Source organism: Streptomyces sp. NPDC050264 (assembly GCF_040655895.1).
Taxonomy (GTDB): domain Bacteria; phylum Actinomycetota; class Actinomycetes; order Streptomycetales; family Streptomycetaceae; genus Streptomyces.
This window is the reverse complement of record NZ_JBFAKV010000025.1, coordinates 1-54,861: the sequence shown is the minus strand read 5'-3', so window position 1 is coordinate 54,861 and position 54,861 is coordinate 1. Positions and strand designations below refer to the sequence as shown.

At 70.3% G+C, this 54,861-nt stretch carries 44 protein-coding genes, 1 tRNA gene and 1 pseudogene; 15 read left to right on the top strand and 31 right to left on the bottom strand.

Annotation, left to right across the window (positions count from 1 at the left end; all coding sequences use genetic code 11):
• Window positions 1-100: 100 nt before the first annotated feature.
• From AB0J02_RS34355 to AB0J02_RS34330, 6 genes are all read right to left on the bottom strand, one after another.
• Window positions 101-1,054 carry a VOC family protein gene (locus tag AB0J02_RS34355; RefSeq protein WP_363197756.1) on the bottom strand — a complete coding sequence of 318 codons (954 nt, stop codon included), beginning with the start codon at window positions 1,052-1,054 and terminating at the stop codon, window positions 101-103.
• Between the two features lie 163 nt (window positions 1,055-1,217).
• On the bottom strand, window positions 1,218-2,135 hold the full coding sequence (locus tag AB0J02_RS34350) for a LysR family transcriptional regulator (protein WP_363197755.1): 918 nt from the start codon (window positions 2,133-2,135) through the stop codon (window positions 1,218-1,220).
• A gap of 24 nt (window positions 2,136-2,159) precedes the next feature.
• Window positions 2,160-3,119 (bottom strand): sugar ABC transporter substrate-binding protein, encoded by a 960-nt coding sequence (locus tag AB0J02_RS34345; protein WP_363197754.1) that lies wholly within the window; start codon window positions 3,117-3,119, stop codon window positions 2,160-2,162.
• 60 nt (window positions 3,120-3,179) lie between these two features.
• The gene (locus AB0J02_RS34340; RefSeq protein WP_363197753.1) at window positions 3,180-4,196 is read right to left on the bottom strand and encodes an ABC transporter permease; all 1,017 of its coding nucleotides are present in this window, start codon (window positions 4,194-4,196) and stop codon (window positions 3,180-3,182) included.
• A 34-nt stretch (window positions 4,197-4,230) separates the two neighbouring features.
• Window positions 4,231-5,721: a sugar ABC transporter ATP-binding protein gene (locus tag AB0J02_RS34335; protein ID WP_363197752.1), complete on the bottom strand. Its 1,491-nt coding sequence runs from the start codon at window positions 5,719-5,721 to the stop codon at window positions 4,231-4,233.
• Window positions 5,718-6,281 carry a carboxymuconolactone decarboxylase family protein gene (locus tag AB0J02_RS34330; protein WP_363197751.1) on the bottom strand — a complete coding sequence of 188 codons (564 nt, stop codon included), beginning with the start codon at window positions 6,279-6,281 and terminating at the stop codon, window positions 5,718-5,720. The genes AB0J02_RS34335 and AB0J02_RS34330 overlap by 4 nt, the downstream gene beginning before the upstream one ends.
• Before the next feature lie 251 nt (window positions 6,282-6,532).
• Between AB0J02_RS34330 and AB0J02_RS34325 the strand changes: the two genes are divergently transcribed.
• Window positions 6,533-6,943: a cupin domain-containing protein gene (locus AB0J02_RS34325; protein WP_363197750.1), complete on the top strand. Its 411-nt coding sequence runs from the start codon at window positions 6,533-6,535 to the stop codon at window positions 6,941-6,943.
• A 108-nt stretch (window positions 6,944-7,051) separates the two neighbouring features.
• A complete protein-coding gene (locus AB0J02_RS34320; protein ID WP_363197749.1) occupies window positions 7,052-8,047 on the top strand; it encodes a TAXI family TRAP transporter solute-binding subunit in 996 nt (331 codons plus the stop codon).
• Here the strand turns inward: AB0J02_RS34320 and AB0J02_RS34315 are convergent.
• A complete protein-coding gene (locus tag AB0J02_RS34315; protein WP_363197748.1) occupies window positions 8,026-9,480 on the bottom strand; it encodes a HAMP domain-containing sensor histidine kinase in 1,455 nt (484 codons plus the stop codon). The genes AB0J02_RS34320 and AB0J02_RS34315 overlap by 22 nt on opposite strands.
• A 21-nt stretch (window positions 9,481-9,501) precedes the next feature.
• A complete protein-coding gene (locus AB0J02_RS34310; protein WP_363197747.1) occupies window positions 9,502-10,188 on the bottom strand; it encodes a response regulator transcription factor in 687 nt (228 codons plus the stop codon).
• Window positions 10,189-10,445: 257 nt separating this feature from the next.
• Between AB0J02_RS34310 and AB0J02_RS34305 the strand changes: the two genes are divergently transcribed.
• The 8 genes from AB0J02_RS34305 to AB0J02_RS34270 all read left to right on the top strand — a co-directional run bounded on the left by AB0J02_RS34305 (window position 10,446) and on the right by AB0J02_RS34270 (window position 17,182).
• Window positions 10,446-11,225 (top strand): amino acid ABC transporter ATP-binding protein, encoded by a 780-nt coding sequence (locus tag AB0J02_RS34305; RefSeq protein WP_363197746.1) that lies wholly within the window; start codon window positions 10,446-10,448, stop codon window positions 11,223-11,225.
• 94 nt (window positions 11,226-11,319) lie between these two features.
• Window positions 11,320-12,237 carry a glutamate ABC transporter substrate-binding protein gene (locus AB0J02_RS34300; protein ID WP_363197745.1) on the top strand — a complete coding sequence of 306 codons (918 nt, stop codon included), beginning with the start codon at window positions 11,320-11,322 and terminating at the stop codon, window positions 12,235-12,237.
• A 111-nt stretch (window positions 12,238-12,348) separates the two neighbouring features.
• On the top strand, window positions 12,349-12,996 hold the full coding sequence (locus tag AB0J02_RS34295; RefSeq protein WP_363197744.1) for an amino acid ABC transporter permease: 648 nt from the start codon (window positions 12,349-12,351) through the stop codon (window positions 12,994-12,996).
• Window positions 12,993-13,916, top strand: coding sequence for an amino acid ABC transporter permease (locus AB0J02_RS34290; RefSeq protein ID WP_363197743.1), 924 nt, complete (start codon window positions 12,993-12,995; stop codon window positions 13,914-13,916). Before AB0J02_RS34295 ends, AB0J02_RS34290 begins: the two co-directional genes overlap by 4 nt.
• Window positions 13,917-14,188: 272 nt before the next feature.
• Complete coding sequence (locus AB0J02_RS34285; RefSeq protein WP_363197742.1) at window positions 14,189-15,814, top strand: FAD-dependent monooxygenase; 1,626 nt, start codon at window positions 14,189-14,191, stop codon at window positions 15,812-15,814.
• 38 nt (window positions 15,815-15,852) lie between these two features.
• Window positions 15,853-16,116, top strand: a complete 264-nt coding sequence (locus tag AB0J02_RS34280) for a putative leader peptide (RefSeq protein ID WP_363197741.1) — start codon at window positions 15,853-15,855, stop codon at window positions 16,114-16,116.
• A gap of 95 nt (window positions 16,117-16,211) precedes the next feature.
• Entirely contained in the window at window positions 16,212-16,781 is a 570-nt protein-coding gene (locus AB0J02_RS34275) for a cysteine dioxygenase (protein ID WP_363197740.1), read from the top strand.
• On the top strand, window positions 16,778-17,182 hold the full coding sequence (locus AB0J02_RS34270; RefSeq protein ID WP_363197739.1) for a rhodanese-like domain-containing protein: 405 nt from the start codon (window positions 16,778-16,780) through the stop codon (window positions 17,180-17,182). The genes AB0J02_RS34275 and AB0J02_RS34270 overlap by 4 nt, the downstream gene beginning before the upstream one ends.
• Before the next feature lie 43 nt (window positions 17,183-17,225).
• On the opposite strand, the gene AB0J02_RS34265 is transcribed toward AB0J02_RS34270, so the two are convergent.
• The 7 genes and pseudogenes from AB0J02_RS34265 to AB0J02_RS34235 all read right to left on the bottom strand — a co-directional run bounded on the left by AB0J02_RS34265 (window position 17,226) and on the right by AB0J02_RS34235 (window position 25,085).
• A complete protein-coding gene (locus AB0J02_RS34265) occupies window positions 17,226-19,766 on the bottom strand; it encodes an ABC transporter permease (RefSeq protein WP_363197738.1) in 2,541 nt (846 codons plus the stop codon).
• Window positions 19,767-19,889: 123 nt separating this feature from the next.
• The gene (gene recX / locus AB0J02_RS34260; protein ID WP_363197737.1) at window positions 19,890-20,672 is read right to left on the bottom strand and encodes a recombination regulator RecX; all 783 of its coding nucleotides are present in this window, start codon (window positions 20,670-20,672) and stop codon (window positions 19,890-19,892) included.
• 3 nt (window positions 20,673-20,675) lie between these two features.
• Window positions 20,676-21,794, bottom strand: a complete 1,119-nt coding sequence (recA, locus tag AB0J02_RS34255) for a recombinase RecA (RefSeq protein ID WP_363197736.1) — start codon at window positions 21,792-21,794, stop codon at window positions 20,676-20,678.
• Between the two features lie 229 nt (window positions 21,795-22,023).
• Window positions 22,024-22,395, bottom strand: coding sequence for a MerR family transcriptional regulator (locus AB0J02_RS34250; RefSeq protein ID WP_363197735.1), 372 nt, complete (start codon window positions 22,393-22,395; stop codon window positions 22,024-22,026).
• Between the two features lie 52 nt (window positions 22,396-22,447).
• Window positions 22,448-23,472: pseudogene (locus AB0J02_RS34245) on the bottom strand (NADP-dependent oxidoreductase).
• Between the two features lie 120 nt (window positions 23,473-23,592).
• Window positions 23,593-24,831, bottom strand: a complete 1,239-nt coding sequence (locus AB0J02_RS34240) for an AI-2E family transporter (protein WP_363197734.1) — start codon at window positions 24,829-24,831, stop codon at window positions 23,593-23,595.
• 59 nt (window positions 24,832-24,890) lie between these two features.
• Entirely contained in the window at window positions 24,891-25,085 is a 195-nt protein-coding gene (locus AB0J02_RS34235; protein WP_363197733.1) for a DUF3046 domain-containing protein, read from the bottom strand.
• Between the two features lie 79 nt (window positions 25,086-25,164).
• Between AB0J02_RS34235 and AB0J02_RS34230 the strand changes: the two genes are divergently transcribed.
• Entirely contained in the window at window positions 25,165-26,115 is a 951-nt protein-coding gene (locus tag AB0J02_RS34230) for a hypothetical protein (protein WP_363197732.1), read from the top strand.
• A 16-nt stretch (window positions 26,116-26,131) separates the two neighbouring features.
• Here the strand turns inward: AB0J02_RS34230 and AB0J02_RS34225 are convergent, their stop codons facing one another.
• The 4 genes from AB0J02_RS34225 to AB0J02_RS34210 all read right to left on the bottom strand — a co-directional run bounded on the left by AB0J02_RS34225 (window position 26,132) and on the right by AB0J02_RS34210 (window position 29,409).
• Window positions 26,132-27,310, bottom strand: coding sequence for a helix-turn-helix domain-containing protein (locus tag AB0J02_RS34225; protein WP_363197731.1), 1,179 nt, complete (start codon window positions 27,308-27,310; stop codon window positions 26,132-26,134).
• Window positions 27,311-27,440: 130 nt separating this feature from the next.
• The gene (locus AB0J02_RS34220; protein ID WP_363197730.1) at window positions 27,441-27,749 is read right to left on the bottom strand and encodes an AzlD domain-containing protein; all 309 of its coding nucleotides are present in this window, start codon (window positions 27,747-27,749) and stop codon (window positions 27,441-27,443) included.
• Window positions 27,746-28,438, bottom strand: coding sequence for an AzlC family ABC transporter permease (locus AB0J02_RS34215; RefSeq protein ID WP_363197729.1), 693 nt, complete (start codon window positions 28,436-28,438; stop codon window positions 27,746-27,748). The genes AB0J02_RS34220 and AB0J02_RS34215 overlap by 4 nt, the downstream gene beginning before the upstream one ends.
• Window positions 28,378-29,409, bottom strand: a complete 1,032-nt coding sequence (locus AB0J02_RS34210) for an AraC family transcriptional regulator (RefSeq protein WP_363197728.1) — start codon at window positions 29,407-29,409, stop codon at window positions 28,378-28,380. The genes AB0J02_RS34215 and AB0J02_RS34210 overlap by 61 nt, the downstream gene beginning before the upstream one ends.
• Window positions 29,410-29,496: 87 nt before the next feature.
• On the opposite strand from AB0J02_RS34210, the gene AB0J02_RS34205 reads away from it, so the two are divergent.
• The 3 genes from AB0J02_RS34205 (at window position 29,497) to AB0J02_RS34195 (ending at window position 36,035) form a co-directional block, all read left to right on the top strand.
• The gene (locus AB0J02_RS34205) at window positions 29,497-34,278 is read left to right on the top strand and encodes an ATP-dependent helicase (RefSeq protein WP_363197727.1); all 4,782 of its coding nucleotides are present in this window, start codon (window positions 29,497-29,499) and stop codon (window positions 34,276-34,278) included.
• A 117-nt stretch (window positions 34,279-34,395) separates the two neighbouring features.
• Window positions 34,396-35,220 (top strand): DNA-formamidopyrimidine glycosylase family protein, encoded by an 825-nt coding sequence (locus AB0J02_RS34200; protein ID WP_363197726.1) that lies wholly within the window; start codon window positions 34,396-34,398, stop codon window positions 35,218-35,220.
• A 32-nt stretch (window positions 35,221-35,252) separates the two neighbouring features.
• Window positions 35,253-36,035 carry an SDR family NAD(P)-dependent oxidoreductase gene (locus AB0J02_RS34195; protein ID WP_363197725.1) on the top strand — a complete coding sequence of 261 codons (783 nt, stop codon included), beginning with the start codon at window positions 35,253-35,255 and terminating at the stop codon, window positions 36,033-36,035.
• On the opposite strand, the gene AB0J02_RS34190 is transcribed toward AB0J02_RS34195, so the two are convergent.
• The 10 genes from AB0J02_RS34190 to AB0J02_RS34145 form a co-directional block, all read right to left on the bottom strand.
• Window positions 35,983-36,309, bottom strand: coding sequence for a hypothetical protein (locus AB0J02_RS34190; RefSeq protein ID WP_363197724.1), 327 nt, complete (start codon window positions 36,307-36,309; stop codon window positions 35,983-35,985). The genes AB0J02_RS34195 and AB0J02_RS34190 overlap by 53 nt on opposite strands.
• A 200-nt stretch (window positions 36,310-36,509) precedes the next feature.
• Entirely contained in the window at window positions 36,510-36,983 is a 474-nt protein-coding gene (locus AB0J02_RS34185) for a DNA starvation/stationary phase protection protein (RefSeq protein WP_363197723.1), read from the bottom strand.
• Between the two features lie 158 nt (window positions 36,984-37,141).
• Window positions 37,142-37,522 (bottom strand): helix-turn-helix transcriptional regulator, encoded by a 381-nt coding sequence (locus AB0J02_RS34180; protein WP_363197722.1) that lies wholly within the window; start codon window positions 37,520-37,522, stop codon window positions 37,142-37,144.
• Between the two features lie 109 nt (window positions 37,523-37,631).
• On the bottom strand, window positions 37,632-38,201 hold the full coding sequence (locus tag AB0J02_RS34175) for a CinA family protein (protein ID WP_363197721.1): 570 nt from the start codon (window positions 38,199-38,201) through the stop codon (window positions 37,632-37,634).
• Complete coding sequence (pgsA, locus tag AB0J02_RS34170) at window positions 38,198-38,905, bottom strand: CDP-diacylglycerol--glycerol-3-phosphate 3-phosphatidyltransferase (RefSeq protein ID WP_363197720.1); 708 nt, start codon at window positions 38,903-38,905, stop codon at window positions 38,198-38,200. The genes AB0J02_RS34175 and pgsA overlap by 4 nt, the downstream gene beginning before the upstream one ends.
• On the bottom strand, window positions 38,902-40,362 hold the full coding sequence (rimO, locus tag AB0J02_RS34165) for a 30S ribosomal protein S12 methylthiotransferase RimO (protein WP_363197719.1): 1,461 nt from the start codon (window positions 40,360-40,362) through the stop codon (window positions 38,902-38,904). The genes pgsA and rimO overlap by 4 nt, the downstream gene beginning before the upstream one ends.
• A gap of 72 nt (window positions 40,363-40,434) precedes the next feature.
• Window positions 40,435-41,280: a helix-turn-helix domain-containing protein gene (locus AB0J02_RS34160; RefSeq protein ID WP_363197718.1), complete on the bottom strand. Its 846-nt coding sequence runs from the start codon at window positions 41,278-41,280 to the stop codon at window positions 40,435-40,437.
• A gap of 217 nt (window positions 41,281-41,497) precedes the next feature.
• Entirely contained in the window at window positions 41,498-44,269 is a 2,772-nt protein-coding gene (locus tag AB0J02_RS34155; RefSeq protein ID WP_363197717.1) for a DNA translocase FtsK, read from the bottom strand.
• Between the two features lie 115 nt (window positions 44,270-44,384).
• Window positions 44,385-45,065, bottom strand: coding sequence for a response regulator (locus tag AB0J02_RS34150; protein ID WP_363197716.1), 681 nt, complete (start codon window positions 45,063-45,065; stop codon window positions 44,385-44,387).
• Window positions 45,066-45,339: 274 nt separating this feature from the next.
• Window positions 45,340-50,826, bottom strand: coding sequence for a HAMP domain-containing protein (locus AB0J02_RS34145; RefSeq protein ID WP_363197715.1), 5,487 nt, complete (start codon window positions 50,824-50,826; stop codon window positions 45,340-45,342).
• A gap of 368 nt (window positions 50,827-51,194) precedes the next feature.
• Between AB0J02_RS34145 and AB0J02_RS34140 the strand changes: the two genes are divergently transcribed.
• A complete protein-coding gene (locus AB0J02_RS34140; protein ID WP_363197714.1) occupies window positions 51,195-53,816 on the top strand; it encodes a SpoIIE family protein phosphatase in 2,622 nt (873 codons plus the stop codon).
• A 73-nt stretch (window positions 53,817-53,889) separates the two neighbouring features.
• On the opposite strand, the gene AB0J02_RS34135 is transcribed toward AB0J02_RS34140, so the two are convergent.
• Together AB0J02_RS34135 and AB0J02_RS34130 are read right to left on the bottom strand one after the other, a co-directional pair.
• Window positions 53,890-53,962: transfer RNA gene (locus AB0J02_RS34135), tRNA-Thr, on the bottom strand.
• A gap of 75 nt (window positions 53,963-54,037) precedes the next feature.
• The gene (locus AB0J02_RS34130) at window positions 54,038-54,700 is read right to left on the bottom strand and encodes a DegT/DnrJ/EryC1/StrS family aminotransferase (RefSeq protein ID WP_363197830.1); all 663 of its coding nucleotides are present in this window, start codon (window positions 54,698-54,700) and stop codon (window positions 54,038-54,040) included.
• Window positions 54,701-54,861 lie beyond the last annotated feature (161 nt).

The window sequence follows — 54,861 nt, the reverse complement described above, 5'->3', positions numbered from 1 at the left end:
CAGATCACCGGTGCCGGGCGCCAACAAACCCAGCCCCTCCAGCGCCTGAGGAGCGGGGTCCGGGGCGGAGCCCCGTGGCCCGGGCCCCGGCGCGGGGTGACTAGACGGCTGCGTCACGATTGGTGCGCAGCGACCAGATCGTGTGCGGCGGGGCCGCCTCATGAACCCGGGTCGCATAGTCCGCATCGGCCCGATCCATGTCGCAGGCGTATTCGACCCGCCCGCCGCACGGCGCGTGCAGGAAGCGGAAGATGTTGGACCCGATGGTGTGCCGGCCCAGTTTGCGGGCCTCGCGCCACCCCTTGTCGATCATGTTGTTGCCGCCCTCGATGACATCGTCGACGCCCGGGACCTCGTACGCGATGTGATTGATCCCGGCCTTGTCGGGGCGGTGGCAGAGCAGGAACGTGTGCTGGTCGTCGTCGCCGGGGGCCTGCATGAAGACGCCCATGGGTTCGACGACGTCGGTCGGGCGGAAGCCGAGCCGGTCGGTGTAGAAGGCGACGGCCCGCTCGCGTCCGGCCTTGGGAATGTTGAGGGCGACGTGACACATGCGCAGCGGGCGCACCTGGCCGACCGGCTCCAACGGCGTGTTCCAACGGGTGACGCTGCCCTGCGTGTTGGCGGGGCGCGGCGTGACGTCCAGGCGGCGGGGCCGGGCGAGGGTGAGCCCGACACCGAATCCTGTCTCGTCGACGGTGTGGTGGACGCCGTCCGCGCTCCGGCGCACCGCGCGGTCCCGGCCGGCCGCCGCGACCAGCCCGTCGAGCGCGTCGGCGGTGTCCACACCCCAGACGATCTCGCGCAGGGTCGGGCCGGGCTCGACGGGCGGCGGAAGCTGTGGCCCCGGCCGGGCGTCCAGGTGGACGGTCTGCGCGGCCAGCGTCTCCAGCACCGCGTGTTCGTCGGTGCGTTCCACCAGAAACAGGCCGAAGTCCTCGAAGAACCGCACAGCCTCTTCGAGACCCCCGGCGCCGGCATCCGTATCCGAGTCCGTACCTGTATCGGCTTCGGCGACGCTGTAGGTGACCGACTCTATGCGCTGAATCCCCATCGATTCCTCACTCCAGATCATTTCCCCCGGCGATCGTAGATTTGCGGTCCGGCCGTCTCAACGGCCTGGCCGCACAGGCTCTGCACGCCTTGCTTGCGTCCCGCGTCACACAGCTGTGCGCGTCAACTCAGGCAGCCGCTCGGACATCCGTTCAGACATGCGCTCAGACCTCCGCGGCGATCCGCGGAATGGGGTTCTTGGCGAACCACCCGGTGAGAAACTCCAGGAACACCGCGATCTTGCGCGGGGTGCTCTGTCCGGGCCCGTAGATCGCGAACAACGGGCGGTCCGGGACGCCGAGTTCGGGCAGCAGCACTTCGAGGGCGCCGGAGAGCAGGTCGTCGTAGGCCGGGCGCTGCGGCAGCAGAGCGATGCCGCGGCCGTGCACGGCGGCCTTCTGCAGGGCGATGTACGAGTTCGAGGAGAACGCCACATTGCGGATCTTGTGCAGGGTCGAGGCGTGTCCGTGCCCCACCCGCCACACCGGGTCATTGACGTGCACGAGGCATTCGTGCGCGGCGATCGCGTTCGGCTCGGCGAGGCGCCCGTGCCGCTCCAGGTATTCCGGCGCGGCGCAGAGCACGAAAGGCAGCGAGGCGATTTTCTTGAGGCGTACTCCGGAATCGCGTAGATCCCGGGTGTGGAACGCCACGTCGAATCCACTGTCCAGAAAGTCGTACGTCCGGTCGGACATGCCGCCGAGTTCGAACCGCACCTGAATTCTCGGATGCTCCGCGGAGAACGCGGCGATCGCGTCGCCCAGATCCAGACTGCCGATCCATTTGGGGCAGATAATGCTCAGAGCCCCTTCGGCACGGTCGTGGAGCTGGGCTATCGACACGTCTTCGGTGGCTATTTCGTCGAGTATCCGGGAGCAGAACTCGGCGTATCTCAGGCCCTGTTCGGTCAGGCTCACCGAGCGGGCCGTGCGATTGACCAGACGTACGCCCACCTGCCGCTCCAGCTCGGCCACATGCCGCGAGACCAGTGAGCCCGAGGAGCCGAGCTTCTTCGCGGCTCCGTTGAAGCTTCCGTTCTGGGCGACGGTGACAAAGCTGTGCATGAGCAGCAGGCGGTCCATGATTCCTCCAAGCGAATCGGCGTATTACTTGGGGCAGTACTGGGGCGCCTGGTCAACGTCGCCTTTGGTGATCAAAGTAAGGGGGACCTTACTGATTTTGTCAACCTTCTTGTCAGCAAGAAGGTCGACCGTTTGCTTCACCGCCGTCTGCCCAATGGTGAGCGCCGAATTGGACACGGTCGCCTGGAGCCGGCCGTCCTTGATGGCGGCGATCCCGTCCTCGGATCCGTTCACCGAAACGATCTTGACCTTCTTGGCGCCGGCCGCGTCGAACGCCTTACGGACGGCGAAGGCCATCTCCTCATTGGCGACGAAGGCGTAGTCGAGATCGGCGTGCGCCTGGATCATGTTCTCCGCGACGTCCTGCGCCTTGGCCGGGTTGAACATGCCGGGCTGGTTGGCCACCACCTTCGCGTTTGCGGGGAGTTGCCTGGTGAAGCCGCCGACCAGCAGATCGGAGGCGGCGCCCGGGGCTCCCGCGACGACACCGACCTTGACGCTCTTGCTGCCGGCGTCCTTCGCGATCCAGTCGGCGTCCATCTGCCCCACCTTGGTGAGGTCGACGACGGCGGCACCCAGGATGTCCGAGGCCTTGTCGCTGGTGACCGAGGTCAGATAGATCGGGACGCCGGCTGCCTTGGCCTTGGCGATGTCCCCGTCGAGGGCGTCGACGTTGACGGTCTGCACGATCAGGGCGTCGACGTTGCGGGAGATCATGTCCTCGATGTTGGCCAGTTCGGTCCCGGCGTCCTGCTTGGAGTTGGCCGTGTAGACCTTCGCGTCCTTCGTCTTCGCGGTCTGCTCGACGGCCTTCTGCAGACAGGTGTGGAAGTGCGTGTTGGCGCCGTTGACGAATCCGAGGGAGACGGATCCGTCACCGGCTCCCCCACTGTCGTTGCCGTCGGCGCAGCCGGAGAGCACCAGCGCGGTGACACCGGCGATCGAGGCCGCGAGGGCTCTGCGGGAGCGGGTGGTGGAGGTCATGAGGGTCTTACCTTTCCTACGGCATTGGAAGAAGGGCGTTGGCGCGCAAGGGAGTTGACGTCAATGACCGGGTTCTCCGCGGCGCTGGAAGCCGTTGATGATCGCGGCGACGAGCAGGACGGCTCCGGTGACGACGAACTGGTAGTTGCTGTTGACCTGGAGCAGGTTGAGGGCGTTGGCGACGACGCCGAGCAGGATCACGCCGAGCGCGGTGCCCACGACCGTGCCGCGGCCGCCGGCCAGCGACGTGCCGCCGATGACCACGGCGGCGACGGCCGTCAACTGGGTCTGCAGACCAGCGGTGTTGGGAGCGCTGGCACCGAGCCGGGAGAGCAGCATCAGCCCGGCGAGTCCCGCGAGCGCGCCGGCCAGGGCGTAGAGGGCGAGCTTGCGGGCGGGCACGTTGATGCCGCTCAGCCGGGCGACGTGTTCGTTGCCGCCCATCGCGAAGGCGTCCCGGCCGAACGTGGTGAACCGCATGACGAGCCCGATGAGGAGCAGCACGAGGACGGCGACGACGAGCAGCCACGGGACGCCGGCGACGGTCGCGTTGCCGAGGGCGTGCATCTTGTCGCCGATGGTGACGCTCATCCCGTCCAGGACGAGCAGCGCGACGCCGTCGAGCAGCATGGCGGTGGCCAGCGTCGCGACGAACGGCGCGACGTTCGTGAACGTCACGACCAGCCCGTTGACCAGGCCGATGACCGCGGCGAGCAGCAGCGCCACGAGCACGGTCACCGCCGTGGACTGCCCGCCGGAGAGCATCTGCGCGGCGACGGCGGTGGTCACGGCGGCGTTGGACCCCATGGAGAAGTCCATGCCGCCCGCCGTCATCAGGAGGGTCAGGCCCCCGGCGATGACGGCGTTGACGCTGATCTGGCGCAGCACGTTGAGCAGGTTCTGCGAGGTGGTGAACGAGTCGGCGCGCAGCGCGGTGAAGACGATCACGATGACGAGGACGGCGACGAGCCCGCCGTGCGGGATGCCGAGCAGCGTCCGGCCGACACCGCGGGAGGCGGCCCGCTCGGGCGGCGGGGCCGCCTGCCCCGGCAGGGCGGAAGGGGTCTTGAGGCTCACTGGGACTGTCCTTTGGGTGCGGCCTTGAGGGGGCTCACTGCGACTGACCTTTCAGGGCTGTGGCGACGAGTTCGTCGTGGGTGATGGCGGCGATGTCGTGCTCGGCGACGGCCCGTCCCGCGCTGACCACGACGACCCGGTCGGCGAGCCGCATGACCTCCTCGGCGGAGGAGGAGGCGAGCAGGACGGCGACGCCCCGCCCGGCGAGGCCGTCGACGAGGGCGTGGATGTCCGCCATCGCGGCGATGTCCACCCCGTTGGTGGGGTCCTCCAGGAAGCACGCGGCGGGCTCGGTCTGCAGCCACTTGGCGAGCAGCACCTTCTGCTGGTTGCCGCCGGACAGCGCGCCGACCGGCGGGTTCCCGGCGAGCGCGACGACTCCGTAGCTCTCGCGCAGGGGCGCGGCCCGCCGGGCGAGATCGCCGCCGTGGTGCCAGCGCCTGCGGGCGAACCGGTCACCGGCGAGCATCAGGTTCTCGTCGACGGAGAGCTCGGGGACGAGCCCGAGGGTGCGCCGGTCGCCGGTGACGCAGCGCAGCCCGCTGGCCAGCGAGGCGGGCACCTTGCCGAACGGCACGGCGACGCCGTCGACCCGGAACTCGCCGGCGTCCGGCCGCACCCGGCCCGACAGCAGGTCGAAGAGGCCGGCCTGGGCGTCCCCGGCGGGCCCGAGCACGGCCACGACCTCACCCTTGCGCACCTGCACGGAGAAGTCGCGGATGGCGCGGCCGTGGCTGAGACCTCGTACGGAGAGCCCCAACTCGTCCTTGGGCAGAGGCCGTTCGGGACGGGTGGAGACGACGTCCCGGCCGACCATGCCGCGTACCAGCGACGCCGCGTCGAACTCGTGCGCCGGGGCGCTCCGTACGACACCGCCGTCGCGCAGCACGGTGACGCGGTCGGCGATGCCCATGACCTCGTCGATGTAGTGCGAGATGTAGACGACGGCGACGCCCTCGTCGCGCAGGGTGCGCACCAACGCCCGTATCTGTGCGGCCGCTTCGGTGCTCAGGCACGCGGTCGGCTCGTCGAGGATGAGGACCCGGCCGCCGCGCCGCACCTCGCGCGCGACCTCGACCATGGTCTGCTCGGCGACGGTGAGTTCACCGGCCGGGCGGCGTACGTCGATGTCGATGCCGAGGCTCGAAAGGGCCTGCCGGGCCTGCGAGTTGATGGCGCCCCACCGGACGATGCCGCGCCTCCTGGGCAGGTCGCCGAGCATGATGTTCTCGGCGACGGTGAGGCCCGCCGCCAGCTCCCGGCGCTGCGGCACGAAGGCGATGCCGAGGCGGCGGGCACGGCGCACGGTCAGGCCGGGCTGTGCGTGACCGTCGACCTCGACCGTGCCACGGTCGGCCTGGTGCACCCCCGAAAGGACCTGCACGAGCGTCGACTTGCCCGCGCCGTTCATGCCCATCAGGGCGTGCACCTCACCGGGGTACAGGTCGAGGGCGACATCCCTGAGGGCCGCGGCACCGCCGAAGCTCTTGGTGAGGCCGCGCACCCGGACGACGGGCCCGCTCACGGCCGGGACGCCTCGTCGGCCAGCCGCGCGTACCCGCGGACGTCGGGGAACGGCGGTTCTTTGTCGGCCTGCAGGTCCACCTGGAAGGTGTTCAGGCACATGCCGAGCATGGTGAAGTTGCCGAGCGCGCCGATGGTGTCGACCAGGCCACGGGGGCCGAAGTGCTCCAGGGCGGCGGCGAACGTGGCGTCGCTGACGAAGTGCTCGTCGAGGACCTCGTGCGCGAACTGGAAGAATGCCTGGTCAGCAGGGTCCTCGAACGTCACGTCGGCGTAGCGCCGCTCGGCGACGGCCCGGACGTTCTCCTCGGAGACACCGGCCTCGACCGCCTGGTGGACATGCGCGTTCCACGAGTACTGGGCGTCCCAGTTGCGGGCCGCCAGCAGCAGTGCCAGCTCCCGCAGACGCTTGGGCAGGGAGCAGTCGAAGCGGGCGAACGCGCCCAGCGAGTCGGCACGTTCGGCCATCTCGGGACTGTGCAGCCAGACCCGGAACGGGCCGCGCACGGCGCCGCGCCGGCCCGCGATCCGAGCGGCCAACTCCTGTTGCCGTTCGGTCATTTCGTCAGCGCTGAGAACGGGGAGCCTCATGGCCGGGATCCGCCTTTGCATCCGGGGCACGGTCCTGGTTCGCCGTGCGACGGTGGCCGACCGTACCTCCGCGGGCGGCCCCCTCCACCCCTCCGGGAATGCAAGGTAAAGCTGCACGCGGGACGGCATCCGCAGAGGTACGAAGGCTCCTAATCTCAGGCCGGCGAACAGGCCCCCGCCTGCGCCACGACCCCGCCCCACGACGAGTTAGGTACCTCCGGATGACCACGATCATCAAGGCCGCGGCCGTTCCCCTCCTGGACCGCGGCGGCGCCGTCGTGACGACGCCGCTGATCACCACCCCGTCCGCCGGCGGCGAGAACCGGATCACCAGCGGCATCAGCGTGTACCCGGTCGGCTCCGGCGCCCCGCTGCACTCGCACAACTGCGACGAGCACGTCACCATCCTCGACGGCGAGGCCGAGGTCGTGGTCGACGGCGAGGTCACGAAGCTGGAACGCCACGACACGACGTACGTGCCCTCCCCCATCCCCCATCTCTTCCGCAACGTGGGCTCCACCCCGCTGCGCATCCTGTGGGTCTACAGCTCCGGTCATGTCACCCGTACGTTCACGGAGACGGGCAGGACCGTGGAGCACCTGTCGGCCGAGGATCAGATGGGCAAGGACTGACAGCCCCTCATCGCCCGGAGGAATGCTCAGAGGAATGCCCGGAGGAATTGCCCGGAGGAGGCCGCCGGGCCTGGTCAGCGCCCGGTCCTACCTGGCAGGATCGCGCGCATGCCCCAGCCGTTCCCGCACATCACCCGTCGCCGCGCGCTCACCGGCGCCGCGGCCGGACTCGTGGTGTTCGGACTGTTGCTGTGGTGGCTGCTGCCGCTGGGCGAGCCGGCCCAGAGCGGCCGGGTCACGATCAGCACGGGCGCCCGCACCGGTGTCTACGAGACGTACGGCAAGCTGCTCAAGAAGGCTCTGGCCCGCGACATCCCCCGGCTCGACGTGACCCTCACCGGCAGCGAGGGCTCATGGGACAACGTCGAGCGGGTGGCCACCGGCAAGGCCGACTTCACCATCGCCGCGGCCGACGCGGTCGCCAAGTACCAGTACGAGGACCGGCCGGGCGCGCTCCGGCTGCGCGGCTGCGCCCGCCTCTACGACGACTACATGCAGCTCGTCGTGCCCCGCTCCTCGTCCGTGAAGTCGGTGGCCGACCTGCGGGGCAAGAGGGTCGCCGTGGGCGGGGGCCGGTCAGGGGTACGGCTGATCGCCGACAAGGTGCTGCGTGCGGCGGGCCTGGACATCAACCGGGACGTCACACCCGTGGGCATCGGCATAGACGCCATGCCCAAGGCCCTCAAGTCCCAGAAGATCGACGCGTTCTTCTGGTCGGGCGGCCTGCCCACCGAGCACGTCCGCGAGCTGTCGGAGGATTTCCCGGTCCGTCTGGTCGAGCTCGGCAGCCTGGTCGACAAACTCCACGCGCAGGGTGAGTCGTCCCGCTACTACCGCGCCGCGGTGCTGCCCGCCGACGCCTATCCGGCCGCCCAGCAGGGCAAGGTCGTCAGCACGCTGGCGGTGGCGAACCTGCTGGTGACCACCGACCGCACGGATCCGGAACTGACCGAGGCCATGACCCGTACGGTCATCGACAGCCGCGACCACATCGGTGCCAAGGTGCACGCGGCGCAGCTCGTCGACCTCAGAACAGCCCTCTACACGGACCCGCTCTCCCTGCACGAGGGCGCGCGCCGCTACTACCGCTCCGTCAAGCCCTGACCCTGACCGTGACCGGCCCCACGGGGCCCTGGCACCGGCGCGGTCCTGGGCACGCGCACCGTCACCTTCAGTCCGTGCGGCTCGTGACGCGCGTACGCGATCGAGCCGCCGCCTGCTGTCAGGAGCGCCCGGGAGATGGACAGGCCGAGGCCCGAGCCCTTGATGTTCTGGTGCTGCCCGCTGCGCCAGAACCGGTCGCCGATCCGGGCGAGCTCCTCCTCGCGCAGGCCGGGGCCGCGGTCGGCGACCTCGATGACGCTGGTCTCCCCGTTCGCCGCCACCGAGACCGTGACCCGCTCGCCCTCGGGCGTGAACTTCAGGGCGTTGTCGACCACCGCGTCCAGGGCGCTGGACAGCGCGATCGGGTCGGCCCAGCCCGTCACCGCGGGGCACTCGGCGACCAGCCGTACGCCCTTCTCGTCGGCGGCCAGACGCCAGGCCTCGACGCGCTCGGCGGCCAGCTCACCGATGTCGGTCAGCTGCAGGTCGGCGGCGGCGTGCTCGGCCAGGGCCAGGTCGAGCAGGTCGTCGAGGACCCGGGCCAGGCGCTTGCCCTCGGCCCGTACGGACGCGATCTCCTCATTGCCCTCCGGTAGCTCGTACGACAGGACCTCGATGCGCAACATCAGGGCGGCGAGCGGATTGCGCAGTTGGTGCGAGGCGTCGGCGACGAAGGCACGCTGCTGCTCCAGCACGTCCTCGACGTTGTCCGCCATCTCGTTGAACGACCGGGCCAGGCGCCGAAGTTCCGGCGGACCACCGGCGGCCGCGACCCGCGACTTCAGGCGTCCGGTGGCGATGTCGTGGGTGGTGGCGTCCAGCACCCGTACCGGGCGCAGCACCCAGCCGGTCAGGCGCAGCGCGGCGCCCACCGCGAGGAGCATCGCGGCGAACTCGCCCGCCGCGATGACCAGCCAGCCGCGCAGCGTCGCGGCCCGCATCGCGTCGGTGGGCGAGTCGGTGACGACGACCGCGACGACGTCACCGTCCCGGATGACCGGCGAGGCGACCACGAGCCGGCCCCGCTGCCACGGCCACACCTGCGGCGGGTCGTGGCTGCCGCGCGAGTACAGCGCCTCGTCGAACGCGGCGCGCACGGCCCCGCCCCGGGGCACCCGGAAGTCGTCGGGCGCCCGCCCCATCGGCTGTCGGCCGCGGTAGAACACGCCGGCCTTGATGCCGTACACGTCGTGGTAGCGGCCGAGTTCCTTCTGCAGCGTCTGCTGCCGCTCGTCCGCGCCGTAGTCCCCGCCCTCGTCCGGACGGGTCGTGACGAACTGCGCGAGCGAGGCGAACCGGGCGGTGTCGTCGATGCGGTCGACGACGACCTGCTGCTGCTGTGCGGAGGCCACACTGACCGCGAGCGGAAAACCGAGCGCGAGCAGCACGCCCGCCAGGAGGACGATGAGCAGCGGAAGCAGACGGGCGCGCACCCGGGGACTCTACGGCTTCCGCTACGCGGCCGGCGCGACGAGCCGGTAGCCGACGCCCCGCACGGTCTCGATGAGGGCGGGCATGCGCAGCTTGGAGCGCAGAGAGGCGACATGCACCTCCAGAGTGCGCCCCGTCCCCTCCCAACTCGTGCGCCAGACCTCGCTGATGATCTGCTCCCGCCGGAAGACGACGCCCGGCCGCTGCGCGAGCAGGGCCAGCAGGTCGAACTCCTTGCGGGTGAGCTGGACGACCGTCCCCTCCACCGTGACCTGCCGGGTGGGAAGTTCGATGTGCACGCCGCCGAGCCGCAGCCCGCTCTCGGCCGCGGGCGCCGCCTCCCCGCCCGTGTTGCGCCGGCTGACAGCATGGATGCGGGCCAGCAGCTCCCCGGTGTCGTACGGCTTCACCACATAGTCGTCCGCGCCGAGGTTGAGCCCATGGATGCGCGACCGCACGTCGGCGCGCGCGGTCACCATGATGACGGGGGTCGACGTCCGCTTGCGGATCTTGCCGCAGACCTCGTAGCCGTCCTGGTCGGGCAGGCCCAGATCGAGCAGGACGACGCCGAACGCGTCGGGCTCGGGAACGAGCGCCTGCAGCGCCTCCTCGCCGTTGCGGGCATGCCGCACCGAGAAGCCGTGCCTGGCCAGTACGGCGGACAGGGCCGCGGCCACATGATCGTCGTCCTCGACGAGCAGCAGTCTCATTCCGGCCCCCTCCTCGCACGCTCCAGCCTCTTCAAGTTCACCAAGGCATCCACGCTGATACATAAGTACGCCGTCAAGAGCCTGCAGGTTACGTCCGTGTTCCGTTATGCAGCCGGTACGCGGGACCCACGCCTCCTCCACGCATGACTGCTGGTTGCGGCCGGATCGTTATGCTCAATTTCCCCTCAGATGTGCTGACGCTGGTCGTATGGCGTTACTACTGTCCTCCCAACCGAGGAGGATGGAGCAAGACCCCGATGACCGAAGTTTCGGTGACCAAGGACGCCACTCCCCCTGCGGGCGACGCGCTGGTCGCGCTGAGTGAAGTGAACAAGCACTTCGGAGCGCTGCACGTACTCCAGGACATCGACCTGACCGTCGCGCGAGGTGAGGTCGTCGTCGTCATCGGCCCGTCTGGCTCCGGCAAGTCGACCCTGTGCCGCACGATCAACCGCCTGGAGACGATCGACTCCGGCAGTATCACGATCGACGGCAAGCCGTTGCCCCAGGAGGGCAAGGAACTGGCCAGACTGCGCGCGGACGTGGGCATGGTGTTCCAGTCCTTCAACCTCTTCGCGCACAAGACAGTGCTCGAAAACGTGACGCTGGGCCAGATCAAGGTCCGCAAGGCGGACAAGAAGAAGGCGGAGGAGAAGGCCCGGACGCTCCTCGACCGGGTCGGCGTCGGCGCGCAGGCGGACAAGTACCCCGCCCAGCTCTCCGGCGGCCAGCAACAACGCGTCGCCATCGCCCGCGCGTTGGCGATGGACCCGAAGGTGATGCTCTTCGACGAGCCGACATCGGCGCTCGACCCGGAGATGATCAACGAGGTCCTCGAGGTGATGCAGCAGCTCGCCCGGGACGGCATGACGATGGTGGTGGTCACGCACGAGATGGGCTTCGCCCGCTCTGCGGCCAACCGCGTCGTCTTCATGGCGGACGGCCGGATCGTCGAGGAGTCCGTCCCCGACCAGTTCTTCAGCAATCCCCGCAGTGATCGGGCCAAGGACTTCCTGTCGAAGATCCTGCACCACTAGACGCGTGCCGCGGGTGCGTCGCCGACAACGGACGTCCCGCGCGTGCGTGTTGAGTTTTTCACTGCTGAATCTGCCGACATGAAGGATGTTCACCATGAAGCTCCGCAAGTCCGCCGCTGCGGCGACCTTGGCCGTGCTCGCACTCACCGCCACCGCCTGCGGCGGCGAGTCCGGCAACGCCGGTGACAAGCCCGCCGGCACCACCGGGGGCAAGAACCAGCCGAAGCTGCCGACATACACGGTCGCCAAGGACGTCAAGGTCGACTCGGCGACGCTGAAGAAGGCCCAGAAGTCCGGCAAGATCGTCTTCGGCGCCAAGAACGACCAGCCCTACCTCGGCTTCGAGGACACGGACGGCACGCGTTCCGGCTTCGACATCGAGATCGCCAAGATGGTCGCCGCCGACCTCGGCTTCAAGCCGTCCCAGATCGAGTTCAAGACGGTCGACTCGAACGTCCGCGAGACCACCATCTCCAAGGGCGAGGTCGACCTCTACGTAGGCACCTACACGATCAACGACGAGCGCAAGAAGCAGGTCGGCTTCGCCGGTCCCTACTTCATGGCCGGCGCCGACCTCCTGGTGCGCAAGGACGAGAAGGGCATCACCGGCCCGGACTCGCTCAAGGGCAAGACGGTCTGTTCCATCAAGGGCTCGACTCCGCTGCAGGAGATCAAGAAGCCCAAGTACGGCGCGAAGACCATCGAGCTGTCCAAGTACTCCGAGTGCGTGCAGCAGCTCCTCAACAACGAGGTCGACGCCGTCACCACCGACGACGCGATCCTCAAGGGCTACGCCGCCCAGCGTCCGACCAAGCTGAAGGTCGTCGGCAAGCCCTTCACCAAGGAGCCGTACGGCGTCGGCATGAACAAGGACGACAAGGCCCTGCGCGACGCGGTCAGCGACGCGATCGAGGCGCACGAGAAGAACGGCGACTACAAGAAGGCGTACGACGCGACGCTCGGCCTGTCCGGCTCCGCGTTCACCGAGGCACCGGCCCTCGAGCGCTACTGACGCCACTGATCAACGTCTGAGGAGCCCGACTCCGCCGCGGGCGCGCCCTGGTGGCGCGCCCGTGGCGCGGGCCCCTGTCGCCCGTCCGCTGCCGCCCACGAGGACTTCCCCGTGAACGTATTGCTCGACTATCTCCCGGAGTTCCGCGAGGGGTTCATAGGCACTGTCCTGCTGACCCTCGCCAGCGGACTTCTGGCGATGGTCCTCGGCGTGATCATCGCCGGTTTCCGTGTCTCCCCCGTCCCTCCCCTCCGACTCTTCGGCACCGCCTGGGTCACGCTCTTCCGCAACACGCCCCTGACGCTGCTCTTCCTTGTCGTCTGGTTCGTCATCCCGGTCCTCTTCCTGCCGGGCATGAACCCGTGGACCAAGGCGCTGCTCGCACTGAGCTGCTACACCTCGGCGTTCGTCTGTGAGGCCGTCCGGTCCGGCATCAGCACGGTGCCGCTGGGCCAGGCCGAGGCCGCCCGGTCGATCGGCATGACCTTCTCCCAGACACTGCGCATGATCATCCTTCCGCAGGCCACGCGGACCGTGCTGCCGCCGCTCAGCTCGATCTTCATCGCACTGACCAAGAACTCGGCCATCGCGGGCGCCTTCAGCGTCGCCGAACTCTTCGGCGTCCAGAAGCTGTTGAGCGACAAGGGTTACGCCATCGGCTGGATCTTCCTGTGGGTGGCCCTCGGCTACCTCATCATCACCTTCACCATCAGCGGTCTCTTCCGGCTGCTCGAGCGGCGCATGGGGGTCGCACGATGAGTTCGAGCGTCCTGTACGACGCACCCGGCCCCAAGGCCCAGGTGCGCAACCGGATCTACACGGTCGTCGGTTCCGTCGCGGTGCTCGGCGTGATCGCGTTCACCCTCTACCGGATGAACGCGACGGGCCAGTTGAAGCCCGAGGTCTGGAACATCTTCAACAACGCGGGAGTGCGCGCCAGCATCCGCGACGGTGTGCTGACCACCCTGAAGGTGTTCGCCTGCGCCGGCGTGCTCTCCCTGGTGCTCGGTCTGCTCCTCGCGGTGGCACGGCTCTCCGACCACAAGGCCATCAGCTGGTTCGCCACAGGCTTCATCGAGCTGTTCCGCGCCATCCCTCTGCTGATCACGATCTACGCCCTGTGGGTGCTTTTCCTCACCTACAAGGACAACCTCGGGACCGTAGGCGAGAACTCCGCCTTCTGGGCGCTGGTCATCGGCCTGTCCGTCTACAACGGCTGTGTCCAGGCCGAGGTCCTGCGGGCCGGCGTCAACGCCGTACCGCGCGGCCAGGTCGAAGCGGCGTACGCACTGGGACTGCGCAAGTCCCAGGTGATGACCATGCTGCTGTTGCCGCAGGCTGTCCGCGCCATGCTGCCGACGATGATCAGCCAGCTCGTGGTGACCCTGAAGGACACCTCGCTCGGGTACATCATCACCTACGGCGAGCTGCTGTTCGCGGCCCGCACGATGGCCGGCAACATCATCGTCAACGGTGACAACCCGATCACCGCCGTGGTCATCGTGGTGGGCGCCATCTACATCGCGATGTGTCTGGCGCTCTCGTCGCTCGCCACGTGGGTCGAACGCCGGGGACGGCGGGCCAAGACCGGCATCACGGTCGCCGCCGCGGCGGAGCCCGCAGAGGCCCCCCAGGTTCTGGACGCGGGTGACGCCGCGCCGCCGTCCAAGGAAGCCTGACCGCAGAGGGCCCGGCTGAAGAAAGCCCGACCGACGGTCGGCCGGCCCCCGGAAACGGGAGGGCCGGCCGACCGTTCGACCGTTGCGGTACGACGGAGGCAGTGGCTTGATCGCCACTGCCTCCGTCACTTGACGCAAGCACCGGCAATGGGTTGCATACGCTCTGTGAACGCGCACCCCGCTCCAACTGCCCTTTCTTGTACGTCCAGTACGCCACCCGCGCTGCGCGGGACGCTTTCCGGCGGGCTTCTTGGGGCAGGAGGAGCCGCGCCGTGGATCCGGTGATCGTCGTCGGCGCGGGCCCCGTCGGGCTCACGCTGTCCCTCGCCCTCGCCCGGCACGGCGTACCGTCCGTGGTGCTCGACGAGGGTCCCGGCAAGGACGAGCAGCGCCCCGCCCGCACGGTCGTGCTGCGCGAGGACACCGCCGCGCTCGCCGAGCGGCTCGCAGGTACGTCGTTCGACGGGGCCGGGTCGCGGTGGACCGGCTGGCGTTCCTTGCGCCGAAAGCAGGAGATGCGTGCGCTCACCTTCGGTGAGCAGATGCCCGCTCCCTTACACATCGCCCAGCACGAACTGACCGGTGCGCTCCGTGCGGCCGTGGCGCGGGAGCGGCTCGTCAAAATCGCCGTCGACAGCCGTCTCGACGGGATCGACGAGGAGAAGGACGGGCTGACCGCGCACACGCGCGGCCCCAAGGGCACGTGGTGGCGCGGCAGTTATCTGGTGGGCTGCGACGGTCCCCGCTCGACCGTCCGCAAGCTCCTCGACATCCGCTTCCCCGGCCGCACCGCCGTCGAACGTCACGCGGTCGCCGCACTGCGCACGGAACTTCCGTGGCCGGGTGAAGCGTTGCTCCATCGGAGCCCTCCGTGGCGGACCTCGGGTCCCTCGGGTCCGGAGATCGTCGGCCGCCCCCTCGCCGACGGTGTCTGGCGCCTGGACTGGCTGCTGCCGCCCCGCAGCGACCTGGTCACCCCGGATGTGCTGGTGTCGCGCATCCGCGAGACCCTCGCGGGCTGGTGCGGAGGCTCCACCCCGCCGTACGAGCTGCTGGACACGGGCGTCCACACGGTCCACCACCGCCTGGCCCGCCGCTGGCGCGTGGGCCGCGTCTTCCTCGCCGGGGACGCCGCGCACCTGCTCGGCGCGCTCGGCACCCAGGGCCTGGACGAGGGGCTGCGCGACGCGGACAACCTCGCCTGGAAGCTGGCCCTGACCTGGCACGACGGGCCGCGTCCCGTCCCGGTCGCCCTGCTCGACAGCTACCAGACCGAGCGCCGCGCCGTCGTCGCCGCACGGCTGCGCGCCGCGGACCAGGCGCTGCCGATACTGCGCGGCGGTGGCGGACTGCGCACCTACGTTCCCGGGAGCGCCCGCGGACATGACGCACTGCTCACGGACGGTCACCTGGGGCACGGGCCCCTCGGCGCGCCGGGGACGTACGCCGACTCCCCCCTCGCGCCGCCGCACACCGAGTCGGTGGTGGACGTGGACACGGCGCCCGGCGCCCCGATCGCCGATGTGCGGGTGACGGCGCCCGACGGCACCTTCGTCCGGCTCCGGGACCGGCTGGGCCTCGGGCGGCTGCTCGTCGTCCTCGTCGCGCCCGGCACCGGCGTATGGGAGCGCAAGCACTGGATGTCGGCGGGCCTGATGCCACGCCTCGCGGCGGCCGTCACCGCGCTGCCGCACGAGGCCGAGCTGCTCGTCGCGGAGAGTTACCCGGGCGCCGCCGCCCACACCGTGCTGCTGATCCGGCCGGACGGTCATCTGGTGACAGCGCTGAGCGGGGTGCGTCCCGCGGAGTTGTACGAGGCTGCGGAGACCGCGCTCGGCGGGCGCGTACCCGACGGGGAACCGGTGGAGACCGGGGCGAAGGCGCGTGGGCCTGCCTGAACGTCCATGGGCCCGTTCGTGGCCGCCGCCGGGCCGTCGTGGACCTCCCGGGGCGAGCGGGCCTTCCCGGGGGCTTTTTCAAGCTTTTCTCAAGTCCCCATCGAGTCTTTCTCGAACCTTTCTCGCGCCTTGCTCGCGCCCGCCTCGCGCGGTTCTCCGGCCGTTCTGGACGTGAGTTGACCGCCATCCATAGCCGTGGTGTACTCCGGAGCGTGACGATCGACACCGATGTACGCCTGTGGCGGAGGGTCCATATGGACCTCGTCCGCTACGCGGGCTGCGTGTGTCGCCCGTCCTGCTGAATTCGCCTTCTCCATTCCTCCGCGCGCCTGCCCTGTGCTGCCGTCTCGTCGGCACCCCGCGGCGCGTGTCCTTCGCGAACTCCAGGACGGTACCCGTGTCTCTGCCCACGCCCACGCCATCCGCGTCACCCACGTCCGAGCTCCCCTCGGCCCGGCCGGCCGCGCCCGAAGCGGCGCCCACCCAGGCCGACCTGCTCGACTTCGTCCGCCGCATCGCCGCGGACCGCGACCTCGTCGCCTCCCTGCCACTGGACCCGGAGGGCCGCACCTGGGTACGGCTCGAGGGCCCCGGCGGCAGCGAGGCCTGGCTCATCGGCTGGCCGCCCGGCACCGGCACCGGCTGGCACGACCACGCCGAATCCGTCGGCGCCTTCCTCACCGCGTCGGGTGAGCTGAAGGAGAACTCCCTGGCGGCCCGGCTGCCCGCCGACGGCTGGCAGACGCTGGAGCTGTCCGAAGGGGTCGACAGGAAGCGGCAGTTGGCGGCCGGCCAGGGCCGCGCCTTCGGGCGGCACCACGTGCACGAGGTGCTGAACGAGTCGCTCACCGAGCACGCCGTCTCGGTGCACGCCTACTACCCGCCGCTTCCGCAGATCCGCCGCTACAGTCGCACCGGCCAGGTCCTGCGGCTGGAGTCGGTGGAACGCCCGAAGGACTGGCAGTGAGCGCCGCCGACCACCGTCCGGTGGGCATCGACGAACTGCTGGAACAGGTCCGCTCCGGGCTCGACCGGATCGAGGCGCGCGAAGCGTTCGACGCGGCCTCCGGGGGCGAGGCGCTCCTGGTCGACATCCGGTACGCGGCACTGCGCGAGCGCGACGGACTGATCCCCGGCGCGCTGGTGGTCGAGCGCAACGAGCTGGAGTGGCGCCTCGACCCCCAGGGCAGCCACCGTGCCCCCGAGGCGACGGGCCACGGCCTGCGCGTCGTGGTCGTCTGCAACGAGGGCTACGCCTCCAGCCTCGCGGCCGCGTCCCTGCGGCAGTTGGGGCTGCTCCGGGCGACGGACCTGGTGGGCGGGTTCCAGGCGTGGCGAGCGGCGGGCCTGCCGGTCACGGAGGCGTGACGGCCACTCCCGGCTGTGACGGCTCACGCCTCGGGGCGGCGGCTCACTCTCTGGATGTGGCTACGGTGACGGGCCGGATCCGCAGAGCCGCGCGCCCGGGCAGTGAGGTCGCGGCCAGGGCGAGCAGCCCGGCGGCCGCGACCACCGCCACGTACACCAGCGGCAACACCGCCGGGGCCGCCGCGCCCGTCATCCCCAGGCTGAACGCGGTGAGCACGGCCAGGGCGATGCCGCTGCCCAGGACCACGCCCATGAGGACGACGGTCAGTGCCTCGATCCGGAGCATCCGCAGCACCTGCCGCCGGGTCGCTCCGGCGAGGCGGAGCAGCGCGAACTCGCGGATCCGCTCGGACACCGACATCGCGAGCGTGTTGACGACTGCGATCGCGGTGAAGGCGAGGACGAGTGCCATGGCGAGGAGATTGACCTCGGCGTTCGCCTGCTGCCTGGCCTCCTGGAGACCGTCGGCGGCGCCCGGAGAAAGAATCCGCACGCCCGGGAACTCACGGAGCGTGGTCGCGAGTTGTCTCTGTGTACGGCTGGTGGAGACGAGCACGGAGGAGGCGAGCGGATTGTCGATGTGGTGGGAGAGCAGAGCGTGGGCGACGGTCAGATCGCCGAAGCCGAGCCCCCTGGCGTAGACGGCTGCGACGGTGAGCGCGGCGGGCGTGCCGTCCCCGAGCGTCACCTTCAGGGTACTGCCGGGCTTCAAGTGCAGCTGATCTGCGGCGAGTTCACTGACGGCGACCGAGCGGGCCCCGAATCCGTCGAGTGATCCGGCGGTGACGTCCGGGTCCCAGGTGCGGGTCAGCCCGGCCGATGTCACGCCCTGTGCGGGGTACTTGTCGAGGCCGACGCGGACGGTCGAGCGCACGACTTGGGTGGCCGTGGTGCCCTGGTCCGCTCGCAGCGCACGCACGGCGGCTTCGGGCACGCCCGGCCCTTGCGCGGCGAGCACCCAGTCCGCGCGGACCCCGTCGCGCACCTGGGCGCGGGCGGCGTCGCCGAGGGTGGGCTGCGCGAACAGGACGGTGCAGGTCATGCCGACGAGGAGGGTGAGGGGGGTGACGACGGCGGCCATGCGGACGGCGTTGCCCCGGACGTTGGCGGCGGCGAGCCGAGCACCGGGGCCGGTCATCCGCAGCGGCCGCCCGAGGACGGCCATGGTCGCCTTGACGAGGAGCGGCCCGAGGAGGGAGACGGCGACAGCCAGGACGACAACGGTCAGAAAGGTGACGGGAGTCGACGCCGCTTCGGTGCGCAGACCGCCGAGGACGACGACGAGAACGGTGCCGCCGGTGAGGGCCACGAGTCCGGCGACGATCCGGGGCAGCGGTGGCCGGCCGGGCTCGACGCTCGCTTCGGAGAGCGCTTCGGCGGGCCGGATCCGGGCGATACGGCGGGCGGCGACACGGGCGGCGGCCCAGGCGCCGAACAGTGTGGCGACGAGCGCCGCCGCCACCGGGAAGAAGCTCACGGTGCGCTCCAGCGTGGGCGGTACAGCGCCCAGCTCGACGAACCGCCGATACAGCCGGCCGCCGAGGGGCAGCCCCAGGAGTGCGCCGACGACACCGGCCGCCGCACCGACGACCAGCGCCTCACGCCCGAGCAGGGCCCGGATCTGCCTGGGTGTGGCGGCGATGGCGCGCAGCAGGGCGAGTTCACGGTGCCGCTGCTGCACGGAAAGGGCGAAGGTTCCTGCGACGACGAGGACGGCGACGAGCAGGGAGGTGCCGCCCATGGCCCCGCCCATGCTGACGAGTTTCACGCGGGCGGCCGAGGCGTCGAGGAACTCGACCGTGCCGCGCGCCTCTCCGGTGGTGACGCGCGCGTGTGTCCCGTCGAGGGCGCGCTCGACGGCTTGCTTCAACTGGCCTGCTTCCTGGCCCCGTTCGGGAATCACGCCGATGGCCGTGACCTTGCCGGGGTGCGCCGCGAGCCGCTCGGCCTCGGCGGCGGAGAAGAACAGCGACGTCTGGTGCGTGACTGCGACGCCGGTGCCGGGAGCGGCGATGCCCGTGACGCGGTAGCTCCGTGGGTCCTGCGTGGACTGCACGGTGAGACGGTCGCCGGGCGCGAGGTGGGCGCGGTGCGCGAGGTCGCGGTCGACCACGAGGTCACGGGCGGAGCGGGGCGCGGTCCCGGCGGTGAGCGCGTACGGGGTGAGGGCGGCGGAGTCCCATGCGTGCCCGTACGCGGGCCGACCGGCGTCGGCCGCCCCCGGGGCCAACGGCTGGGCCGGGAAGGTCAGTTCGGGAACCGCACGGCGCACGCCGGGCACCTCCCGGATCTTCTGGGCGACGTCGGCGGAGAGCCAGGCCCGCTCGGCGAGCGGCTTGGCCTTGTGCTTGACCTTCGTCTTGCCCTTCTTGTGCTTGACGACGGTCCGGTGGACGTCCTGGTCGGCGGAGACCAGGACCGGCGCGGCCATGAAGCGCTCGGTGCGGACGGTGCCGCGCAATCCCGTCTCGAGCAGGGTGCCGCAGGCCGTGACGAGGGCAGCGGCGCACATCAGGGCGAGGAAGGCCCCGAGGAACCCGCCCTTGCGGTCCCGCACGGTCCTCAGGGCGTAGCGCAGCATCATGACGTTCCGCTGGTGAGAATCATGCGCTTACGATCGCCCGTGCCCGCTGCCCCTGGCACTGTGGCGGTCCGGCCTCTTGAGGCGGGGGTAAACCCCCCGTCAGGCCACCGCCCCCGCGAGTCGCTACTCCCCGAACTCCAGGTCCTCGGTCTCCTCCCCCTCTTCCTCCAGTGCCTGACGTACCAGACGGAGCGCCAAGCCCTCGGAGTAACCCTTGCGGGCAAGCATTCCCGCGAGGCGGCGCAGCCTCTTGTCGCGGTCGAGGCCGCGCGTGGAGCGGAGCTTGCGGGCGACGAGTTCGCGCGCGGTCTCCTCCTCCTGATCGGCGTCGAGCTGCCCGACCGCCTCGTCGATCACCGTGGAGTCCACGCCCTTGGTGCGCAGTTCACGGGCGAGCGCCCGGCGGGCCAGACCCCGCCCGTGGTGCCGGGACTCCACCCAGGCGTCCGCGAAGGCGCTGTCGTTGATCAGTCCGACCTCCTCGAACCGGGACAGCACCTCCTCCGCCACCTCGTCCGGGATCTCCCGCTTGCGCAGGGCATCGGCCAGCTGTTTGCGCGTGCGCGGGGTCCCGGTGAGCAGACGCAGGCAAATGTTCCGCGCCCGCTCCGCCGGGTCCCCCGACGGCTCCCCTCGCCCGGCCCTCGACGGGTCAGGAGGGCCGTCGTCCTGTGCTGCGCCGGGCGGGTCCCCGAACCCGCCTCTGCGCCGGCGTCCGCGCTGCCCGGCCCCGCCCCGCGACCGTCCCCCGCGGCGCGGCCCGCCCACCGCACCGTCCCCCGCTTCGACGTCGCGCCCAGTCTCCCCGTACGCGGCATCGTCGTACGCCTCGTCGCCCCCGCGTCCCCGGTCATCGGGCGCGGCGAGGCCTGCGTCGTACTCGGCCCAGTCGGTTCGTCGCGTCACGGACTAGCTCTTGACCGCCGCGGCCTTGGACTTGGCGGTCTTGGGGGCGGGCACCGTCTTCGCCGCGTCCTCGGCGGGAGCCTCGGCCACCGCGTCCGCGGCCGGCTCGGCGTCCGGCTCCTTCGGGCGGACACCGACGCCCAGCTTCTCCTTGATCTTCTTCTCGATCTCGTTGGCCAGGTCGGGGTTGTCCTTCAGGAAGTTGCGCGCGTTCTCCTTGCCCTGGCCGAGCTGGTCGCCCTCGTACGTGTACCAGGCGCCGGCCTTGCGCACGAAGCCGTTCTCCACGCCCATGTCGATCAGGCCGCCCTCGCGGCTGATGCCTTGCCCGTAGAGGATGTCGAACTCGGCCTGCTTGAAGGGCGGCGCGACCTTGTTCTTGACGACCTTGACGCGCGTACGGTTGCCGACCGCGTCGGTGCCGTCCTTCAGGGTCTCGATCCGTCGGATGTCGAGCCGCACCGAGGCGTAGAACTTCAGCGCGCGGCCACCGGTCGTCGTCTCCGGGGAGCCGAACATCACACCGATCTTCTCGCGCAGCTGGTTGATGAAGATCGCGGTGGTCTTCGACTGGTTGAGCGCGCTGGTGATCTTTCGCAGGGCCTGGCTCATCAGGCGGGCCTGCAGACCCACGTGCGAGTCACCCATCTCGCCCTCGATCTCCGCGCGCGGCACGAGTGCGGCGACGGAGTCGATGACGATCAGGTCCAGGGCGCCGGAGCGCACCAGCATGTCGACGATCTCCAGAGCCTGCTCGCCGTTGTCCGGCTGGGACAGGATCAGGTTGTCGATGTCGACGCCGAGCTTCTTCGCGTACTCGGGGTCGAGAGCGTGCTCGGCGTCGATGAAGGCCACCGAACCGCCCGCGCGCTGTGCGTTCGCCACGGCGTGCAGCGTCAGCGTCGTCTTACCGGAGGACTCCGGGCCGTACACCTCCACCACGCGGCCGCGCGGGATGCCGCCGACACCGAGCGCGACGTCCAGCGCGGTCGAGCCGGTGGGGATGACCTCGATGGGGTCATTCGGCCGCTCGCCCATGCGCATGACCGCGCCCTTGCCGAATTGCCGTTCAATCTGTGCGAGCGCGGCTTCGAGCGCCTTCTCGCGGTCCGTACCTGCCATGGGTTCCACCCGGTTTGCTTGTGTCGATCGCTTCACGTCAAAGACGCTAACGCCTGCCACTGACAATCGGCCTCGACGCCCGTCCGCCTGTGGATAACTCGAGGCTTCTCGCCCGGTCACTCTCTCCGGATCCCTTGGGATTCCTGAGAAGAAAGCCCCTGGTTCCCCCCATGAGAATGGATGTTCGATTTCGGTGTCAAGCGCACCACGCGGGGCGGAGCCGTCAAGATCACTCGCTGCCGTGGGCCCGTCGCGCGAGGTTCTCACGCAGCTCGGTCAGCCGGTCGATCTCGGCGTCCAGGGCCGCGAGACGCCGATCGACGACCGACGACGCGGCGGCGCCCGGCTCGGCGGCGGCGCAGCGCGGCGGCGGATCCTGGGTGAGCAGCGGCAGCCGGTCCGCCCTGCCACGCAGGTCCTCGACGGTGAGTCCGAGGGCGAGCAGATCGCGGATGACCCGGACCTGGGCGACCTCACCCGGACCGTACTCGCGCTGGCCTGAAGCGGTGCGCACGGGCGGGGAGAGCAGCCCGCGCTGCTCGTAGAACCGCAGCGCCCGCGGAGTGGTCCCGGCCGCTGCCGCCGCCTCACCGATCCGCATACCGCCCCTCACCCCGTCTCGGCGCGTACCCATGACCACGGGCCCGCGCCGGCTACACGTCCACCACGACAGCCCCGAAATGCCTGCCCTCCATCATGTCCCGCAACGCCTGCGGCGCGCGGTCGATACCCGCGATCCGGGTATGGGGAAAGACGATCTCCCCGGAGCGCAGCCAGCCCCCGAAGCGGCTGTTCCACTCCTTCTCGACATCGGGGTGGTCCGCGCCGTTGTACCCGCGCAGCGAGACGCTCTTGACCAGAAGGCGGTGGGCGTCGATCTCCACCGGGGCGCTGCCACCGCTCCGGTCGGCCGCCAACTGCCCCGACAGCGCGCCGATCAGCGCGAACCGCGCGCCCTGCCGGGCCGCGCCGAGTGCGGCGACGAGTTGTTCCCCCGCGACGTTGTCCACCAGGACGTCGATGCCTTCGGGCGCCGCCTCGGCGAGCTGGTCGGCGAGCGGTCCCGCGCCCCGCAGCACGACCGCGTCGTAGCCGAGTTCGGCGACCAGCCGCCCGGCCTTCGCCTTCGAACTCGTCGTGCCGATGACGCGCTTCGCGCCCAGCAGCCGGGCGATCTGGCCGGCGAGGGACCCCACCGCACCCGCCGCCCCGGTGACGAGGACGACATCGCCCTCACGGACGCCGACGAGGCGCGTCAGCGCTCCGTAAGCGGCCGCTCCCGGGGAGAGGCTCGCGACCGGATCGGGCAGCGCGGCGTCCAGCACCGTGCAGTCGGCGGCGGCCACCAGGGCGTACTCCCGCCAGCCGAGCAGATGGGTCACCAGGTCGCCGGTGCGCAGCGGCCCGTGCGCGGGCGCGGCCACGACCTCGCCGACGGCCATGCCGAACAGCGTGTCCCCACGGTGCAGTTGAGGCATCGGCACCCCTTCCGCCTCCCCGCCCATCAGGGTGCGCAGTCCGGGGAAGACCAGGAAGTGCCGATTCCTGACCATGACCTGGCCCGCTTCTGGGCGGCGAGCGGTTCCTCCACGACGGTGAAGTGCTCCGGCGCGGGCAGCCCCTGGGGGACTGCTGCGAGCTGTACGTGGCGTGCGGTGTCGGGCAGGGCTGTGGTCATGATCGGCCTCCGGTGGAGTGCGGGTCAGCGGTCCGGCGGACGGTCCGCCGCCCCCGGAGTGCGGTGACGCCAACCCCTGACCCGCACGTCAAGGTCAAGCCCTGAGGAGCGGGAACCGGCTCACTGGCCTTCGGAGTTGGGCTCGTTCGGCCCCCGCAGGGCGCGTCGCGCGCGGGCGAGGACCGTCGCGCCGCCACGTCTGCGGTGCCCGTGCACGCGCGGGTCGTCGGTGACGTCGTACCGCTTCACGTAGGCGCCCAGGAACGCCTGCAGCGTCGCGACGGCGGGGATCGCGATCAGCGCGCCCACGGCACCGAGCAGCGCCGTGCCCACGATGACCGATCCGAAGGCGACCGCGGGGTGGATGTCCACCGTCTTGGCGGTCAGCTTCGGCTGCAGCATGTAGTTCTCGAACTGCTGGTACACGACTACGAAGATGAGCACCCACAGCGCGTACCAGGGGTCCACGGTGAAGGCGATCAGCATCGGCAGGGCGCCCGCCAGGTAGGTGCCGATGGTCGGGATGAACTGCGAGACTAGGCCCACCCAGACGGCGAGCACCGGCGCGTACGGCACGCCGAGCGCCTGCAGCAGGATGTAATGCGCGATTCCCGAGATCAGCGCCATCAGACCGCGCGAGTACAGGTAGCCGCCCGTCTTGTCGACGGCGATCTCCCAGGCACGCAGCACCTCGGCCTGCTTGGCGGGCGGCAGCACCGAGCACAGCGCGCGCCGCAGCCGCGGCCCGTCGGCGGCGAAGTAGAACGAGAACAGCGCGATCGTCAGGAGCTGGAAGAGCCCGCCGAGCACCTGCCCGGACACGTCCAGGACGCCAGTGGCGCTGTTCTGGACGTACTTCTGGAGCCAGTCCGAGTGCAGCAGGCTGTCCTGGACCTCGACGCGGTTGAGCTCGGTGTGGAACGTCTGGTTGACCCAGCTGATGACCTGGTCGAGGTATTTCGGAAAGTCCTCGACCATGTCCACGATCTGCCCGGCGAGCATCGACCCCATCAGCACGACGAAGCCCGCGCACGCGATCATCACGGCGAAGAAGACGAGGCCCGTGGCGAGGCCGCGACGCAGTCCGCGCGCCGACATCCAGCTCACCGCGGGCTCCACCGCGAGCGCCAGGAAGAACGCGATCAGAACGTTGATCAGCAGCCCGGTGATCTGGTGGAAGGCCCAACTGCCGAGCTGGAAGCAGGCGATGAGAGCCAGGGCGAGCACCATCGCGCGCGGCAGCCAGCGCGGCATGCCGGGGCGCGGAACCGGCGCCGGGCCGGGCGGCTCCTCGGGAGGTGTCGTGCCGGGCGGTGCGGCGTCGTCCGCCACCTGGAGGTTCTCGTCTGTCGCTGCCACGGGGCCAGTCTCGCCCACACCACAAGTCATCGGTGACCGCCCCCGGCCCGCCGACGCGATCAGCGCTCGTCGGCGGGCACGTCCATCGTGGTGCACACCACGCGCCAGACGTCCTTCGCCTCCCAGCCGGAGTCGAGCGCCTCTTGGACCGTGCGCCCGCCGAGCCCCGCCATCACGTGGTCGCGCGCGAACGTGTCGGCGTACCCGGACCCGAAGTGGCCCGCCATCCGCTGCCAGAAAACCGTCAACCGCATGCCTCCAGTATCCCGCCCCTGAGAGTGGGGCCGGGCCGGGGAGGCTCACCGAGAACGCTTTCCGTCCTACGGTCGGTGCATGGCCGAAACCGGAGCTTCCCCACTCCCCTCATCGCCCTCGGCACGCTCCCCGCTCTCCCGTGCCGAACCGTTTGTCTGGCTGACCGCGCGCGTCCTGGAACAGCGTCGCTTCGCCTACCACTTCCTGGAGGGCTCGTCCGCGGCGGCCGATGCCGTCGAGACCGCCCTGGCCGCCTACCGCAACGAGGACGACGGCTACGGGCACGCCCTCGAACCCGATCTGCGCGGCCCGGTCAGCCAGCCCCTGCACACCGGTCACGCGCTGCGTGTCCTGGACTCGATCGGGCGGTGCTCGGGGCAGCGCGTGGAGCGGGTGTGCCGCTATCTGACCGCCGTCTCCACTCCGGAAGGCGCCCTTCCGGCGGTGCATCCCAGCCAGCGCGACTATCCGCACGCGCCGTTCGTGCCCATCGTGGACGATCCGCCGAGCGAGCTGCTGGCCACCGGCCCGGTGGTCGGCCTGCTGCACCGCAACGAGGTGTGGCACGCCTGGCTGTTCCGGGCCACGGACTTCTGCTGGGCAGCCGTCGAGTCACTGAAGACGTCACATCCGTACGAGATCGAGGCGGCGGTCGCCTTCCTGGACGGTGTACCGGACCGCTCGCGCGCGCGGGTCGCCGCCGACCGGCTCGGGCGGCTCGTCCGCGAGCAGCGGCTCGCGGTGCTCGATCCGGGACGCGAGGACGACTACCCGGTCGCTCCCGGCTACGCGCCGGGCGAGCACCACTTCCCGTACGACTACGCGAAGGTTCCCGAGTCGCTGGCCCGCTCCTGGTTCACCGACGAGGAGATGTCCCACGCGCTCGGCCATCTGGAGAACGAGCAGCAGGAGGACGGCGGCTGGCCGGTCAATTGGCGCCAGTGGGCGCCGGGCACCGCCCTGGAGGCGCGTCCCATGGTGACGATCGAGGCGCTGCGCACACTGCGCGCCTACGGACGTCCCTTGTAGACAGCCGTGGGCTGTGTCAGTCCTCGGAGTCGCGCAGAAGCAGCGCCGCTAGCGCGAGCGCCGTGCCGCGCGGCGACGACAGGTCGATGCCGGTCTGCTCGGCGATCTTCGCGAGCCGGTTGTCGACGGTGTTCGGGTGCAGCACGAGCGCGGCGGCGGTGGCCCTGCGGTCCTGCTGCTGGGCCATGTGGGTACGCAACGTCTCCAGCAGTTCGGGCCGCCCCGCGATCGGGTCGAGGAGCGCCGCGATGCGGTGGCTGCTCTCGTTGCGTCGCGACAGGTGGTACTCGAGGAGGATGTCGTCGAGCCGGTGCAGACCGGGTGGCCGGCCGCACGCGCGCGCGACGCGCAGGATCTCGGTCGCGGTGCGGGCCCCCTCGGTGATGTGCTCGGGCCCTTCCACCCGCACGGCGGCCACCCGCACCTGCAGGCCGCTGGCCTTGCTCAGGTGCTGCGGCAGGTCGTCGGGCGGGGCGCAGTCCTGAGGGACGACGACGCGGCCGCCGTCACCGTCCAGGAGCGCCGGCACGTCCATCCCGAAGGCGCGGTCCAGGACGGTCTGGACGCGCCGCAGACGGCGGCGTACCGCGACCGGGCCTGCTGAAGGCGGCGCGTCGAGGCCGAGCGCGAGGACGAGAGCGGGGCCTTCGAGGCGGAGCTGGTCGAGCAGCACATGGCCGGGCGGGACCATGCCGTCGAGCAGGCCGCGCAGCAACGACCGCTGCTGGGCCCGCTGTTCGGCCTCCAGGGCCGAGCGTTCGTCCAGGTACGTCTCGGCGACCGCGCCCACGATGGCGGGGTGGCTCTGGAGCAGGATGTCGACCAGTTCGACGAGCGCGGCCTCCTCGCCGGGGCGCGCCACGTCGCGCAGCGCCTGCCACAGGACGTAGACGCCGAGCGCGTGGGTGCGCAGCAGGAGGTGCAGCGGCATGCCCTCCTCGGCGCGCTGGGCGGCCCTCTCACGGAACAGCCGGTGGCTGCCGGGCTGCTCCTGGCCGAAGCCGTCGACGCGGCGCAGGAAGAGCCGTACGCCGTGCCGGGCGGTCGCGGCGATCTCCAGGTCCTTCACGTCGTCGGGCAGATCCGCGTACCCGGGCAGGTCCTCGAAGGAGTCGCGGGCCATGCGGCGGGCCAGCTCGTTGACGCGCGGCTCGCAGCGCGCGGCGAGAGAGCGTGCTTCGGGTGACAGAGGCACGGTTTCCCTCCCTCGGTTCTGGACTCGTGTTTCCGTACGCGGCTGCTCGGGGTGAAGCGTCACCTTACGTAGACGCGTCACACTACGTAGATCCAGCACAGCAGTAAGAGGTCATGCCCTACGGATCAGGTCACCCCGTAAGCGCCCGCACCCCTGCCGTGACGACCACGGCGGCGGCGACGACCACGAGGAACGGTGCGCGCAGCACCAGCGCGACGGCGGCCGCTGCCAGCCCCGCCGCCTTGGCGTCGAGGATCAGGACGCGCCCCTCCGCGAACGTCTGCTGCGCCGTGAGGGCGGCGAGCAGCGCGACCGGGAGCAGCGCCGCGAGGCGTTTCACGGCGGGCCGCTCCAGAGCGCCCGCGGGCACGAGCAGGCCGATCAGCTTGACGGCGTAACAGCCCACCGCGGTGACGCCGATGGCGATCCAGATGTTCAACGGTCTCCTCCTTGCTCGGCATCAGCATCGGCATCGGATACGGCGGAACGGCGACGGCCCTCTACGTAGAGCACTGCCGGTGCGGCGAGGGCGGCCACCAGAACGGGCACTCCGGCCGGCAGCACAGGAAGCAGTGCGAGCCCGAGTACGACGGCGACGGCCGCTACGGCCCGCTCGGTGGTGGTCTTCAGCATCGGTGCCAACAGGGCGAGGAAGACGGCAGGCCCGGCCGCGTCGATCCCCCAGGCGTCGGTGTCGCCGATGGCCTCGGCCCCGAGGGCGCCGAACAGCGTGGTCAGGTTCCACAGGACGTACAGGGTGAGTCCGGTGACGGTGAACCCCATGCGCACGCTGCGCCGCGTCGGCTGGGCCAGGGCGACGGCCGACGTCTCGTCGATGACCCAGTGCGCGGCGAACGGCCGCACCGCGCGCGGGAGGGCCAGCAACTGGGAAAGGCGCAGCCCGTAGAACGCGTTGCGCACGCCGAGGAAGAACGCGCCCGCGGCGGCGGTGAACGGGTTGCCTCCGGCCGCGAGTGCGCCGACGAGCGCGAACTGTGACGCCCCGGTGAAGACAAGAAGGCTGAGCGCGCAGGTCTGCAGCACGCTGAGGCCGCTGCCCGCCGAGGTCACTCCGAAGGCGAATCCGGACAGCCCGACCGCGACGCCGACGCCGAGCGCGTCCCGCACGACGGCGGCGTCGGACTTGCCGGCCTCTCCCGTGTGCCCGGGCTCGGTGTGCTCGGGACGGGGGTCGTCCGGTGGTCGTATGTCTGCGGGTGTTGTCTGTTCTGCCACGCCTCGGACCGTACGAGGAAGCGCCCGTCAGCGTCTTGTACGTTCTTGCGCTCGCGCTGGTACGCCCCTGGGGGCACCCCGACGATCCGGGTGAAGTGCCGGTTCAGGTGCGGCTGGTCGGTGAAACCGACGGCCACGGCGGCATCGGCTGGCGCCGTGCCCTTCTCCAGGAGGCGGCGTGCGACGCGCACCCGCTCGTTGGTGAGCCAGGCGTGCGGCGGCATCCCGTAGGCGTCGCGGAAGGCCCGCAGCAACGCGAACGAACTGGTGCCGAGGTCCGCGGCGAGGGCCTCCAGGGACGGCGGGTCGGTCATGCCCTCCTGGAGGACCTCACGCGCGCGTGCCGCGGCCCTGGCCCCCGCGGACCAACGCGGGCGCTGGGCGAGCGCCGTGCCGTGGTCGCGCAGCAGCCGGGCGAGCACGACCCGAAGCAGGCTGTCGGCGGCCAGCGCGTCGCCCTGCTCTGCGGCCCGGTGCACCTCCTGGATCAGCTGCGCGGCCCGGGGATCCATGACGATGGTCTCGCCGAAGCCCGCGGTGCCGCGGACCGTGGTGGTCTCCGCCGCTATCTCGGCGACGACCTGCGCGGAGGGGTAGAGCGTGGCGTACGACCAGCCGTCGGGGCCGCCGGCCCGCGCGGTGTGCGCCACCTCGGGGTTGATCATGACGACGCTGCCCGGCCCGGCGTACACGGTGCCGTCGGGCAGGCCGACCTCCTCGACACCGCGGGTGACCGCGCCGAACACATAGCCGTCGTGGCTGTGGCGCGGGAAGGTGTGCCGGAGGTAACGGGCCCGCAGCAGATCGAGCCCGGGCAGCCGTTCGTACCGCCAGTGCCGCGCCCATTCGCCGTTGCCCGCCATGCCCCCATTCTGCGCCACGTCACCCTGATGAACCAGTCGTTTCCGCAGGTCACGGCCGTTGTCAGTGGTGGGGTGCAGGATGGGGTCATGGTCAGGTCCAGGCAGGGAACCCAGAGCGGCTCCGGTGCCCTCAGCGCCCTTGACGGGTTCTCCCCCGCGACGCGTGGTTGGTTCACGGGGGCCTTTCCCACGCCCACGCCCGCGCAGGCCGGGGCGTGGCGGGCGATCGGAGAGGGGTCGGACGTGCTGGTCGTCGCGCCGACCGGTTCGGGCAAGACACTCGCCGCCTTCCTCGCCGCCCTCGACCAGCTCGCCTCCTCGCCCCCTCCCGCCGACCCCAAGAAGCGCTGCCGCGTCCTGTACGTGTCACCGTTGAAGGCCCTCGCGGTCGACGTCGAGCGCAATCTGCGCAGTCCGCTGACCGGGATCCGTCAGGAGGCCGTCCGCCTGGGCCTGCCCGAGCCCGAGGTGAAGGTCGGCATCCGCTCCGGGGACACCCCGCCCGCCGAGCGCCGCGCGCTGGCCACGCGTCCGCCGGACATTCTGATCACGACACCGGAATCGCTGTTCCTGATGCTGACGTCGGCCACGCGCGAGGCACTGACCGGGATCGAGACGGTGATCCTGGACGAGGTGCACGCGGTGGCGGGCACCAAGCGCGGCGCCCACCTGGCACTCTCGCTGGAGCGGCTGGACGAGTTGCTGCCCCGCCCGGCCCGCCGTATCGGCCTGTCCGCGACGGTCCGCCCGGTCGACGAGGTGGCGCGCTATCTGTCGCCGCAGCGCAAGGTGGAGATCGTCCAGCCGCCGTCCGGCAAGGAGTTCGACCTGTCGGTGGTGGTCCCGGTCGAGGATCTCGGCGAGCTGGGCGGTTCCCCGGTCGCCGACTCCGACCAGGGAGCCGAGCGTCCGTCGATCTGGCCCTCCGTGGAGGAGCGCATCACGGACCTCATCGAGTCCCACCGCTCCACGATCGTCTTCGCCAACTCACGACGGCTGGCGGAGCGCCTGTGCAACAGGTTGAACGAGATCGCCTACGAGCGCGCCACCGGCGAGGCCCTTCCCGAGGACCATTCCCCCGCCGAGCTGATGGGCGGCTCCGGCGCGGCGACGGGCGCTCCTCAGGTCATCGCCCGCGCTCACCACGGCTCGGTCTCCAAGGAGCAGCGCGCACTGGTCGAGGAGGACCTGAAGGCGGGCCGGCTGCCCGCCGTCGTCGCCACGTCGAGCCTTGAGCTCGGCATCGACATGGGTGCTGTCGACCTCGTCATCCAGGTGGAGTCACCGCCCTCCGTCGCCTCCGGCCTGCAGCGCGTGGGACGTGCGGGCCACCAAGTGGGCGCGGTGTCCACAGGGGTTGTGTTCCCGAAGTACCGCGGCGACCTGGTGCAGTCCGCGGTCGTGACCGAGCGGATGCGCTCGGGCGCCATCGAGTCGCTGCGCGTCCCGGGCAATCCGCTGGACGTGCTCGCCCAGCAGCTGGTCGCGATGACGGCCCTGGACACGTGGCAGGTCGACGACCTCCTCGCGCTCGTCCGCAGGGCGGCCCCCTTCGCCTCGCTCCCGGAGTCGGCGTTCACCGGCGTCCTCGACATGCTCGCGGGCCGCTATCCGTCCGACGCCTTCGCCGAGCTGCGCCCACGCGTCGTCTGGGACCGCGTCGCCGGCACCATCACGGGCCGCCCCGGAGCCCAGCGTCTGGCCGTCACCTCCGGGGGCACCATCCCCGACCGCGGCCTGTTCGGCGTCTTCCTCGCGGGCGCCGACCCCAAGAAGGGCGGCGGCCGCGTCGGCGAGCTCGACGAGGAGATGGTCTACGAGTCCCGGGTGGGAGACGTCTTCACCCTGGGCACCAGCTCCTGGCGCATCGAGGACATCACGCGCGACCGCGTCCTCGTCTCCCCCGCCCCCGGCGTCCCCGGCCGGCTCCCCTTCTGGAAGGGCGATCAGCTGGGCCGCCCGCTCGAACTGGGGCGTGCGCTGGGCGCGTTCCTCCGCGAGGTCGGCTCGCAGAAGCCCGACGACGCGCGCGTGCGCCTGGCCGCGGCGGGCCTGGACACCTGGGCCGTGGAGAACGTGCTGTCGTACCTGGCCGAGCAGCGCGAGGCATGCGGCCACATCCCGGACGACCGCACCATCGTGGTCGAGCGTTTCCGGGACGAGCTGGGCGACTGGCGCGTCGTCGTGCACTCGCCGTTCGGCGCCCAGGTGCACGCCCCGTGGGCGCTCGCCCTCGGCGCCCGGCTCAGCGAGAAGTACGGCATGGACGCCCAGGTCATGCACGCCGACGACGGCATCGTGCTGCGCCTGCCCGACGCCGACCTGATGAGCCTGGACCTCCTCGACCAGGAGCCGGCCAAGCCGGGTCTTGAGTACGACGCCGATCAGGCCCCCATCGGCGCGGCGGACGTCGTCTTCGACAAGGGGGACGTCGACCAGCTCGTCACCGACGAGGTGGGCGGCTCGGCCCTGTTCGCGTCCCGCTTCCGCGAATGCGCCGCCCGCGCGCTGCTCCTCCCGAAGCGGAACCCGGGCAAGCGCACGCCCTTGTGGCAGCAGCGTCAGCGCGCTTCTCAACTGCTCCAGGTGGCGAGCGAGTTCGGCTCCTTCCCGATCGTCCTGGAGGCGGTGCGGGAGTGCCTCCAGGACGTCTTCGACGTACCGGGCCTCACGGAGCTGATGGGCGACATCGAGTCCCGCAAGGTGCGCCTCGTCGAGGTCACCACCCCGGAGGCGTCCCCCTTCGCCCGCTCGCTGCTGTTCGGCTATGTCGCGCAGTTCCTCTACGAGGGCGACTCCCCGCTCGCCGAGCGCCGCGCGGCGGCGCTGTCCCTGGACTCACACCTGCTGGCCGAGCTTCTGGGCCAGGCCGAGTTGCGCGAGCTTCTCGACGCGGACGTGCTGGCCGAGCTGGAGCAGGAGCTGCAGTGGCGCACGGAGGACCGCCGCATCAAGGATGTCGAAGGGGTCGCGGACCGGCTGCGCCTCCTGGGGCCGCTCACGGACGCCGAGTTGACGGAGCGGGGTGCCGAGTCCGGCTGGGCCGAGGAACTGGCGTCCGCCCGCCGCGCCATCCGGGTCCGTGTCGCCGGCGCCGACCACTGGGCGGCGATCGAGGACGCGGGCCGCCTGCGCGACGCCCTCGGCACCGCATTGCCCGTCGGAGTTCCCGAGGCCTTCACCGAGCCGGTCAAGGACCCGCTCGGCGATCTCCTGGCCCGCTATGCCCGCACCCACGGACCGTTCACCTCCAGCCAGGCGGCCGCCCGCTTCGGTCTGGGCACCGCCGTCACGGAGGGCGCCCTCCAGCGCCTCGCGGCCAACGGCCGGGTCGTGCAGGGCGAGTTCCACCCCGCCGGTATCGGCCAGGAGTGGTGCGACGCCACCGTGCTGCGCCGCCTGCGCCGCCGCTCCCTCGCCGCGCTGCGGCACGAACTCGAGCCGGTGCCGCCCGCCGCCCTGGCCCAGTTCCTCCCCCAGTGGCAGAACGTGAGCAGCGGCCACGGTCTGCGCGGGATCGACGGTCTGGTCCGCGCCGTGGAGCAGCTCCAGGGCGCCTCCGTGCCCGCCTCGGCCCTGGAGAAGCTCGTCCTGCCCTCCCGTGTCTCCGGCTACGCGCCGGCGCTGCTCGACGAACTCACGGTATCCGGCGAGGTGTTGTGGGCCGGCGCGGGCTCGCTCCCCGGCAAGGACGGCTGGGTCTCCCTCTACCTCGCCGACGCCGCCCCGCTCCTGCTGCCACCCCCGCACCCCCTGGAGCTGACCCCGCTCCACCAGGCCGTCCTGAACAGCCTCTCCGGCGGCTACGGCCTGTTCTTCCGGCAGATCGCCGACCAGGTCCGTGCCACCACGCCCACCGAGGACATCGAGGTGCACAGTGGCGCCCCCGTCAGCGCCACCGACCCACAACTGGCCGACGCCCTCTGGGATCTGGCCTGGTCGGGCCGGCTCACGAACGACACGCTCGCCCCGATGCGCGCCCTCCTCGGCTCCGGCCGCACCGCGGGTTCCACCGCCCACCGCGCCCGAAGAGCCGTCCCGCGCGGCCGCTACGGAAGCCTGACGGCCGCCGCCAGGGCCACCTCGCGCACCGGCCCGCCCACGGTCGCCGGCCGCTGGTCGCTGCTGCCCGCCGCGGAGCCCGACCCGACCCTGCGTGCCCACGCCCTGGCCCGCACCCTTCTGGACCGGCACGGCGTGGTGACCCGCGGCGCGGTCGCCGCCGAGGGTGTCGAGGGCGGTTTCTCGGCGACGTACCGGGTCCTGTCCGTCTTCGAGGAGAGCGGGCAGGCACGGCGCGGCTATGTGGTGGAGGGTCTCGGTGCCGCCCAGTTCGCGATGGACGGCGCGGTGGACCGCCTGCGTGCGGCAGCCACCGCCCAGGAGCGCGGCGCGCCCCCGCCCGACCCGTACGGACAGGTCGGCGGCCCGGCTGCCCCCGCCGCCAGGACCGCCGCTGCCCGCGCCCTGGTCCTCGCCGCCGCCGACCCGGCCAACGCGTACGGCGCGGCGCTCCCCTGGCCCGAGCCGCCCACGCGCGCGGGCCACAAGCCGGGCCGCAAGGCCGGTTCCCTGGTGGTCCTCGTCGACGGTGAGCTGACTCTCTACATGGAGCGCGGCGGCAAGAGCCTCCTCGCCTGGCCCAGCACCGGGACCGACACCGCCGCGCCGACCGCCGCCGACATCGCGGACGACGCCCGGCTGCCCGCCGCCGCCCGGTCGCTGGCCGAGGCGGCCCGCTCCGGCGCCCTCGGCACGATCACCGTCGAGCGGATCAACGGCGAGGCCGCGCTCACCGCCCCGTACGCCCCCCTCCTGGAAGGAGCCGGTTTCCACGCGACGCCCCGCGGCCTGCGCCTTCGCGCATAGAGCCGTTCGTGGACAGTGCCGTTCCTGCGTGGAGCCGTTCGCGGAGAGAGCCGACAGGACAGCGCGGCCCCGCCCGCTCGACCGTCGCACGCAGGGCACGCGGCCTACCCTTGAGTCATGCCCGAAGGAGACACCGTCCTGCAGGCCGCGAAGCGACTGCACACCGCGCTCGCGGGCCAGGTCCTCATCCGCTCCGACCTGCGTGTCCCCCGGTTCGCCACGGCAGACCTCACCGGCCGTACGGTCCTGGACGTCACCTCACGCGGCAAGCACCTGCTGACCCGCATCGAGGGCGGGCTCACCCTCCACTCCCACCTGCGGATGGACGGCTCGTGGAAGATCTACGCCCCGGGTGAGCGCTGGCGCGGCGGCCCCACGCACCAGATCCGGGCCATCCTCGCCAACGAGTCGCACGCGGCCGTGGGCTATCGCCTCCCCGTGCTCGAGTTGCTGAAGACCATCGAGGAATCCAAGGCCGTCGGTCATCTCGGCCCCGACCTGCTGGGCCCGGACTGGGATCCGGAGACGGCCCTGAGCAACCTGCGCAGGGACCCCGGCCGCGCCGTCGGCGAGGCCCTCCTCGACCAGCGCAACCTCGCCGGCATCGGCAACGTCTACAAGTCCGAGATCTGCTTCCTCCTGCGCATCACCCCCTGGCTCCCGGTCGGCGAACTGGCGCCCGAGACCGCCGAGCTCCTCCCGCCGCTCGCGAAGAAACTCCTCGAAGCGAACCGCGACCGCCCCAACCGTGTCACCACCGGCCGCGCCCATCCCGGCGAGCGTCTGTACGTCTATGGCAGGGCCCGACGCCCCTGCCTGCGCTGCCGCACGCCGATCCGCGTGGCCGAACAGGGGGACGGCTCCCGCGAACGCCCCACTTACTGGTGCCCCACCTGTCAGCCGGGCCCGCACCCCACCAGGTATCCCGCGCACGCTAATTGACGGGTCGTCAGGTCAGCTCGTACGGTCCCCTCATGCCCGTCAAGGCGTACGACCTCACCGGACGCACCGCATTCGTCACCGGGGCCGCGAGCGGCATCGGCCGCGCGTCGGCCACGCTGCTCGCCGAAGCAGGGGCCACCGTGCACTGCGCGGACCGCGACGCGCGGGGCCTGCACGAGACAGCGGCGCTCATCAAGGACACCGGCGGCTCGGCCCACCCGCACACCTTGGACGTGTCCGACCGCGCCCAGGTCGCCGAGGCCGTCGCCATCGCCTGCGCGACCAGCCCCACCGGCGCGCTGGACATCATGGCCGCCATCGCCGGAGTCATGCACAACAGCCCCGTCCTGGAGACCCTCGACGAGGACCTCGACCGCGTACTCGCCATCAACTTCAAGGGCGTTCTGTACGCGTGCCAGGAAGCGGCCCGCACGATGATCGCGGCCGGCACCCGCGGCAGCATCGTCACCATGGCCTCGGGCGCGGTCGACACCGGCGGCCCCGGCCTGCTCTGCTACGGCGCGGCCAAGGCCGCCGTCGTCCAGCTGACCAAGACCCTGGCCACGGAGGTCGGCCGGCACGGCATCCGCGTCAACGCGGTCGCGCCGGGCTGGATCCGCACCCCGATGACGGACCGCCACGACGAGAGCGCCCAGGCCCACACGGAGTCTCTGATGGTGCGTATGGCCCCGCTCGGCCGCGTCGGTGAACCGGAGGACATCGCGCACGCGGTGCTGCACCTCGCCTCGGACGCCGCGGGGTTCACGACGGGCCAGATTCTCCGTCCGAACGGCGGCGTTGCCATGCCTTGGTGACCTGCCCCCGCGCCCCAGTCCCCATCAGCTGTCCCGCCCGCACCGCCCGCGACCGCACCCGCCGCGCCCCATGGTGCCCGGGTGCCCCGGAAACCCCCGCCGCCCGCCCCTTCGGCAGCGCGTGCACCGGCAGCAGACTGAGCCCCCAGCCGCCGAACGTGACCGCCCCTTCGAACACCCCTGCGTCGGGTGCGAGAGCCAGACGCAGTACACCCCACCACCACAGCACACCGAGGACCACGCCCGGTATCCAGCGCAGCAGCCGACGAGCCACCGACCGCTCACCTCCGCCCGTCACCGGTATGGCATCTGACGCCCAACGCACTCCGTGGATTCCGACAGGGCACACCAGGGGCGCGCCATCAGCCCGTTGACGCGCCCCCGCACTCCACACGGCTCAAGCACCCGATCAACCTCGAACACTCAGGCCGCTCAAGCACTCCGTACCGCTCGTACCGATCTGAAACGAACGCCTCAGCCGCGGTTTTCGGCCTGGAACATCCAGTGGTGCTTCTCCAGGTCGGCCGTGATGCCGATGAAGATGTCCTGGCTCACCGGGTCGGCTTCGCCGGTCGCCTCGATCCGGGCGCGCATCCTGGTGATCACCGCACCGAGCGCCTCCACCAGCGTCCCCACGGCGTCCGTGTCCTTCACCCAGCCGTCGGACACCGTGCCGATGCCACTGCTGGCGGCCACCGTCGCCGCCCGCCCGTCCGGCGGGACACCCAGCGTCGAGGCCCGCTCCGCGACCGTGTCGGAGTGCAGGCGCGCGGTGTCCACGACCTCGTCGAGCTGAAGGTGCACGGAACGGAACCGGGGGCCGACGACGTTCCAGTGGACCTGCTTCGCCACGAGGGAGAGGTCCACCAGGTCCACGAGCGCGCCTTGCAGCGCCTCGGACACCGTCTTCAGGTCAGCATCGGACAGCGGGCTCTTCACGACGTACATCCCTCACCTCCATGTGGAAATCATCACCAACGATGGCACACATGGACTATTACGGACACACGAAGCCCTGAATCGCGCCCCCGGCTTCGAGCGCACAGCAGAGAGCCCCGACCTCTTCCCGGCCGGGGCTTTCCCACCTTTCACGCTGTACGCAGGCGCTACGCCGCTACGACGTCGACCGCCTCCGCAGGCGCCTTGATCGTCACCCGTTCCGGCGGGACGCCGGTCACGGAGACCGCATTGAGCATCGGGCGAACCGGTGCGTGCACCGGACCCGACGGGACCGCTGCTGCCGACTCCGCCAGTTCCGCGAGGGCGAGCTCGTCGCTCACCTCGCGCATCAGCTCGGACATCCGTACGTCAAGCGCGTCGCAGATAGCGGAAAGCAGCTCGGAGGATGCCTCCTTCTGCCCCCGCTCCACCTCGGAGAGATAGCCGAGCGAGACTCGGGCGGACGAGGAGACTTCGCGCAGAGTACGGCCCTGGCGCTGGCGCTGCCGACGCAGCACGTCACCCAGCAGGCGACGGAGCAGAATCATCGGTGGCTCCCTCCTCGGACCGCGTAGCCGCATCCTTCACGCCCCACCGTACCGCCTCGTGCCGCGGCCGTGCGGGGAGCGATGTCGTGTTCACTCAGGGCTGCAAACATCAAAACCCCCCGTTCTGTTCCGTATCCTGTGTCCGCGCATTCCCAGTACGTTCGCCGGAACGCCCTCCGACCAGCTCTTCCGTGAGGAGGCCGAGCACGCTCCGTACACTCTCCATACGGATTTCCGTACGGCCGCCGTTCAACCGCAGCGCGAGCACTTTCCGGCTACCAGCGAAATTCCGTGTGCTTTCGGGAGCACCGTTTCCAGGCCCGACAGCAGCCACGTAGACAGTGCCGACCGGCTGCCCGTCCTGTGGCTCCGGACCGGCGACGCCGGTCGTGGCGATCCCCCAGTCCGCACCGAGCGCCGCGCGCACTCCGGCCGCCATCTGCAGCGCGACCTCGGGGTGGACCGGCCCGTGAGCGGCCAGCAGCTCGGCGTCGACGCCGAGCAGATCGTGCTTGAGCTCGGTCGCGTACGCCGTGACGGATCCGCGCAGGACCTTCGAGGCCCCGGGTACCGCCACCAGCTCCGCGGCCACGAGGCCGCCGGTCAGCGACTCGGCCACGGCGAGGGTCTCCCCTCGCTCGGCCAACAGCCGCAGCGCCTCGGCAGCCTCATCCGTCACTTTTCGGCCGCCTCCGAGGACGACGCCTGCTCGGTGGCCGCCTGCGACACGGCCGCGGCGGCCTGCGCCTCCGCCAGGCCCGCCCGGCGCAGCACGACCGCCTGCCGTACGTAATCGAACCCGGTGACCACGGTCAGCGCCACAGCCACCGCCATCACCCAGAACCGGAACGTGGCGAGCGGCCCGGTCAGCGCCAGCACGTACATGCCGACGGCCGTGCCCTGGGCGAGCGTCTTCAGCTTGCCGCCCCGGCTGGCCGGGATCACCCCGTACCGGATCACCACGAAACGCAGCAGCGTGATCCCGAGCTCACGCCCGAGGATGACGCCGGTCACCCACCACGGCAGGTCCCCGAGGTAGGACAGGCAGATCAGCGCGGCGCCCATGATCGCCTTGTCGGCGATGGGGTCGGCGATCTTCCCGAAGTCGGTGACCAGGTTGTACGTACGGGCGAGGTGCCCGTCGAAGACGTCAGTGATCATCGCGACGGCGAACGCCGCCCAGGCCCAGGCCCGCCACGCGGGGTCATACCCGCCGTCGGCCAGCATGAGCATCACGAACCCCGGCACGAGCAGCAGCCGCACCATGGTCAGGAGGTTGGCGACGTTCCACAGGCTGGCCTGGTTGACGGCCGCAGCGCCCAGCTTCCCGCCGGGCGCCGGCGTGCCGGTCCCGCCCGTGGCGGATGCCGGGACTCCGGTCATCTGGCCGCCTCCTCGTACCCGTCGAGCGGCTCGGCGACGAGGTCCACACCCTCGGTCCCGACCACCTTTGCCACGACCATACGGCCGACGCTCAGCCCCGCGCCGCCCGTGAGCCGCACCTGGCCGTCGGTCTCGGGTGCCTGGTGCGCACCGCGCCCGACCACACCGTCCTCGGTGTCGACGGACTCGACCAGTACCTCGACGGTCTCGCCCAAACGCTCCTCGGCCCGCTGCGACACCAGCTGCTCCGCGAGGCGGGACACGCGCGCGAGACGCTCGGCGACGACGTCCTCGTCCAGCTTGTTCTCGTACGTGGCCGCTTCCGTGCCCTCCTCGTCGGAGTAGCCGAACACGCCGATGGCGTCCAGACGGGCACCGTTCAGGAAGCGCTCCAGCTCGGCGAAGTCGGACTCGGACTCACCGGGGAAGCCCACGATGAAGTTCGACCGGACACCGGCCTGCGGTGCCTTGCTCCGAATGGTGTCGAGCAGCTCCAGGAAGCGGTCGGTGTCGCCGAAGCGCCGCATCGCGCGCAGCACGCCGGGCGCCGAGTGCTGGAAGGAGAGGTCGAAGTACGGGACGACCTTGTCGGTCCCGGTCAGGACGTCGATGAGGCCGGGCCGCATCTCGGCGGGCTGCAGATAGCTGACGCGGACCCGCTCGATCCCGTCGACGGCGGCAAGCTCGGGCAGCAGCGACTCAAGGAGGCGGATGTCGCCCAGGTCCTTGCCGTACGACGTGTTGTTCTCGGAGACCAGCATGATCTCCTTGACGCCCTGCTCGCCGAGCCAGCGCGTCTCGTTCAGTACGTCACTGGGGCGGCGCGAGATGAAGGAGCCGCGGAACGAGGGGATCGCGCAGAACGAGCAGCGCCGGTCGCAGCCGGAGGCCAGCTTCACGGAAGCGACGGGTGCGCCGTCGAGTCGGCGGCGCAGGGGTGCGCGCGGCCCGGAAGCGGGCGCGAGCCCGTCGGGCAGGTCCACCGGCCCGTGGCCCGGAAGGGCGATCCCCGCACCGGCCTCCTGGCGCTCGGCGGGGCTGATCGGCAGCAGCTTGCGCCGGTCGCGCGGGGCGTGCGCCTCCACGCTGCCACCCGCGAGGATGGTCTGGAGGCGGCCGGAGATGTCCTCGTAGTCGTCGAACCCGAGCACACCGTCGGCCTCGGGCAGGGCGTCGGCGAGCTCCTTGCCGTACCGCTCGGCCATGCAGCCGACCGCCACAACGGCCTGGGTTCTGCCATGACCCTTGAGATCATTGGCCTCGAGCAGGGCGTCGACGGAGTCCTTCTTGGCGGCCTCGACGAAGCCACAGGTGTTGACGACGGCGACATCCGCGGACTCGGCGTCCTCGACGAGCTCCCAGCCGTCCGCCTCCAAGCGGCCTGCGAGCTCCTCCGAGTCCACCTCGTTACGGGCGCAGCCAAGGGTGACCAGTGCGACGGTACGGCGTTCGGGCATGGACTCAAGACTACTTTGTTCCGCTGACAGCCCTCGCCGGGAGGGTTACCGAAGGATCGCCCAGCCCGTCCGTCAGCCGACTTCGGGGTCTCCCTTGGTGTACGTGAGCCGCTCGACCTGGCCGGGCTGGAACTCGTCCTCGATCTGCTTGCCGTTCACGAAAAGCTGGATGGCGCCCGCGTCACCGAGCACCAGATCGACCTTCTGGTTGTCCTGGAAGGTCTTCGTCTGGCCCTTCTCGAGCACCCCGTCGAACATGATCCGCCCGTTGTGGTCCTTCGCCGAGATCCAGCTGCGCCCGTCCGGCGCGCTGATCTTCACGGTGACCTTGTCCTGGGGAGCGGCCGCGATCGCGCTGTCGGACGGGTCCGGCTTCGGGGCGGCGGGCTTCTTGGTCGTGGAGCTCGGTTTCGGGGCGGGCTCGCTGGTCGCGGGCGTGGCGCCTTCGGCGGCCTGCTGCTTGTCGCCGTCGTCACCGCCGTTGACCACGGTGTAGCCCACGAAGGCGATGACGGCCACGATCGCGGCCACCATGGCTGCGGTCCAGTTGGGCCTACGGGGTTCGGAACGGATGCGCTCGGCCTCGAACAGCGGGGTGGCCGGCGTGGGCGCGGGCTGTCCGTCGCGCTCGGCGCCGTACTGCGCGAGCAGCGGTTCCGGATCGATACCCACGGCGCGCGCGAGCGTCCGGATGTGGCCACGCGCGTACACGTCGCCGCCACAGCGGGAGAAGTCGTCCTCTTCGATGGCCTGGACGATCGGGATGCGCACCCGGGTCGACTGGCAGACCTCGTCGACGGTCAGCCCCGCGTCGATGCGTGCCTGCTGGAGGGCACGACCGATCGAGGGCCGGTCGTCCGTGTGCGGAGTGCTGTCTTCCGAAGGACGGTCGTCTTCAGGGGAGTTGCCGATGGACACGGGGGCGCCTTTCGAGCGTGTAGCCACCTGCTGGAGGTTCAGTCTAGGGGGGGTACGAAAGGGTGGGGCAACCGGGCGGTCGGACTTTGTACGCCATCAGACTGGCCCGACATCCTGATGGTGGGACAAGAGCTGCCCTCTCCCTCAACTTGACGTACGCGTTGGGGAAACGGTTGCCCCGGATCCCCGTACGAGTGACATCAAATTCGAAAGATCCTCAGGATTGAGCCTCCCCGCGGATCACCGCGAGCATTCCATCCAGTTCGTCCGGTTTCACGAGAACGTCACGGGCCTTCGATCCCTCGGTCGGACCGACGATGTTCCGTGACTCCATGAGGTCCATCAGGCGTCCGGCCTTGGCGAAGCCCACACGGAGCTTGCGCTGCAGCATGGACGTGGACCCGAACTGGGTGGAGACGACCAGCTCTGCGGCGGCGCACAGCAGATCCAGGTCGTCGCCGATGTCCTCGTCGATCTCCTTCTTCTGCTTGGTGCCCACGGTGACGTCGTCCCGGAAGACGGGCGCCATCTGGTCCTTGCAGTGCTGCACCACGGCCTGGATCTCGTCCTCGGTGACGAAAGCGCCCTGCATACGGGTCGGCTTGTTCGCACCCATCGGCAGGAACAGTCCGTCGCCCTTGCCGATGAGCTTCTCGGCACCCGGCTGGTCCAGGATGACGCGGCTGTCGGCCAGCGAGGAGGTGGCGAAGGCGAGACGCGAGGGAACGTTCGCCTTGATGAGGCCGGTGACCACGTCGACCGACGGGCGCTGCGTGGCGAGCACCAGGTGGATGCCGGCCGCGCGCGCGAGCTGCGTGATGCGCACGATGGAGTCCTCGACGTCGCGCGGGGCGACCATCATCAGGTCGGCGAGCTCGTCGACGATCACCAGCAGGTACGGGTAGGCCTTCAGCTCCCGCTCGCTGCCTTCAGGAGTCTTGAGCTTGCCGTCGCGGACCGCTTTGTTGAAGTCGTCGATGTGCCGGTAGCCGAACGCCGCGAGGTCGTCGTAGCGCAGATCCATCTCGCGGACGACCCACTGCAACGCCTCGGCGGCCCGCTTGGGGTTGGTGATGATCGGCGTGATGAGGTGCGGAATCCCCTCGTACGCCGTCAGCTCGACGCGCTTGGGGTCGACGAGCACCATCCGTACGTCCTCGGGCGACGCCCGCATCATGATCGAGGTGATGAGGCAGTTGATGCAGGACGACTTGCCGGAACCCGTGGCACCGGCGACAAGGATGTGCGGCATCTTCGCCATGTTCGCCATCACATAGCCGCCCTCGACGTCCTTGCCGAGCGCGACCAGCATCGGGTGGTCGTCCTCGGCGGCGTCCGCGAGGCGCAGCACGTCCCCGACGTTGACCATCTCGCGGTCGGTGTTCGGGATCTCGATGCCGACCGCGGACTTGCCGGGGATGGGGCTGATGATCCGGACGTCGGGGGACGCGACGGCGTACGCGATGTTCTTGGCGAGGGCCGTGATCTTCTCGACCTTCACGGCGGGGCCGAGCTCGACCTCGTAGCGCGTGACCGTCGGGCCGCGCGTGAAGCCGGTGACAGCCGCGTCGACCTTGAACTCGGTGAAGACGGTCGAGAGCGACTCGACGACGGCGTCGTTGGCGGCGCTGCGCGACTTGCCGGGCCCTCCCCGCGTCAGGAGGTCGAGCGAGGGCAGCGCGTACGTGATGTCGCCGGCGAGCTGCAGCTGCTCGGCGCGCGGCGGCAGGTCCCGCATCTCGTCGGGCGAGGACTTCTTGGTCAGGTCGGGCACGCCGAGCTTCGACGGCGTCGGCTCGGGCTCCGCGGCGACCGGCTCGGGCTTCTTCCCCCGGGCCGTCGGCACCGGCGCCGTGCGCTCCGGCGCGGGCGCCTCCCCCGAGCGCTCCACCCGCTCCCCGCGTTCCGTGCCGACGCCCTGAGTGAGGTCGGCGACCAGCGGAGACGGCGGCATGCCGTGCAGCACGGCCCCGTCCAGCGCGGCGGCGGCAGCGGCTGCCACGTCCACGGCGTCCATGGGCCGCTCCATGGAGGGCTGCACGGACGAGCGCCGGGGCCTGCGCCGCTTGGAGAGGGCGTCCTGCTCTATCCGGTCGGGGTCGTAGCCCTGCGGTTCCGGGGCCACGGAGCGCCCCCGCGCGCGCGCGGGCGCCGCCTCGCGCCACTCGTCGTCGTACTCGTCGTCGCCGAGCTCCTCCACGGCCAGGTCGTCGTGGACGATGCCGAGCTTCACGCCGAGCAGTCGAAGCCGCTGCGGGATCGCGTTGACCGGCGTCGCGGTGACGACGAGCAGCCCGAAGACGGTGAGCAGCACGAGGAGCGGGACCGCGAGCACGTCGGTCATCGTGAAGCTGAGGGGGGTCGCGGTAGCCCAGCCGATCAGGCCGCCCGCATCCCTTATGCCCTGCATGCCGTCGTCCCGCGAGGGTGAGCCGCACGCGATGTGGACCTGGCCGAGGACGCCGACGACGAGGGCGGACAGGCCGATGACGATGCGCCCGTTGGCCTCGGGCTTCTCCGGGTGGCGGATGAAGCGTACGGCGATGAGGCCCAGCAGTATGGGCACCAGCAGATCGAGCCGGCCGAAGGCGCCGGTCACCAGCATCTCGACCAGATCACCGACGGGCCCGCGCAGATTCGACCAGGTACCGGCCGCGCAGATCAGCGCGATACCGAGCAGCAGCAGCGCCAGACCGTCCTTGCGGTGCGCCGGGTCGAGCCCCTTCGCGCCACGCCCTATGCCGCGGAACATCGCCCCCACGCTGTGCGCGACACCGAGCCACAGGGCGCGCACGAGCCGGTACAAGCCCCCCGTGGGGCTGGGCGCCGCCTTGGGCGCGGCCTTCTTCGCCGCTGCCTTCTTCGCGGGGGCCTTCGCCACGGCCTTCTTGACGGGAGCTTTTCTCGCAGGTGCCTTCTTCGCCGGAGCCTTGATCGGCGCGGCCGCCTTCTTCGCGGGCGTCTTCTTGGCTGCGGGACGTGAGGCCATAGGTGTGAGGTTACCGGTGGAGGCGCCCACGGACACGTGTGCCCAGTGCTTCACCCTTTTGTGTCGCGAACCGTTCGTGCCCGAACTGACGCGGCCGCAAAGCCCCGTCGGCGGTTCAGCTCTGGGACGGCAGGGACGGCGCGCCGCTGCCCGTGCCGGGCTCCAGAGCGTCAAGGGCCCTGCGCAAACCGGTGAGTTTGCGCTCCAGGTGGGCGGCCGTGGCGACTGCTGCCGCGTCCGCCGACTCGTCGTCGAGCTGCTTGGACAGCGCCTCGGCCTGCTCCTCGACCGCGGCGAGCCGCGCCGAGAGCTCGGCGAGCAGCCCCGCGGGCTCCTTCGCGTCACCGACGGACCTGCCGCCGCCCTCCAGCTGCAGCCGCAGCAGAGCGGCCTGCTCACGGAGTTGGCAGTTCTTCATGTACAGCTCCACGAAGACCGAGACCTTCGCGCGCAGCACCCACGGGTCGAACGGCTTGGAGATGTAGTCCACCGCACCCGCCGCGTAGCCACGGAACGTGTGGTGCGGTCCGTGGTTGATCGCGGTGAGGAAGATGATCGGGATGTCCCGTGTCCGTTCCCGACGCTTGATGTGCGCCGCGGTTTCGAACCCGTCCATTCCTGGCATCTGTACATCCAGCAAGATGACCGCGAAATCGTCCGTGAGCAGCGCCTTCAGCGCTTCCTCCCCGGACGATGCCCGCACCAGCGTCTGATCGAGCGCAGAGAGGATGGCCTCCAGCGCCAGCAGATTCTCCGGCCGGTCATCGACCAGGAGGATCTTGGCCTTCTGCACCATGGCCCGCCCTCCTCGCCCCGGCATGGGGCCGCCCCTGTCCGCAGGATTCGAGGCGGCTCCTTGCGCCGCCCCAGGGGACGGCTCCCTTGCGCCGCCCGTCCTTGTGCCGGTCATCGTAGCCGCACCCCGCCTGCCGCCACACCCTGTCACCGAGATGTCACTGTGCACGTAGCAGAAACGCAGTGGGAGACCAGAAGGTTCCCCGGTTACCGCACTTCTACACGGCCGCGGCCACACTCAGTCAGCAACTCCGCGTGAATGTTTCGGATTCCGGTCAGTCACCGCGCATCCACTGCTCCATCACAGTCAGCAGGTGATCGGGGTCCACAGGCTTCGTGACGTAGTCGGAAGCACCGGACTCGATGGCCTTCTCCCGGTCGCCCTTCATGGCCTTCGCCGTGAGCGCGATGATCGGCAGCCCGGCGAACTGCGGCATCCTGCGGATCGCCGTCGTCGTCGCGTATCCGTCCATCTCCGGCATCATGATGTCCATCAGCACGACCGTCACATCGTCGTGCTGCTCCAGGACTTCGATGCCCTCGCGCCCGTTCTCCGCGTACAGGACCGACAGTCCGTGCTGCTCCAGGACGCTGGTGAGTGCGAAGACGTTGCGGATGTCGTCGTCCACGATGAGCACCTTCTCGCCACCGAAATGGAACGAGCGCCGCACCTTGGGTGCGTCCTGTGCCTCGCCGTCCTCCCACTGCTGCTGAACGGGTGCCGCCTGCCCGGTGGGCGTCGAGCGGAACTCGGGCCCCGGCGCGGGCCTGCGGCGCCGCCTGAAGAGCGCCGCGGGGCCGTTCTGCGTCTCCTGGTACGACTTCACCTCCGCCGGGGTCTCCACCTCGGCGGGTTCCGGCGCGGCGTCGAGGGCCAGCGGGCGGCCCGGTTCGACGGCCGGGGCGATCTGCGTGTACCCCTGGGGCGGCAGCTCGCTCGGGTGCAGCGGCAGGTACAGCGTGAACGTGGAGCCGCGGCCGGACTCGCTCGCCGCGTGGATCTCGCCGCCCAGCAGGCGGGCGATCTCACGGCTGATGGAGAGCCCGAGGCCCGTACCGCCGTACTTGCGACTGGTGGTGCCGTCGGCCTGCTTGAACGCCTCGAAGATCACCCGCATCTTGCTGGCCGCGATGCCGATACCCGTGTCGGTCACCGAGAAGGCGATCAGATCGCCGTCCGCCTCCCTCAACGAGCCCGCTTCCAAGAGCTGTTCACGGATGGCGTTCGGCACGTCGGCGCCCGCCGGCCTGATGACGAGCTCCACGGCACCGGAGTCGGTGAACTTCACCGCATTGGAGAGAAGGTTCCGCAGCACCTGCAGGAGGCGTTGTTCATCGGTGTGCAACGTAGTGGGCAGCTCCGGCGACACCCTTACGGAGAAGTCGAGTTGCTTCTCCGCTGTCAGCGGCCGGAACGTCGCCTCTACGTAGTCGACGAGCTGCACCAGGGCGATACGGGTCGGCGAGACGTCCATCTTGCCCGCCTCGACCTTCGACAGATCCAGGATGTCGTTGATCAACTGGAGCAGGTCGGAACCCGCCCCGTGGATCGTCTCGGCGAACTCGACCTGCTTCGGCGTGAGATTCGTATCAGCGTTGTCGGCAAGCAACTTGGCAAGGATCAGCAGGGAGTTGAGCGGAGTGCGCAACTCGTGCGACATGTTCGCGAGGAACTCGCTCTTGTAGCGCATCGACACCGCGAGCTGCTCGGCGCGCTCCTCCAGGACCTGCCGCGCCTCTTCGATCTCGGTGTTCTTCACTTCGATGTCACGATTCTGCTGGGCCAGCAGTTCGGCCTTCTCCTCCAGTTCGGCGTTGGACGCCTGGAGGGCCTTCTGCCGGTTCTCCAACTCGGCCGAGCGCTCCCGCAGTTGCTCGGTCAGCTCCTGCGACTGCTTCAGCAGCACCTCCGTCTTGGTATTGACGGAGATCGTGTTGACGCTCGTCGCGATCATCTCGGCGATCTGCCCCAGGAAGTCCTTCTGGATCTGCGTGAACGGCGTGAAGGACGCCAGCTCGATCACGCCGAGCACCGTCCCCTCGAAGAGCACGGGAATCACGATGACCTGCGCCGGCGGCGCCTCACCGAGCCCGGATGCGATCTTCAGGTAGCCGCTGGGCGCGTTGTCCACGAGGATCGTGCGCCGCTCCTGCGCGGCGGTCCCGATGAGCGTCTCACCGGGCCGGAAGGACGTCGGCATGGAGCCCATGGAGTAGCCGTAGCTGCCGAGCATGCGCAGTTCGTATGCGTCCTCCGGCGCGACCGTCGGGTCGGCGCCGTCGTCCAGCGGCAGTGCCAGGAAGAACGCGCCGTGCTGCGCCGAGACCACCGGCGTCAGCTCGCTCATGATCAGCGAAGCCACGTCGGCGAGGTCGCGGCGGCCCTGCATCAGACCCGAGATGCGGGCCAGGTTGCCCTTCAGCCAGTCCTGCTCCTCGTTGGCGATCGTGGTGTCGCGCAGGTTCGAGATCATCTTGTTGATGTTGTCCTGCAGGACCTGGATCTCGCCCGCCGCGTCGACGTCGATCTTCAGATTGAGGTCGCCGCGGGTCACCGCGGTGGCGACGGCCGCGATGGCCCGCACCTGACGGGTCAGGTTCCCGGCCATCTCGTTCACGGACTCCGTCAGGTCGCGCCAGGTGCCGTCCACGTCGCGCACCCGCGCCTGGCCGCCCAGCTGGCCCTCCGTGCCCACCTCGCGAGCGACCCGGGTGACCTGCTCGGCGAACGACGACAGCTGGTCGACCATCGTGTTGATCGTCGTCTTCAGTTCGAGGATCTCGCCGCGCGCGTCGATGTCGATCTTCTTGGTCAGGTCGCCCTTGGCGATGGCGGTCGTGACCATCGCGATGTTGCGCACCTGGCCGGTGAGGTTCGAGGCCATGCCGTTCACGGACTCGGTGAGGTCCTTCCACGTGCCGGCCACGCCGGGTACGCGGGCCTGGCCGCCGAGGATGCCGTCCGTGCCCACCTCGCGGGCCACCTTGGTGACCTGGTCGGCGAACGAACTCAGCGTCTTCACCATCGTGTTGAACGTGTCGGCGAGCTGTGCGACCTCGCCGCGCGCCTCGATGGTCACCGTACGAGTCAGGTCGCCGTTGGCCACGGCGTTGGCGACCTGGGAGATGTTGCGCACCTGCATGGTCAGGTTGTTGGCCATCAGGTTGACGTTGTCGCTCAGGTCCTTCCAGATGCCGGTGACGCCCGGAACCCGGGCCTGACCGCCGAGTTGCCCCTCGGTGCCCACCTCGCGGGCGACGCGCGTCACCTGCTCGGCGAACGACGACAGCTGGTCCACCATCGTGTTCACGGTGGTGACGAGTTCGAGGATCTCGCCCTTGGCGTCGACCGTGATCTTCTTGGAGAGGTCGCCGCGCGCTACAGCTGTAGTGACTTCGGCGATGTTGCGCACCTGAAGGGTCAGGTTGTTCGCCATGCCGTTCACGGACTGCGTCAGGTCCTTCCACGTACCCGACACTCCCTGCACCTCGGCCTGGCCGCCGAGGATGCCGTCCGTACCCACTTCGCGGGCCACCCGCGTCACCTGCTCGGCGAACGCGGAGAGCTGGTCCACCATCGTGTTGAGGGTGTTCTTCAGCTCCAGGATCTCGCCGCGCGCGTCCACGTCGATCTTCTGCGACAGGTCACCGCGCGCCACCGCCGTGGCGACCTGCGCGATGTTGCGCACCTGGGCCGTGAGGTTGCCCGCCATGCCGTTCACGGAGTCCGTCAGGTCTCGCCACACACCGGCGACGCCGGGCACCTGCGCCTGACCGCCGAGGCGACCTTCGGTGCCCACCTCACGGGCCACGCGGGTCACCTGGTCCGCGAACGCGGAGAGCTGGTCCACCATCGTGTTGATGGTGTTCTTCAGCTCCAGGATCTCGCCGCGCGCGTCCACGTCGATCTTCTGCGACAGGTCACCGCGCGCTACAGCTGTAGTGACCTGGGCGATCTGCCGCACCTGTGAAGTCAGGTTCCCCGCCATGAAGTTGACGGAGTCGGTGAGCTCCTTCCAGGTACCGCTTACGCCGTCCACCCGCGCCTGACCGCCGAGGCGGCCCTCCGTGCCCACGTCCCGCGCCATACGGGTCACCTGGTCGGCGAAGCTGGAGAGCTGGTCCACCATCGTGTTCACGGTGTTCTTCAGCTGGAGCATCTCGCCGGAGACGTCGACAGTGACCTTCTGCGACAGATCACCGTTCGCCACCGCCGTCGTCACCTGGGCGATGTTGCGCACCTGGCCGGTGAGGTTGCGGAAAGCCGTGTTGACGGAGTCCGTCAGGTCCTTCCAGGTACCGGCCGCACCCGGCACCAGCGCCTGGCCGCCCAGCTCACCCTCGACGCCGATCTCCCGAGCCACACGCGTGACTTCGGAGCCGAAGGCCGACAGCTGGTCGACCATCGTGTTGACGGTGTTCTTCAACTCCAGCATTTCACCGGCGACATCGACGGTGACCTTCTGCGACAGGTCACCGCTGGCCACCGCTGTCGTGACCGTGGCGATGTCCCGCACCTGCGTGGTGAGGTTCCGGAAGACCGTGTTGACCGAGTCTGTCAGGTCCTTCCAGGTCCCGGCCGCACCCGGCACGTTGGCCTGACCGCCGAGCTGTCCCTCGGCACCGACCTCGTTGGCGACGCGGGTGACCTCGTCCGCGAACGTACGCAGCGTCTCGGTCATCTGGTTGATCGTCTCGGCGAGCTGGGCGACCTCGCCGCGCGCCGACACCGTCACCTTCTGCGACAGGTCACCATTTGCTACAGCTGTAGTGACCTGAGCGATCCCCCGCACCTGGGCGGTCAGATTGCCGGCCATGAGGTTCACCGAATCGGTGAGGTCCTTCCACACACCGGCCACACCGGGCACCTGCGCCTGCCCGCCCAGCTCGCCCTCCGTGCCCACCTCACGGGCCACACGCGTGACCTCGGAGGAGAACGAGGAGAGCTGGTCCACCATCGTGTTCACGGTGTTCTTCAGTTCGAGCATCTCGCCCGCGACGTGAACCGTGACCTTTCGCGACAAGTCACCCTTGGCCACCGCGGTGGTGACGAGAGCAATGTCACGCACCTGTGCGGTGAGCCGGTACGCCATCGTGTTGACCGAATCCGTGAGGTCTTTCCACGAACCGGACATTCCACGTACGCGCGCCTGCCCACCGAGCTTGCCCTCGGTGCCCACTTCGCTGGCCACGCGCGTGACCTCATCGGTGAACGTGGAAAGCTGGTCGACCAGATTGTTGACGGTCCGCCCGACCTTCAGGAACTCGCCCCGCAGGGGATGCCCCGTCCCGTCCGGCACCTGCGACCGCAGCTCCATACGCGGCGACAGATCGCCCTCGGCAACCGCCGTGAGCACCCGGCCGACCTCGGAGACGGGTCGTACGAGATCGTCGACGAGCGCGTTCGACGCGTTGATGGCGGCGGCCCAGGAGCCCTCACAGGCGCCCGTCTCCAGGCGTTCGGTGAGCTTGCCCTCCCGCCCGACCATCCGCCTCACCCGTGACAGCTCGCCGGTCAGATGCAGATTCCGGTCGGCCACCTCGTTGAAAACAGCCGCGATTTCGGACATCACGCCGTCGCCACTGACCGTGAGCCGCTTGCGGAAATTTCCGTCCCGCATCGCGACGAGACCGGCCAGCAGCCTGTTCAGCGCCGCACTGTCCACCGTTGTGGTGCCATTGCGCGACTTGTGCTGTTTACTCAGGGACTGTCCGCCTTCTGCGCGCGCTTTCCTGCCCCGCGTCGGTGCGCCAGACTCCACTGTGTCCCTCCCGCAGGGGTCGACCTGAACTGCTCGGGTTGCTCGGGTTCGCTTCTACCGTCGCATCTGCTTTTCAATGCGTTCTCTTCAGAAGCTTGCCCAGTGTTTCACCATGGCTGAACCAGGCCATAACAGTTCGGCAGCTTCGCACACCGTCCGCACACCCTCCGGACGGAAACACCGGCGACCGGCATCCGCATGGACCGCGAAGGTAAGTAACCTTGCATACGGCTGTCCACCCGCCCCGGTCCGCCCGGCCTGGGCGGTGGCGGAAAACGAGCGGGCATCGGAGGGGCGGCCGCGACATGGGTACGGGAGACGTGGGCCTCGACAGTCGGACAGCGAGTACAACTCGTACAGGGAGTTCTGTGATCACCGCGCGCGCGGCTGCCACTTTCGAACCGGTCGGGCGATCCGTCGCGACCGCGCGTTCCTTCGTGCGCGACACCCTGCAGGGGTGGGGCTACGCCGACATCATCGACGACGCGGTGGTCCTCACCAGCGAACTCGTGACAAACGCCGTGGTGCACGCGGGCACATCCGCGGAGGTCCTGTGCCTGCGCGGTGAAGACCACGTCCGCATCGAAGTCTCCGACCGCTATCCGGAACGTGAGATCCCGCTTCAGTCCTCCGCGATCAGCATGGGCAGCCCCGACCGCGAGGGCGGCCGCGGCCTCCAGCTCTGCGCGGCGCTCGCGGGCCGCTGGGGCGTCGACTATTCGGCCACGCACAAGCAGGTCTGGTTCCAGATCGACCTGCCCGCACGCTCGGTGGGGACCCGCGCCGCGGGCCCGGTGCTCCCCACGGACCTCCTGCCCCTCGCCGACGAGCGGGTCCGCGTCGCCGTCGTACAGATCGACAAGACCGGCGCCATCACGGCGTGGAACGAGGACGCGGAGCACCTCTTCGGTTACGCGGCCGATCACGTCACCGGCAAGCCCCTCACCGACCTCGCCGCCTGGCCGCACACGCCCGGCACCAGCACGGGCATCGCCGACGCGCTGCAACTCTCGCGCTGGGAAGGCAGTTACGGCATCCGCAGCGCCAGCGGGCGGGTGGCCCCGGTCTACGCCTCGCACCTGCGCGTCCGCGACACCGACGGCGACCCGTCCACGGTCTGCCTGCTCGTACGCGACCACGAGCGCGCCGTGCTGCAGACACCGCTGCGCCTCCCGACGCCCGACAGCGGCGCCCATCCCGACAGCCAGGGCACCGACCCCTTCGAGATCTTCATCGGGTCGCCGGCCCCCGACGACCTCGACGGTCTGCTGCAGCGCACGGTGGAGCGCGCTCGCGACATGCTCGACGCCGACTCGGCGTTCCTGCTCCTGGCCACCGACGACGAGACGGAGCTGGAGGTCCGCGCCTCCACCGGTCTGCCCTCCGCACGCCAGCGCTTCGCCAGGGTCCCGGTCGAGGTCGGCCCCGGCCGCTACGGTTCCGCGCGGATGCCGGCCGTCCACGAGGACCTCACCCAAGTCCCGGGCGCCGTCCCGTTGTTGAACGGCACGGGCATGCGGTCGGTCGTCACCGTGCCGCTGAAGGTCGAGGGCCGCCTCACCGGCTCCCTCGGCGTAGCGGCCGAGGCCCCCGACCGTTACTCGAACGAGGAGGCGCTGCGCCTCCAGTTCGCGGCCGACCGCATCGCCATGGCCGTCGAGTCGGCCCGCCTCGGCGAACTCGAAAAGCTCCGCCGCGGCTCGCTGAGCTTCCTCGTCGAAGCCTCCGACCTGCTGGCCGGCACCCTGGACCGGGACCAGACCCTGGCGCTCATGGCGCAGATGACGGTCCCGACCCTCGCCACCTGGTGCGCGGTCTACATGATCGCCGACCAGTCCTCGGAGCCGTACCTCTCCTACGTCCTGCACGAGGACGAGGACCGCATCGACGGCCTCAAGGCCCTGCTCTCCAAGATCGCCCCACCGGAGCCCGTGCCGACCCCCGGCGCCCGCATCTGGGCGGCCCCCGCGGAGGCGGCCCACCAGGCCGCTCTCCGTACGTCCATGCGCAGCCTGGGACTTGGCGAACCGGCCAGCGTCAGCTCGGGCATCGGCACCACCCTCGCGACGGCCTCCGCGGTCGGCGGCGAGACGGTGGTCCTGCCCCTCGTCGCCCGAAACCGGGTCATCGGCATGATCACGCTCGGCAAGCCCACGGACGAGCACTTCCGGCAGGAAATCCTGGAGCTGGCCGAGGACTTGAGCCGCCGTGCGGCACTGGCTCTCGACAACGCGCGCCTGTACTCGGAGCGCATGGCGATCAGCCAGTCCCTGCAGCGCAGTCTCCTCCCCCCGGAACTCCCGCACGTCCCGGGCGTCGAGGTGGAGGTCATCTACCGCGCGGCCGGCGAGGGCAACGAGGTGGGCGGTGACTTCTACGACCTCTTCCCGATCCGCGACGGCGCGTACGGCTTCGCGATCGGCGATGTCTGCGGCACGGGCCCGGAGGCGGCGGCCGTCACGGGCCTGGCCCGCCACGCGCTGCGTCTGCTGGCCCGTGAGGGCTTCGGCGGCCCGGCGGTCCTGGAGCGCCTGAACGCGGCGATCCTCGACGAGGGCGCCCGCAGCCGCTTCCTGACGCTGCTCTACGGGGAGTTGTGGCCGCAGGAGGACGGTTCGGCGGTCCTCAAGATGGTCTGTGCCGGCCACCCGCTCCCGCTCCGCCTGCGGCAGAACGGCACGGTGGAGCCGTTCGCGGAACCGCAGCCGCTGCTCGGCGTCATGGACGACCTCGAACTGTACGAGCAGACGATGACGCTCGACCCGGGTGATGTCCTGCTCTGCGTCACCGACGGCATCACCGAGCGCCGTGAAGGCACCCGCATGCTCGGCGACGACGGCCTGGCCGAAGTCCTGTCGGGTTGTACGGGCCTGACGGCCGGTGCGGTCGCGGCGCGCATCATGCGGGCGGTGGAGCGCTTCGCCGCGGACGCGCCGTCGGACGACATGGCGATCCTCACGATGCGCGTGCCCGGTCTCCAGCACGACTGAGCCGGCGCATTCCGGCGGGCGGGGGCAACGAAAAAAGGCCCCCGCCCGATCAGGGCGAGAGCCTCAATTACCGAGCCCCCAAGCGGAATCGAACCGCTGACCTTCTCCTTACCATGGAGACGCTCTACCGACTGAGCTATAGGGGCCTGTCGCTCTGCGGTTTCCCGCTCGGCAACGAAATAAAGCATACCTGAACTTCGGAGTGCTCTCGAACCGCCTCTCTAGAAGGCCGGTTGAAGCAATCCGCCCAGAGCATTGCACGCGGACACCACTCGCTGCAGCTGCCTGCGCGTCATCGTCCCGTCGACAGGGAGCGCCAGTGTCTCGTCGGCGGCTCTCTCGGTCTCGGGAAGGGCCACATCGCGCCGGAACGCGGGCAGCCGATGCACGGGCGTCTTCACCGGCACGCTGCATTCGACGCCCTTGCCCCGCAGGACCCGAGCGAAGGCGTCCCGGTCGGGCCGCCCGTTCCCGGGGACCCGCACGACGTACTGCTGATAGGTGTGGCCGTCGTACCCGGCGGGCGTACGCACGCCACTCAGCCGCCCGCTCAAGTAGGCGGCGTGCAGCCGGCGTTGCCCCGTCTCGTCGTACGGTTTCTCGGATTCGCCCTGCTCAAGTACGAGCAGTCCGTGCCGGCTGCCGAGGTACAGCAGCCCTTCGACGTCTGCCCGGTGCCCGAAGCGGTGGACGGCGACGACGGCCGCGGTCCGGGCGCTGAGGCGGTCCGCGACGTGTGCGGGGTCGATGCAGTAGGTGTCCGCGTCGATGTCCGCGAAGACGGGAGCCGCACCGGCCCGTACGACGGCGTCGGCGACCTCGGGGTTTCCGAAGGCCGGCACGATCACTTCGTCACCGGCTCCGACACCTGCGGCTTGCAGCATTTCAACTGTGCCCATGGCTGGATCGTGTCCGCGGAACGTGAACACGAAGTGACGCACAACAAAAAAGCCTCTGGCTTCGAGCAAAATGCTCGAAGCCAGAGGCTTTTTTATCAAATTTAGTTCGGCGGCGTCCTACTCTCCCACAGGGTCCCCCCTGCAGT

Bases quoted from the DNA above. Each gene is read 5' to 3' on its own strand.
- AB0J02_RS34355 (WP_363197756.1), bottom strand. From the start codon at position 1,054: ATGGGGATTCAGCGCATAGAGTCGGTCACCTACAGCGTCGCCGAAGCC.
- AB0J02_RS34350 (WP_363197755.1), bottom strand. From the start codon at position 2,135: ATGGACCGCCTGCTGCTCATGCACAGCTTTGTCACCGTCGCCCAGAAC.
- AB0J02_RS34345 (WP_363197754.1), bottom strand. From the start codon at position 3,119: ATGACCTCCACCACCCGCTCCCGCAGAGCCCTCGCGGCCTCGATCGCC.
- AB0J02_RS34330 (WP_363197751.1), bottom strand. From the start codon at position 6,281: ATGACCGAACGGCAACAGGAGTTGGCCGCTCGGATCGCGGGCCGGCGC.
- AB0J02_RS34325 (WP_363197750.1), top strand. From the start codon at position 6,533: ATGACCACGATCATCAAGGCCGCGGCCGTTCCCCTCCTGGACCGCGGC.
- AB0J02_RS34320 (WP_363197749.1), top strand. From the start codon at position 7,052: ATGCCCCAGCCGTTCCCGCACATCACCCGTCGCCGCGCGCTCACCGGC.
- AB0J02_RS34310 (WP_363197747.1), bottom strand. From the start codon at position 10,188: ATGAGACTGCTGCTCGTCGAGGACGACGATCATGTGGCCGCGGCCCTG.
- AB0J02_RS34305 (WP_363197746.1), top strand. From the start codon at position 10,446: ATGACCGAAGTTTCGGTGACCAAGGACGCCACTCCCCCTGCGGGCGAC.
- AB0J02_RS34300 (WP_363197745.1), top strand. From the start codon at position 11,320: ATGAAGCTCCGCAAGTCCGCCGCTGCGGCGACCTTGGCCGTGCTCGCA.
- AB0J02_RS34290 (WP_363197743.1), top strand. From the start codon at position 12,993: ATGAGTTCGAGCGTCCTGTACGACGCACCCGGCCCCAAGGCCCAGGTG.
- AB0J02_RS34265 (WP_363197738.1), bottom strand. From the start codon at position 19,766: ATGATGCTGCGCTACGCCCTGAGGACCGTGCGGGACCGCAAGGGCGGG.
- recA (WP_363197736.1), bottom strand. From the start codon at position 21,794: ATGGCAGGTACGGACCGCGAGAAGGCGCTCGAAGCCGCGCTCGCACAG.
- AB0J02_RS34250 (WP_363197735.1), bottom strand. From the start codon at position 22,395: ATGCGGATCGGTGAGGCGGCGGCAGCGGCCGGGACCACTCCGCGGGCG.
- AB0J02_RS34235 (WP_363197733.1), bottom strand. From the start codon at position 25,085: ATGCGGTTGACGGTTTTCTGGCAGCGGATGGCGGGCCACTTCGGGTCC.
- AB0J02_RS34230 (WP_363197732.1), top strand. From the start codon at position 25,165: ATGGCCGAAACCGGAGCTTCCCCACTCCCCTCATCGCCCTCGGCACGC.
- AB0J02_RS34210 (WP_363197728.1), bottom strand. From the start codon at position 29,409: ATGGCGGGCAACGGCGAATGGGCGCGGCACTGGCGGTACGAACGGCTG.
- AB0J02_RS34205 (WP_363197727.1), top strand. From the start codon at position 29,497: ATGGTCAGGTCCAGGCAGGGAACCCAGAGCGGCTCCGGTGCCCTCAGC.
- AB0J02_RS34200 (WP_363197726.1), top strand. From the start codon at position 34,396: ATGCCCGAAGGAGACACCGTCCTGCAGGCCGCGAAGCGACTGCACACC.
- AB0J02_RS34195 (WP_363197725.1), top strand. From the start codon at position 35,253: ATGCCCGTCAAGGCGTACGACCTCACCGGACGCACCGCATTCGTCACC.
- AB0J02_RS34185 (WP_363197723.1), bottom strand. From the start codon at position 36,983: ATGTACGTCGTGAAGAGCCCGCTGTCCGATGCTGACCTGAAGACGGTG.
- AB0J02_RS34180 (WP_363197722.1), bottom strand. From the start codon at position 37,522: ATGATTCTGCTCCGTCGCCTGCTGGGTGACGTGCTGCGTCGGCAGCGC.
- pgsA (WP_363197720.1), bottom strand. From the start codon at position 38,905: ATGACCGGAGTCCCGGCATCCGCCACGGGCGGGACCGGCACGCCGGCG.
- rimO (WP_363197719.1), bottom strand. From the start codon at position 40,362: ATGCCCGAACGCCGTACCGTCGCACTGGTCACCCTTGGCTGCGCCCGT.
- AB0J02_RS34155 (WP_363197717.1), bottom strand. From the start codon at position 44,269: ATGGCCTCACGTCCCGCAGCCAAGAAGACGCCCGCGAAGAAGGCGGCC.
- AB0J02_RS34150 (WP_363197716.1), bottom strand. From the start codon at position 45,065: ATGGTGCAGAAGGCCAAGATCCTCCTGGTCGATGACCGGCCGGAGAAT.
- AB0J02_RS34130 (WP_363197830.1), bottom strand. From the start codon at position 54,700: ATGCTGCAAGCCGCAGGTGTCGGAGCCGGTGACGAAGTGATCGTGCCG.